General features: G+C 62.1%; 52 protein-coding genes and 1 pseudogene (1 of these 53 cut by a window edge). 16 read left to right on the forward strand and 37 right to left on the reverse strand.

Annotated features, from left to right (window positions below; translation table 11 throughout):
- From H145_RS0110275 to H145_RS0110335, 13 genes and pseudogenes are all read right to left on the reverse strand, one after another.
- Window positions 1–203, reverse strand: a 203-nt coding sequence (locus H145_RS0110275) for a helix-turn-helix domain-containing protein (RefSeq protein ID WP_019948063.1), incomplete at its 3' end; no start/stop codon positions are given.
- A gap of 142 nt (window positions 204–345) precedes the next feature.
- Window positions 346–696: a hypothetical protein gene (locus H145_RS0110280; RefSeq protein ID WP_019948064.1), complete on the reverse strand. Its 351-nt coding sequence runs from the start codon at window positions 694–696 to the stop codon at window positions 346–348.
- A gap of 223 nt (window positions 697–919) precedes the next feature.
- A pseudogene (locus tag H145_RS24135) lies at window positions 920–1,039 on the reverse strand (transketolase family protein); the annotation flags it as partial.
- 25 nt (window positions 1,040–1,064) lie between these two features.
- On the reverse strand, window positions 1,065–1,394 hold the full coding sequence (locus H145_RS0110290) for a type II toxin-antitoxin system RelE/ParE family toxin (protein ID WP_019948066.1): 330 nt from the start codon (window positions 1,392–1,394) through the stop codon (window positions 1,065–1,067).
- Window positions 1,391–1,675: a hypothetical protein gene (locus H145_RS0110295; RefSeq protein ID WP_019948067.1), complete on the reverse strand. Its 285-nt coding sequence runs from the start codon at window positions 1,673–1,675 to the stop codon at window positions 1,391–1,393. The genes H145_RS0110290 and H145_RS0110295 overlap by 4 nt, the downstream gene beginning before the upstream one ends.
- Before the next feature lie 72 nt (window positions 1,676–1,747).
- Window positions 1,748–2,707, reverse strand: coding sequence for a transketolase family protein (locus tag H145_RS0110300; protein WP_019948068.1), 960 nt, complete (start codon window positions 2,705–2,707; stop codon window positions 1,748–1,750).
- 82 nt (window positions 2,708–2,789) lie between these two features.
- Complete coding sequence (locus H145_RS20840) at window positions 2,790–3,551, reverse strand: phytanoyl-CoA dioxygenase family protein (protein WP_071595168.1); 762 nt, start codon at window positions 3,549–3,551, stop codon at window positions 2,790–2,792.
- Window positions 3,552–3,574: 23 nt separating this feature from the next.
- Complete coding sequence (locus H145_RS0110310; RefSeq protein ID WP_019948070.1) at window positions 3,575–4,981, reverse strand: vWA domain-containing protein; 1,407 nt, start codon at window positions 4,979–4,981, stop codon at window positions 3,575–3,577.
- A gap of 163 nt (window positions 4,982–5,144) precedes the next feature.
- Window positions 5,145–6,035 carry a transketolase gene (locus H145_RS0110315; protein WP_019948071.1) on the reverse strand — a complete coding sequence of 297 codons (891 nt, stop codon included), beginning with the start codon at window positions 6,033–6,035 and terminating at the stop codon, window positions 5,145–5,147.
- 141 nt (window positions 6,036–6,176) lie between these two features.
- Window positions 6,177–6,626 carry a thioredoxin-dependent thiol peroxidase gene (gene bcp, locus H145_RS0110320; protein ID WP_019948072.1) on the reverse strand — a complete coding sequence of 150 codons (450 nt, stop codon included), beginning with the start codon at window positions 6,624–6,626 and terminating at the stop codon, window positions 6,177–6,179.
- A gap of 179 nt (window positions 6,627–6,805) precedes the next feature.
- Window positions 6,806–7,375, reverse strand: coding sequence for a lipocalin family protein (locus tag H145_RS0110325; RefSeq protein ID WP_019948073.1), 570 nt, complete (start codon window positions 7,373–7,375; stop codon window positions 6,806–6,808).
- A 61-nt stretch (window positions 7,376–7,436) separates the two neighbouring features.
- On the reverse strand, window positions 7,437–9,485 hold the full coding sequence (locus H145_RS0110330; protein ID WP_019948074.1) for a M23 family metallopeptidase: 2,049 nt from the start codon (window positions 9,483–9,485) through the stop codon (window positions 7,437–7,439).
- Between the two features lie 87 nt (window positions 9,486–9,572).
- A complete protein-coding gene (locus H145_RS0110335) occupies window positions 9,573–10,187 on the reverse strand; it encodes a fumarylacetoacetate hydrolase family protein (protein WP_019948075.1) in 615 nt (204 codons plus the stop codon).
- Between the two features lie 276 nt (window positions 10,188–10,463).
- Here H145_RS0110335 and H145_RS0110340 point away from each other — a divergent pair, with 276 nt between their 5' ends.
- The 4 genes from H145_RS0110340 (at window position 10,464) to ppk1 (ending at window position 14,635) form a co-directional block, all read left to right on the forward strand.
- A complete protein-coding gene (locus tag H145_RS0110340) occupies window positions 10,464–11,258 on the forward strand; it encodes a M48 family metallopeptidase (protein ID WP_019948076.1) in 795 nt (264 codons plus the stop codon).
- 102 nt (window positions 11,259–11,360) lie between these two features.
- A complete protein-coding gene (locus H145_RS20845) occupies window positions 11,361–11,927 on the forward strand; it encodes a hypothetical protein (RefSeq protein ID WP_157541447.1) in 567 nt (188 codons plus the stop codon).
- A 2-nt stretch (window positions 11,928–11,929) separates the two neighbouring features.
- Complete coding sequence (locus H145_RS24140; protein WP_019948078.1) at window positions 11,930–12,073, forward strand: hypothetical protein; 144 nt, start codon at window positions 11,930–11,932, stop codon at window positions 12,071–12,073.
- 240 nt (window positions 12,074–12,313) lie between these two features.
- The gene (gene ppk1 / locus H145_RS20850) at window positions 12,314–14,635 is read left to right on the forward strand and encodes a polyphosphate kinase 1 (protein ID WP_019948079.1); all 2,322 of its coding nucleotides are present in this window, start codon (window positions 12,314–12,316) and stop codon (window positions 14,633–14,635) included.
- A 144-nt stretch (window positions 14,636–14,779) separates the two neighbouring features.
- Here the strand turns inward: ppk1 and H145_RS0110360 are convergent, their stop codons facing one another.
- The 6 genes from H145_RS0110360 to topA all read right to left on the reverse strand — a co-directional run bounded on the left by H145_RS0110360 (window position 14,780) and on the right by topA (window position 24,797).
- Window positions 14,780–15,778 carry a Ppx/GppA phosphatase family protein gene (locus H145_RS0110360; protein WP_019948080.1) on the reverse strand — a complete coding sequence of 333 codons (999 nt, stop codon included), beginning with the start codon at window positions 15,776–15,778 and terminating at the stop codon, window positions 14,780–14,782.
- Between the two features lie 246 nt (window positions 15,779–16,024).
- Window positions 16,025–19,753 (reverse strand): BamA/TamA family outer membrane protein, encoded by a 3,729-nt coding sequence (locus H145_RS0110365; protein ID WP_019948081.1) that lies wholly within the window; start codon window positions 19,751–19,753, stop codon window positions 16,025–16,027.
- An 85-nt stretch (window positions 19,754–19,838) separates the two neighbouring features.
- The gene (locus tag H145_RS0110370; protein ID WP_019948082.1) at window positions 19,839–20,378 is read right to left on the reverse strand and encodes a metal-dependent hydrolase; all 540 of its coding nucleotides are present in this window, start codon (window positions 20,376–20,378) and stop codon (window positions 19,839–19,841) included.
- Window positions 20,379–20,424: 46 nt separating this feature from the next.
- Window positions 20,425–21,129 (reverse strand): SIR2 family NAD-dependent protein deacylase, encoded by a 705-nt coding sequence (locus H145_RS0110375; RefSeq protein ID WP_019948083.1) that lies wholly within the window; start codon window positions 21,127–21,129, stop codon window positions 20,425–20,427.
- 77 nt (window positions 21,130–21,206) lie between these two features.
- The gene (locus tag H145_RS0110380) at window positions 21,207–22,106 is read right to left on the reverse strand and encodes a DUF4846 domain-containing protein (RefSeq protein ID WP_205619309.1); all 900 of its coding nucleotides are present in this window, start codon (window positions 22,104–22,106) and stop codon (window positions 21,207–21,209) included.
- 183 nt (window positions 22,107–22,289) lie between these two features.
- Window positions 22,290–24,797 (reverse strand): type I DNA topoisomerase, encoded by a 2,508-nt coding sequence (topA, locus tag H145_RS0110385; protein WP_019948085.1) that lies wholly within the window; start codon window positions 24,795–24,797, stop codon window positions 22,290–22,292.
- Window positions 24,798–25,175: 378 nt separating this feature from the next.
- Between topA and H145_RS22770 the strand changes: the two genes are divergently transcribed.
- From H145_RS22770 to H145_RS0110415, 6 genes are all read left to right on the forward strand, one after another.
- Complete coding sequence (locus H145_RS22770; protein WP_240471689.1) at window positions 25,176–28,976, forward strand: HAMP domain-containing protein; 3,801 nt, start codon at window positions 25,176–25,178, stop codon at window positions 28,974–28,976.
- 54 nt (window positions 28,977–29,030) lie between these two features.
- Window positions 29,031–29,540: a chemotaxis protein CheW gene (locus H145_RS0110395; protein WP_019948087.1), complete on the forward strand. Its 510-nt coding sequence runs from the start codon at window positions 29,031–29,033 to the stop codon at window positions 29,538–29,540.
- A 77-nt stretch (window positions 29,541–29,617) separates the two neighbouring features.
- A complete protein-coding gene (locus H145_RS0110400) occupies window positions 29,618–29,980 on the forward strand; it encodes a response regulator (protein ID WP_019948088.1) in 363 nt (120 codons plus the stop codon).
- Between the two features lie 288 nt (window positions 29,981–30,268).
- Complete coding sequence (locus H145_RS0110405) at window positions 30,269–31,906, forward strand: chemotaxis protein CheA (RefSeq protein ID WP_019948089.1); 1,638 nt, start codon at window positions 30,269–30,271, stop codon at window positions 31,904–31,906.
- Window positions 31,907–31,963: 57 nt separating this feature from the next.
- Window positions 31,964–32,602: a chemotaxis protein CheC gene (locus H145_RS0110410; protein ID WP_157541449.1), complete on the forward strand. Its 639-nt coding sequence runs from the start codon at window positions 31,964–31,966 to the stop codon at window positions 32,600–32,602.
- A 178-nt stretch (window positions 32,603–32,780) separates the two neighbouring features.
- Window positions 32,781–33,869, forward strand: coding sequence for an agmatinase family protein (locus H145_RS0110415; protein ID WP_019948091.1), 1,089 nt, complete (start codon window positions 32,781–32,783; stop codon window positions 33,867–33,869).
- Between the two features lie 135 nt (window positions 33,870–34,004).
- On the opposite strand, the gene H145_RS25040 is transcribed toward H145_RS0110415, so the two are convergent.
- On the reverse strand, window positions 34,005–34,238 hold the full coding sequence (locus tag H145_RS25040; protein ID WP_083937763.1) for a pentapeptide repeat-containing protein: 234 nt from the start codon (window positions 34,236–34,238) through the stop codon (window positions 34,005–34,007).
- Here H145_RS25040 and H145_RS0110420 point away from each other — a divergent pair.
- Window positions 34,216–34,551 carry a phage holin family protein gene (locus H145_RS0110420; protein ID WP_019948092.1) on the forward strand — a complete coding sequence of 112 codons (336 nt, stop codon included), beginning with the start codon at window positions 34,216–34,218 and terminating at the stop codon, window positions 34,549–34,551. The two genes, H145_RS25040 and H145_RS0110420, sit on opposite strands and share 23 nt — an antisense overlap.
- 83 nt (window positions 34,552–34,634) lie before the next feature.
- Here H145_RS0110420 and H145_RS0110425 read toward each other — a convergent pair whose 3' ends face one another.
- The 5 genes from H145_RS0110425 to H145_RS0110445 all read right to left on the reverse strand — a co-directional run bounded on the left by H145_RS0110425 (window position 34,635) and on the right by H145_RS0110445 (window position 41,137).
- Window positions 34,635–35,411 (reverse strand): DUF4349 domain-containing protein, encoded by a 777-nt coding sequence (locus tag H145_RS0110425; protein ID WP_019948093.1) that lies wholly within the window; start codon window positions 35,409–35,411, stop codon window positions 34,635–34,637.
- Between the two features lie 33 nt (window positions 35,412–35,444).
- Window positions 35,445–36,350: a DUF4349 domain-containing protein gene (locus H145_RS0110430; protein ID WP_083937758.1), complete on the reverse strand. Its 906-nt coding sequence runs from the start codon at window positions 36,348–36,350 to the stop codon at window positions 35,445–35,447.
- 174 nt (window positions 36,351–36,524) lie between these two features.
- The gene (murA, locus tag H145_RS0110435) at window positions 36,525–37,829 is read right to left on the reverse strand and encodes a UDP-N-acetylglucosamine 1-carboxyvinyltransferase (RefSeq protein ID WP_019948095.1); all 1,305 of its coding nucleotides are present in this window, start codon (window positions 37,827–37,829) and stop codon (window positions 36,525–36,527) included.
- A gap of 151 nt (window positions 37,830–37,980) precedes the next feature.
- Complete coding sequence (locus H145_RS20860) at window positions 37,981–38,706, reverse strand: DUF4290 domain-containing protein (protein ID WP_019948096.1); 726 nt, start codon at window positions 38,704–38,706, stop codon at window positions 37,981–37,983.
- Window positions 38,707–38,875: 169 nt separating this feature from the next.
- Complete coding sequence (locus H145_RS0110445; protein ID WP_019948097.1) at window positions 38,876–41,137, reverse strand: ATP-dependent helicase; 2,262 nt, start codon at window positions 41,135–41,137, stop codon at window positions 38,876–38,878.
- 174 nt (window positions 41,138–41,311) lie between these two features.
- Between H145_RS0110445 and H145_RS0110450 the strand changes: the two genes are divergently transcribed.
- A complete protein-coding gene (locus H145_RS0110450; protein WP_019948098.1) occupies window positions 41,312–42,448 on the forward strand; it encodes a glycosyltransferase family 4 protein in 1,137 nt (378 codons plus the stop codon).
- 33 nt (window positions 42,449–42,481) lie between these two features.
- Entirely contained in the window at window positions 42,482–43,057 is a 576-nt protein-coding gene (locus H145_RS0110455) for a DUF3109 family protein (protein ID WP_019948099.1), read from the forward strand.
- Here H145_RS0110455 and H145_RS0110460 read toward each other — a convergent pair.
- From H145_RS0110460 to H145_RS0110510, 11 genes are all read right to left on the reverse strand, one after another.
- Entirely contained in the window at window positions 43,054–43,677 is a 624-nt protein-coding gene (locus H145_RS0110460) for a Uma2 family endonuclease (protein WP_019948100.1), read from the reverse strand. The two genes, H145_RS0110455 and H145_RS0110460, sit on opposite strands and share 4 nt — an antisense overlap.
- Window positions 43,678–43,780: 103 nt before the next feature.
- Window positions 43,781–45,130 (reverse strand): acetyl-CoA carboxylase biotin carboxylase subunit, encoded by a 1,350-nt coding sequence (accC, locus tag H145_RS0110465; protein WP_019948101.1) that lies wholly within the window; start codon window positions 45,128–45,130, stop codon window positions 43,781–43,783.
- 104 nt (window positions 45,131–45,234) lie between these two features.
- Entirely contained in the window at window positions 45,235–45,726 is a 492-nt protein-coding gene (gene accB, locus H145_RS0110470) for an acetyl-CoA carboxylase biotin carboxyl carrier protein (protein WP_019948102.1), read from the reverse strand.
- Window positions 45,727–45,769: 43 nt separating this feature from the next.
- Window positions 45,770–46,333: an elongation factor P gene (gene efp / locus H145_RS0110475; protein WP_019948103.1), complete on the reverse strand. Its 564-nt coding sequence runs from the start codon at window positions 46,331–46,333 to the stop codon at window positions 45,770–45,772.
- A 118-nt stretch (window positions 46,334–46,451) separates the two neighbouring features.
- The gene (locus H145_RS0110480) at window positions 46,452–47,456 is read right to left on the reverse strand and encodes a beta-ketoacyl-ACP synthase III (protein WP_019948104.1); all 1,005 of its coding nucleotides are present in this window, start codon (window positions 47,454–47,456) and stop codon (window positions 46,452–46,454) included.
- A 75-nt stretch (window positions 47,457–47,531) separates the two neighbouring features.
- Entirely contained in the window at window positions 47,532–48,473 is a 942-nt protein-coding gene (plsX, locus tag H145_RS0110485; protein WP_026351417.1) for a phosphate acyltransferase PlsX, read from the reverse strand.
- Window positions 48,474–48,657: 184 nt separating this feature from the next.
- Window positions 48,658–48,882, reverse strand: coding sequence for a 50S ribosomal protein L32 (rpmF, locus tag H145_RS0110490; protein ID WP_019948106.1), 225 nt, complete (start codon window positions 48,880–48,882; stop codon window positions 48,658–48,660).
- 51 nt (window positions 48,883–48,933) lie between these two features.
- A complete protein-coding gene (locus H145_RS0110495; RefSeq protein WP_240471690.1) occupies window positions 48,934–49,482 on the reverse strand; it encodes a YceD family protein in 549 nt (182 codons plus the stop codon).
- Between the two features lie 56 nt (window positions 49,483–49,538).
- Window positions 49,539–49,907 (reverse strand): helix-turn-helix domain-containing protein, encoded by a 369-nt coding sequence (locus H145_RS0110500; protein ID WP_019948108.1) that lies wholly within the window; start codon window positions 49,905–49,907, stop codon window positions 49,539–49,541.
- Window positions 49,908–50,039: 132 nt separating this feature from the next.
- A complete protein-coding gene (gene pdxA / locus H145_RS0110505) occupies window positions 50,040–51,098 on the reverse strand; it encodes a 4-hydroxythreonine-4-phosphate dehydrogenase PdxA (RefSeq protein WP_026351418.1) in 1,059 nt (352 codons plus the stop codon).
- A 306-nt stretch (window positions 51,099–51,404) separates the two neighbouring features.
- Entirely contained in the window at window positions 51,405–52,856 is a 1,452-nt protein-coding gene (locus H145_RS0110510; RefSeq protein WP_019948110.1) for a leucyl aminopeptidase family protein, read from the reverse strand.
- 293 nt (window positions 52,857–53,149) lie between these two features.
- Between H145_RS0110510 and rsmA the strand changes: the two genes are divergently transcribed.
- On the forward strand, window positions 53,150–53,938 hold the full coding sequence (gene rsmA, locus H145_RS0110515) for a 16S rRNA (adenine(1518)-N(6)/adenine(1519)-N(6))-dimethyltransferase RsmA (RefSeq protein ID WP_019948111.1): 789 nt from the start codon (window positions 53,150–53,152) through the stop codon (window positions 53,936–53,938).
- Window positions 53,939–53,960: 22 nt separating this feature from the next.
- Here rsmA and H145_RS0110520 read toward each other — a convergent pair whose 3' ends face one another.
- Complete coding sequence (locus H145_RS0110520; RefSeq protein ID WP_019948112.1) at window positions 53,961–54,893, reverse strand: DUF3078 domain-containing protein; 933 nt, start codon at window positions 54,891–54,893, stop codon at window positions 53,961–53,963.
- Window positions 54,894–55,087: 194 nt separating this feature from the next.
- Here H145_RS0110520 and H145_RS0110525 point away from each other — a divergent pair, with 194 nt between their 5' ends.
- Together H145_RS0110525 and greA are read left to right on the forward strand one after the other, a co-directional pair.
- Window positions 55,088–56,035, forward strand: a complete 948-nt coding sequence (locus H145_RS0110525) for an NAD(P)-dependent oxidoreductase (RefSeq protein WP_019948113.1) — start codon at window positions 55,088–55,090, stop codon at window positions 56,033–56,035.
- A gap of 314 nt (window positions 56,036–56,349) precedes the next feature.
- A protein-coding gene (gene greA / locus H145_RS0110530) for a transcription elongation factor GreA (RefSeq protein WP_019948114.1) crosses the window boundary here: on the forward strand, window positions 56,350–56,398 show its 5' portion. 425 nt of this gene lie beyond the right edge of the window; the window shows 49 of its 474 coding nt (coding positions 1–49); its start codon is at window positions 56,350–56,352; the stop codon falls past the right edge of the window.

Genomic DNA, 56,398 nt, shown 5'->3' on the forward strand with positions numbered 1-56,398 from the left:
TGGTCGTCGGCCGAGAGTAGGCGCGCAGGCCCCCCGCTAGCGGGTTTAGGAGCCAGCGAGCCGGTTTCCCGCTCACGTCGTAACAGGTCGCGCACGAACGAGCGGCTCACGCCGAAGCGTTGGGCGACCTGCGTCTGGCGAGCTTTCGGTTCGCGGCAGGCGGCGGCCACCCGGGTGCGTAAATCAAGCGAGTAAGGTTGCATAATAGGGCATACGGCTAGATACCCAGAAAGGCCTAACCGTTCACGAATCCGCTATATAAGCGAAACCCACTTGCGGGCTAAGTAGATATAAGCGAAACTCACTCACCGCCGCAAGTCGCGGCAATAGGAATGTTGTGTGCAATTAAGGCAGCACCAAACGAAATCCGTCAAACCCTTCTTTTTTGAACGGCTCAACGTGACATTTAATAGGCGGTTGTAAATTCAATTCGTTTATAACCGTTTTGCCTGACAAGAACCAGCTTTTGTTTTGGTACTGCATTTTAAACCCGTTGTGCTGTTCTTCTCTTTTCGGACGTAATATGTAAATGTGCTTGATAGGCTTTTCATCTTCATCTGTTCCTACCAACCATCGTTCATCTTTTTTAAAATCCATGCTTTGAGCAAAAGCAGACTTCAATCTGATTTGCCCTGTTTTACCAATAAGTGCAAACCCTTGCTCAATTTTGCCACTCCCGTAAAATTTCAATTTCATCTTGACTGAATTTAACCGCACACAACATTGGTATTTATGCAAGTGGGGCAGACGGTTAAAGGCTCATCTTTTGTAATTCTATTTAGCGCCTGTGCAAGTATGGACTGACGAGCCATGAAGCCCACACCTGCATAAATACCCGTCCGTTATAGCTAATACAGCAAAAAGCGCCCGCAACTCTACGTTGCGGGCGCTTTTCGCTGTATTACGAATTAACCGAAAGCTACTTGGCTTTACGGGCCATTACTTTCTCCACGGCGGCCACAATGGCCGCTTCGTTGAGGCCGTACTTTTCCATCAGCTGGTCGGGCGTGCCCGATTCGCCGAACGAGTCGTTGACGGCAGGATAGCGTTGCCGCCCTTCCCTGTTACTCATCCAGTAGGCCGAGCAGGCCCAGTATATGCTGGTCGCTGAGGCTGCTTTGCTCCGATTTGTCGTAGATAGCCAACAGGAAAACGGTTTCGTTCACCACCTGTACATAAGTGATGACGCGGGCACCGCCCCGTTTACCGGCACCTTTACTGGCCACGGCCAGCCGGATTTTGTAGCAGTTGTGGCCGATGCCGGTACCCTTGTATGGGTTGTCGCGCAACTCCTGTACTACGGCGTTCAAATCGTCGGGCAGCGACCTGTATTTCTTGCCGAGCCGCTTGACATCGCGCTTGAAGCTGGCAATAGGTTTTACCTGGAAGCTCATTGTTGCTGCGAATCCCTGCTTTCAGCGGCTAATGGGCCTGGTTCGGTCTCCTGTTCCGCCTTCAGTTCGGCATAAAGCTCCTCCCAGCTCTGAGATACTACCTCCTCACCCCGCTTAATCCGGGCCAGTTCTTGGCCGGCTTCCCGCAGGCTTTCCATGAGCCGCAAATCGGCCGCCGTGGGCGCCTTGCTAGGCGACTTTACCTTCACGCGCTTGATGCCTCGCACCAGTTCCAGCACGCGGGCTACGTCTTTGTCGGGCACTTCCAGTACGATTTCCATCAGGTTGGTTTCTTAGCGGTTCGATTACAAGATACACAACGCCCCGGCCGAACCGGAAGTGCCTGGCAACGATTACTTGGCCTTGCGGGCCATTACTTTCTCTACGGCGGCCACGATGGCCGTTTCGTTGAGGCCGTACTTTTCCATCAGCTGGTCGGGCGTGCCGGATTCGCCGAACGAGTCGTTCACGGCCACCATTTCCAGCGGCAGGGGCTCCTCGCGGGCCAGCAGCTGGGCGATGGAGTCGCCGAGGCCGCCGTTCATCTGGTGCTCCTCGGCCGTTACCACGCAGCGCGTTTTGCGGGTCGACTCCAGAATCAGGCGGGCATCGAGGGGCTTGATGGTGTGGATGTTGATGATTTCGGCGTTGATGCCCTTGTCGGCCAGCAGCTTGCCAGCCAGGATGGCCTTCCACACCAAATGGCCGGTGGCGAAGATGCTCACGTCGGCCCCCTCATTGAGCACGATGCCCTTGCCGATTTCAAACGGCTGGTCGGCGGGGGTGAAGTTGGGCACTACGGGGCGGCCGAAGCGCAGGTACACGGGCCCCTCGTAGTCGGCAATGGCCAGGGTGGCGGCTTTGGTCTGGTTGTAGTCGCAGGGGTTGATGACGCACATGTGGGGCAGCATCTTCATCAGCCCGATGTCCTCCAGAATCTGGTGGGTGGCGCCGTCTTCGCCCAGCGTGAGGCCGGCGTGGGAGGCACAGATTTTCACGTTCTTGCCCGAGTAGGCAATGCTCTGGCGAATCTGGTCATAGACGCGGCCAGTGCTGAAGTTGGCGAACGTGCCGGTAAAGGGAATTTTGCCGCCGATGGTGAGGCCGGCCGCCAGGCCCATCATGTTGGCCTCGGCAATGCCCACCTGGAAAAACCGCTCGGGGAAATCCTTCACGAAGGCATCCATTTTAAGCGAGCCAATCAGGTCGGCGCACAGGGCCACCACGTTGGGGTTGGTTTTGCCCAGCTCGTGCAAACCGGCACCAAAGCCGCTACGGGTATCCTTCGATTCGGTGTAGGGAAAGTTTTTCATTCTTTAGGGCTTAGGGACTTAGGGGTTAGGTCTTGGGTTATCGTGGGTTGGAAGAACTGCGGACTGCTGCTTGGTCGGGCGTTCAGGTGGCAAGTTCCGGCTTTTTGACTTCGGGAGGCAAATCCAGCCGCTCGCGCCACTGTAAGCCGGATGGCAACTCAGCGGTGCTAAACTCCAAATGGATTACGCGGCGGGGCTGGGAACTGGTGCTCCGCTGAGAAGCATGTAGAGTCAAAGGCTGCATCAGCAGCAGGCCCCCGGCCGGCACCGCACAGGTTACTGCCTGAGAAATTAAATCGGGGTACTGCTCATTGGCGATGATGCCGTGGCGGTGCGAGCCGGGCACGACACGCAGGGCGCCGTTGGCGGCGTCGCAGTCGTCGAGGTGCAAGCGTACGGTGATGATGCCCGCCAGAATTTCGCGCGGGGGCCGGACGGTGATTTCCCCGCCCTTATTACTCCAGGGGCCATAACCGGGCAGCTCTTGGCGCTGGTCAACGGCCACCATCACATCCTGGTGCCAGGCTACCAGCCAGTTGGAACCGGCCGGCTTATCGAAGTAAATAGCTTTAACTAAATGCGGCGCTTGACCGCGAAACAGCCCCACCAGCACTTCCCGGAGCCGCGGCGTCAGCAGTTGCGGCCACAGCGCCGGTAACTCACTCAGAAGGTCGCGGATAGCAAACACATCCTGCGTGCGGCGGAAGTTGGGCGAGGCCGAACCGGCTGATTCGATAGTTCGAAGTAGCGCGGCTGCTTCTTCGGGGGAGAAGATGTTGGGTAGGATGGCGTAGCCTTCAGCAGCTAGTTGGACGGCCGGTGAAACAGGTGTAGCCTCTCTCATGCTTTCATGCTGCATTCGATTTCTCATCTTCCGAACAAGCTAACCGAGCTGGTCTGGCCCGAGCGGATGGTGAAGTTGCGCACGTCGGTGAAACGGCTGCCGATGGCGGTGGCGGTGCGGAATACGAGGCGGTAGGCGCCCGGCTGCAGCGGCAGGTTCAATTTGCTGCTGCCGCCGGCGGGCAGGTCGTACACCCACGTCTGCTCGCCGTCGGGGCCAAGCTGGTAGATGCTGCCGAAGCCCTTATAGTCGGACACGATGTTGAGGATGCCGGGCGCCTCGTAGGTTACAGCCGTTTCCTGGCCCTGCCGGATGCTGAGGCGCCGCACCTGCCGGGGCAGGGTCAGCAGCTCCACTTCGTAGTCGCCGGCCAGCAGCTTCTGGCGGTTGCCGAAGGGCAGGGCCAGCACAGTTTCGGGGTTGCCGCGGGCCCGTACCACGGCCTGCACCCGGCCGTAGGGGTTAGGCGACAGGCTGGGGTTTTGGAGCCGCAGCGTGCCCTGGGGCGTTTTGTAGGTGAGCACGTTGGCGCGGCCCGGCTTGATGGCCAGGTTGGTGGCCCGCACCGGCGGCACCGTGTTGATGGTTAAATCGTAGCTCTGGAGCGCATCAATGTCGAGGGCATCGGGCTGGCCCTGGGCGTTGCGGTAGTGCACGTAGTTGTATTCGGGCTGGCCCGTGACGTTGTTGACGAACGTCAGGTTCACGTCCGATTCTACCGGGCGGCCCCGCTCGTCGGTCAGGTTTACGGCCACGGTGGTTTTGGCCAGCGTCTGGGCCACCACGTCGTTGAGGATGGTGCGGAAGGTGCTGACATCAGCCGCGTTGTAGTAGGTACCCAGGCACTCCAGCTGCTTGCCGAACTCCCGCTCGGCCCCGATGCCAATCACGAAGGGCTTCAGAAACACGCGCTTGCGCTGCAGCGCAAGCGAAGTAGCGCACGGGTCGCCCTTGCACGATTCGAGGCCGTCGGTAATCAGAATCAGCACGTTGCGGCTCTGCTTATCGGCCGGGAAGTCGTTGGCCGACTGCAGGAGCGAGTAGGTGATGGGCGTGTTGCCGCGGGGCTGAATGGTTTTGAGGCGGGTTTTGATGGCGGCGGCGTTTTTGGGCGCAAACGGCACTTCGAGCCGCGAGTCCTCGCAGTTGTTCTCCTTGTTGTCGTGCTGATGGCCGTAGGCGCGCAACGCCAGCTCCAGGTGCGGATAGGTATTGAGCGAATCCACCATTTTGGAGAGCAGCCGCTTGGCCACGTCCCAGCGCTGTTCGCCCTCCCAGGGCGCCCGCATCGAGCCCGAGGCATCGAGCAAAAACAGGATGCGGGTGGTGCGCGGCGCGGCCGGGGCGGCGTTCTGGGCACGGCCGGCGCCGGGCAGCAGCAGCAGCAGCAACAACCCCAGAAACGCCAGCCACTGCCGCATGTTTTGCATAGAAAAAGTATCGTGCAACGTCGCACATCACCCCCCGGCCCCCTCTCCTCGGGGGAGAGGGGGAGCCAGACGGCTTTTTGAGAGTGGTACTGCGCAGCCAAACCGCTTAGCTGGTCACGTAAGAATCAGCGTCATCAGCGCAAAAATCAGCGCTAATCAGTGATTAGTAGTCCGAGGCCTTCTCTACCGCCAGCTGCTTAAGCGCCTTGTCGAGCTGCTCGTCGTTGGGCGCTACGCCGTGCCACTTGTGCGAGCCCATCATGAAGTCGACGCCGAAGCCCATCTGGGTGTCCATGATGACCATAATCGGCTGGCCCTGGCCGAGCAGGCTCTGGGCTTCTTCGATGGCGGGCAGCAGGGTTTCGAACTGGTTGCCGTCGGCTTCGAGCACGCGCCAGCCGAAGGATTCGAACTTGGGCCGCAGGTCGCCGAGGCCGCCGATTTCGGCGGTGGGGCCGTCAATCTGCTGGCCATTGCGGTCAACGAAGGCAATCAGGTTGTCCACTTTGTGGTGGGGGGCATAGAGGGCCGCTTCCCAAATCTGACCTTCTTCCAGCTCGCCGTCGCCCATGAGCACGAACACCGTACGGTCGTCGTCGTTGAGCTTTTTGGCCTGGGCCGCGCCGATGGCCACGCTCAGGCCCTGGCCCAAGGAGCCCGAAGCCACCCGAATGCCGGGCAGGTGCTCGTGGGTGGCGGGGTGGCCCTGCAGCCGCGAGTTGAGCTTGCGGAACGTGGCCAGCTCGCTCACCGGGAAATAGCCCGAGCGGGCCAGCACCGAGTAGAACACCGGCGAAATGTGGCCGTTCGATAGAAAGAACAAATCCTGGCCGATGCCATCCATATCAAACGGCTCGGGCGTGTGCTTCATCACCTTGAAATACAGCGAAACCAGCAGCTCGGTGCAGCCCAGCGAACCACCGGGGTGGCCCGAGTTCACGGCGTGCACCATGCGCACGATGTCGCGCCTTACCTGGGTGGCAATCTGCTTGAGCTCAGGAATGGTTTTGGTGGCTTCGGGAGCGTGGGTTTCGGAAGTGGTAGCTTGGGCCATGCGGGTTAGGAAGGGTTGATAGTAGGGCAAAGGTAGGTTTTGTGAGCTGCAAGCTACAAGCTACAAGCCGCAAGCTTTCTGAACGTACTCGAGGCTTGCCGCTCGCTCACAGCTTGTGGCTTGCGGCTTGCAGCTTGCGGCTCACAAAAGTTGGGCGGCGTGGTTTTTAGTGTCGACTTTGGTGATGACGCGCTCGATATTGCCCGCCTCGTCAATGAGGAAGGTGTAGCGCATGATGCCCATGTACTTGCGGCCGTACATCGATTTTTCCTGCCACACGCCGTAGTCCTGCACCAGTTTTTTGTCCTCATCCACCAGCAGCGGGAAGGGCAGCTCGTGCTTGGCAGTGAACTTCTGGTGCGATTTGGCCGAGTCGATGCTTACGCCCAGTACCTGAATGCCGGCCGCCTGCAGCTGCTGGTAGTTGTCGCGCAGGTCGCAGGCCTGGGCCGTGCAGCCGCTGGTGTCGTCTTTGGGGTAGAAGTAGAGCGCCACTTTGCGGCCCGCGTAATCGGCGAGCCGGTGCACGGTGCCGTTCTGGTCGGGGGCCTCGAAAGCCGGAGCCGGCTCGCCTGCCTGGGGAACTGACATGAGGTGAGATGGTGAGATGGTGAAATAGTGAGTTTGACGGGCCAGGGGCCAGTTGGCGCGTGAGGCCCTTCAAAGCGGTAGAAGTAGCGGCAAAACTAGCCAAAACCTACTTCGCGCCAACAGGACAGCACGCCGCCAGGGCTCCGAAACGTCACCTCACCATCTCACCACTCACCACCTCACCTTTCCGGTTGCGGGGTGAAAAGCAGGTCTTCTACCGGGAAGCCCAACTCCCGGCCGATGCCAATCAGACGACTGCGGGTGGGGTGGTCGAGGTGCGGTTTGCGGCTCAGAATCCAGAGCGTTTCGCGGTCGGGCGAGCCTACCAGCGCGTATTGGTAGTCGGCTTCATCGAGGGCCAGAATCCAGTAGTCGCCGGTGAAGGGCCAGAAGAACTGGACTTTGAGCTTGGAATTCGTGCCGTCGGTGGCCCAGGCGGTGGCGGTGGCCGTGGTGGCGGGGCCGCCGATGCTGCCCTGGTGGCAGGTGTTGCGCACGCCCACCTTACCATCGGACCGCACCTTGTACTCGGCCGTTACGTGCTGGCAGCCCTTCTCGAAGCGCACCGGCAGCCGGGCAATTTCGTGCCACAGGCCGGCGTAGCGGTGCAAATCGACGTGGGCCACGGTGGGCAAATGGGGGTGGGCTTTGCGGCGCGAGTAGGCGTAGGCGGCCACGCCGGCACTTACCACGGCGGCCGTTGCGGCCAGCAGCGTGGGCCGGCGGCGTTTGAGCAGGTTATCAGGCATCTTGCTGGATCAGAATATAAACCTGAGTGTACGCGCCCCGGCCGGGAAAGGTACCCGCGGCCTACAGCACCACGTTGATGACCTTCTCGTTGCCGGCCTGGTCGGTGAGGCGCAGGGTGGCGGGGCCGCGCAGGGCCGGGCCCAGCGTATCGGTGCGCTCGGTGAACAGCGTGGCGCTTTTGTGCTCGTAGCGCAGCAGCCGGAACTGCCCGTTCACTTCCAGCTTATAGCTGGCCAGCCCCGAAAGGTCGTCGCCCACCTTGAACACCACCCCGGCCGCGCCCTTGCTCAGCAGCCGGCCCGAGGGGGGCACGGTGTCGGTAAGGATGCGGAACTGCCCGAAGGCGCGGATGGGGGCCGTGATGCTGCTGCCGTCCTCACTCCACTTACCGCCCACGTAGCCCTTGCCGCCCTTGGCCGTGATGCTGTAGATGGCCGAGCGGCGCAAATCGGCCGGGGGCGTGTCGGGGCGCAGCGTGAGGGCCAGGTTTTCGTAGAGCGGCGTGCGCGGCATATGCACCGTCCAGAGGCCCTGCCGGTAGCTGGTTTGGAGGTACAGCGTGTCAAACAGCGTTTTCGGCTTGAACTCCAGCCCCATATTCGCCGTGGCGAAGCTGAACTCGCGGCCGGCCGGAATCAGGGCCTCGCGGCTGAAACGCTGGGTGAGCTTACCGAACCGGATGGAATCGGGGCGGCCGGCGCGCAGGTCGTAGAGGTAGGTGCTCTGGCTTTGGTCGGTGTAGCTGGGGCGCAGCGTCAGGCGCCGGCCGCCGCGCAGCAGCGTTACGGGGCCCGTTACGGCGGCCGTGTCGTGGTCCGAGGTTTTCACTACCAGCAGGTTGCGGCTCACGTCGTAGCTCAGGGCGGGCGTTTTCACGGCCGCCGAGCGGGTGTGGAAGTAGGCCGGCTCTGTGCCCCGCAGCACCAGCCGCAGCGGCGTGGTGTTGCCGTACGAGTCGGCCAGGCGGATTTCCACGTTGTACACCTTACCCGGCTCTACGTTCAGGCGGCCCTTGCCGGGGCCGGCGGTGTACATGCTCAGGTCGTTGCCGTCGTCCACGAACAGCTTCTCGAACTGCCGGCCCTGGGTGGCGCGCCACTCGTAATCGACGTGGCGGTTTATCTGGCGCGAGCCGTCGGGAAACGGCACGTCATCAATGGTGTGCTGGTACACCTGCTGCCCGTTCACGAGCACGGTAGCCTGCTGAATACCGTTTTTGTTCCACACCTTGTCAAACCGGTCGAAGCCCTGTACCAGCAGGCCCACCGAGCCGCTGGCGGCAATGGTATCGGGCCAGACGTAGCTGCCATCGGCCAGCGGGGCCTTGGGCACGAACACGCGCTTGCCGAACCGGCCTTCTACCCGCGCCGCAATGCCCAGCGCCTCCACCGCAAACGCCTGCACCGTGGGGGCTACGTGGTCCTGGATTTCGGCAAAGCCACCCCACTGCAGCGGGTTCAGCTGGTGGCCGGTGGCGGTGCGCACCTCCCAGTGCACGTGCGGGCCCGCCGAGCCACCGGTGTTGCCGCTCAGGGCCACTACTTCGCCGCGCTGCACCGGAAACTGGCCGGGCTCAAAAAACAGCTCCAGCTCGTAGGTCTGCTTGGCGTACTGCTGGCGCCGCAGCTCCTCGGCCACGGGGCCCTTAAAGCTGTTCAGGTGCCCGTACACCGTCGTCAGGCCGTTGGGGTGGGTGATGTAGAGCACGTTGCCGTAGCCGAAGCTGCTCTGCTTCAGGCGCGACACGTAGCCGTCGGCCGAGGCGTGCACCGGCAAATCCACCCGGCCATCGGTTTTAATGTCGAGGCCGCCGTGGAAGTGGTTGGGCCGCAGCTCGCCCATGCTGCCCGACAGAAAGTTCTCCTGCCCCGGCTTGATGGGAAACAGGAAATAGCCCTTCTCAACGGCCGGAATGCCCGCCCGCCGACCCGGCGCGGCGGCCGCTTCGGCCGGCGTTTCGTCGGCAGCGGGGCCGGCCGGTTGCTGCGAGGCAGGGGCCGATTGTGGGCTTTGGCAGGCCGAGGGCTGCACGCCCATCAGCAGTAAAAACGGCAGCGCGAAGCTGAAATGGGCCTTTAGCTGGAAGCTATTGGCGGTTAGCTTTTTCAAATCAGAACGTACTTGGTAACGGAAGGGCAGGAGGGCCGCACGACAGCTAGCAGCTACCAGCTGTCAGCTAACAGCTTAGGTTGTGGCTTACTTAACGGCCAGCTCCAGCATTTTTTCGTCGCCGATGAAGCCTGTGAGCTGGTCGCCGATGTGCACGGGGCCGACGCCGCTGGGCGTGCCGGTGAAAATCAGGTCGCCCATTTTCAGGGTGATGAAGCGCGAGATGTAGCTGATGATTTTGTTGAAATCGTGCAGCATGAGGCCCGAGTTGCCCTGCTGGCGCACCTGCCCGTTCACTTCGAGCCGGAAGTCGATGTTGCCCAGATCGGCGAAATCGGTTACCGGTTTGAAGGTTTGCGAGATGGGCGCCGAGCCGTCGAAGCCCTTGGCCAGCTCCCAGGGCAGGCCTTTGCTCTTGAGCTGGCTCTGCAGGTCGCGGGCCGTAAAGTCGATGCCGAGCCCGATGGCGTCGAAGTAGGTGGGCGCAAACTGCTCGTCGATATTCTTGCCGTTTTTGCACACGCGCAGCACCAGCTCAATCTCGTGGTGAATGTCCTGCGAGAAATCGGGCATGAAAAACGGCTGGTTGCGCTGGAGCAGGGCCGTATCGGGCTTGGCAAAAATGACGGGCGCGGCGGGCGTCTCGTTCTGGAGTTCGGCAATATGCTCCGCGTAGTTGCGGCCGATGCACAGGATTTTCATGGAGAAGGCAGGTTGAGGCGTGGGGGCCGGCGGCAGCAGTGGCCGGCCGAAAGCAGCCCGCAGCCAACCACCCAACCCGCCGGGGCCCCTCAAACCCAAAAGTAACGGTAATTCGTGGGCCGATGCTACCAAAAGCGGCCGGTTTTTGGTTGGGCGGCGCCAAATGCAAACATTTTGGCGGGTTCCTGACGTATAGGCCCTCAACAACGGCCGCGTTTGGCCCGGGCCCCGGGCCGGGGTGGCGGCCGTTTTTCTTCCCTCTTCATTCAAGCAGATATGTTCAAGAAACTTGCCCTCGCCAGTTGCCTGTTCGTGGCCGCGGCCTGCTCCACCGTTCCCATTACCGGGCGTCGCCAACTCAGCCTGGTGTCCGACACCGAAATGAACCAGATGGCCGCTCAGGAATACCAGAAAGTGCTGGCCAGCAGCCAGGTAGTCAGCAGCGGTGCGCAGGCGGCCATGGTGAAGCGCGTGGGCCAGCGCATCGAGCAGGCCGTGGAGCAATATTTCCGCCAGCAAAACCAGTCGCAGCAACTCGAAGGCTACGCCTGGCAGTTCAACCTGCTGCAGGACAAGCAGGAAAACGCCTGGTGCATGCCCGGCGGCAAAGTGGCGGTGTACAGCGGTATTTTACCAATCACGCAGGATGAAAACGGCCTGGCCGTGGTGATGGGCCACGAAATTGCCCACGCCGTAGCCCGGCACAGCTCCGAGCGCATGAGCCAGCAGATGGCCGCGCAGGGCCTGGGCGGGGTGGTATCAACCGCCGTGGGCCAAAGCCCGACGGCCACCCAGAACGTGTTTCTGCAGGCTGTGGGCGTGGGTACGCAGTTGGGCCTGCTGCGCTACGGCCGCAATCAGGAGTCGGAAGCCGACCGCCTGGGCCTGATTTTTATGGCCATGGCCGGGTATAACCCCGACGGCGCCGTGCAGTTCTGGCAGCGCATGGATGCGCGCGAAAACCAGGCTTCCCCGCCCGAATTCCTGTCGACGCACCCCTCCAACGGCACGCGCATTGCCAGCATTCAGCAGGAGTTGCCCGAGGCCCGCAAGTACTACAAGGCCCGCTAACTCAACCGTCCCGGCCGCCCGAAAAGCGGGAGTATGCTGCGCAACGTGGCGGCGTACTCCCGCTTTTTAGGCATAAGACACCCATTTTTCCTATCTTGAATGATGAATCGTTTTTTACGCACCAGTGCCGGCATCTGCCTGAGCGCCGCTTTGCTGCTGGGGGGGCTGAGCGCCTGCGAAACCACCAAGCGCGGCTTTCCGGAGCTTAGCTCGCCCAACAACAACCCCGACGAGCTGGGGCGGCGCCAGCTGGAGGCTACCAGCAAGCAGGTGGCGCAGGTGGTGAACAGCAAAGTGGAGTACCTGACGCCCAAGCAGGAACTGGCCACTCGCTTCACAAAGCAGTTCGGCGACGGCACGTCGGTCAACAAAACCATCATCCGCAAGGTGCAGGAAACGCCCAAAGACAAGGCCGTGTACTATCTGGTGGGCATGGGCCTGCTCGACGGCCGGTTCCGGGCCATGGCCATTCCGCTCCAGACTTCGTCGAATAACAGTCTGTACCTGAGCTCCAACGCCCCGCGCTACATTCTCAACAGCGTGGGCTGCACGTTCTGCTACTTCAACTTCGAGCGCAACGAAATTGTGGGCACCTCGTGCGAGGAAAACACCGGCGGCAGCCGCTGCGACCTGACCGTAGAGAACAACAACGCCTTCTTCGCCCGCTAACTATGGCATCTGGTCGCAAATGGCTGCTGCGCCTCTCGCTCACGGCCCTGGCCCTGCTCGTAACTACGGACAAGCGGCGGCCCCGGCCCACCCCGCCGCCCAAGCCCGCAAAGGAGCCGGATCCAGCGCCCGATAAGCTCACCTGACTGTCGATCCGCTTAGTGGCTTGGCAGCGTTAGAAGCATAGCAGAACAGCGCCGGCCGGTTGGCTGGCGCTGTTTTGTTTGTAGGCTCGGGCGAAAACAGATCAGACCAGCCGCCCGGTTGCTGCCCTGGCTATTGCCGGGCCAGCTGTACTGGCTGGACTTGCGCGCCGCATTTCCGGGGCTGAAAACACGTAACGGCGCGGTTTTACCGTATTTTGCCTCTTCAAGCCCGCTATACCTATGAAAGTCTTCAAATCCGCCGACCTGATCCGTAAAAGCAAGTACATCAGCCGCGACCTGAGCTGGCTGCGCTTCAACTACCGGGTGCTCGATCAGGCCCGCGACACCAGCCGCTCGCTCTTCGATCGGCTGCGCTTTATGGCCATTACCAGCTCCAACCTCGACGAGTTTTTCATGATTCGCGTCGGCTCGCTTTATAACTATATCGATTACGGCAAGGAGCGGGTGGATTACTCGGGCCTGCGCGAAATGCCCTTCCGGCGCAAGCTGCTCGACTTTGCCCACCGCTTCGTCAATGACCAGTCGATGACGTATTTGAACGATTTGAAGCCGCAGTTCGAGAAGAACGGCTTCAACGTGCTGGGCCTCGACGAGCTGACCGAAGTGGAGCTGAAGAAGGCCGACGGCTACTTCAAAAACACCGTGTTTCCGCTGCTCACGCCCATGGTCTACGACTCGTACCACGGCTTCCCGCTGATGATGAACCAGATGCTCATCTTCGGCGTGGTAACGCGCACGGGCTCGGGCGACATCGAGATGGAGAAGGGGCAGGAGCGGCTCACGTTCGTGCAGATTCCGCAGAACCTGTCGCGCTTTTTTGAGCTCACGCGGCGCGACAAAGTGCTGTTTGTGCCCATTGAGGAAATCGTGCGCGCCAATTTGCGCAAGCTGTTCCGCAACGTCGAAATCCTGTCGGCCGACCTGTTTCGGATTACCCGCAACGGCGACTTCACGCTGGAAGAGTCGGACGACATCGACGCCAACTTCATCAAGGAAATCCAATCGGGCCTGAAAACCCGCAAGAAGGGCCGGGTAGTGCGGCTGGAAGTGGAGCCCAACGCGGCCGCTTTCTTGATGCAGGTGCTACGCGAGCGGTGGAATATTGACAACGGCAACGTGTTCGTTATCAACTCGCTGATTGACATGAAGGGTCTGCTGCAAATCCTGAAGCACCCCCATTTCCGGGGCAAGGGGTTCAAGCAGCCGGCCCCGGTGCCGCCGCTCACGCTGCCCGACACGGTGGAGGAAAACCTGTTCGACTACCTCAAGCACCAGGATGTGCTGCTGCACCACCCCTACAACAGCATCGACCCGGTGGTGCGGCTGCTGGAGCAGGCGGCCGAAGACCCGCACGTGCTGGGCATCAAGCAAACCATTTATCGCCTCGCCGACGACTCGCGCGTTACGGCCGCGCTGCTGAAGGCGGCCGAAAACGGCAAGCACGTGTCGGTGCTGTTCGAGGTGAAGGCGCGCTTCGATGAGGAGCGCAATATCCGGGAAGGCGCGCGGCTCGAAAAGGCCGGCTGCTTCGTGATTTACGGGGTCAGCAAGTTCAAGACCCACACCAAGATGCTCATGATTATCCGCCGCGAAGGCGAGAAAGTGACGCGCTACGTGCACCTGGGCACCGGCAACTACAACGAGCAGACCTCGCGCATCTACACCGACGTCAGCCTGCTGACCACCGATGAAGTGTACGGCCACGACGTGTCGGAATTCTTCAATGTGATAACCGGCCACAGCCAGCCCGACGAGTACGAGTACCTGATTACGGCCCCCAAAGACATGCGCCAGCAGTTGGTGCACCTGGTGCGCGAGGAGGTGAAGAACGCCAAGAAAGGCCTGCCCAGCGGCATCGTGATGAAGATGAACTCGCTGGAAGACAAGGAGATGATTGATGAGTTCTACAAAGCCAGCAAGGCCGGCGTACCCATCCGGTTTATCGTGCGCGGCATCTGCTGCCTGCGGCCGGGCCGGGCGGGCCTGAGCGACAACATTGAGGTGCGCAGCATCGTGGGCGACTACCTGGAGCACGCCCGGCTGTTCTATTTCCACCAGGCCGGCAGCCCGAAAGTGTACGCCGGCTCGGCCGATTTGATGGTGCGCTCCTTCGAGCGGCGGCTGGAGGCGCTGTTTCTGCTGGCCAACCCCCAGATCAAGCGCGAGGCCACCAACATCCTCTACTACAACCTGCTCGACAACCAGAACACCTACGTGATGCGCGAGGATGGCGCCTACGTGCGCCGCACGCCGGCCGAGGGCGAGCCGGTTTCCGACCTGCACAAGGAGTTCTACAACCGCAACTTCACGGTGATGCCCGAAACGGCGCTCTACGACGACTGGCTCTGCGTGGCCAACATTCAGGCGTCGTCGCAGGATGCCAACGGCCAGCCTAAAGAGGCTGTGGTCGTGGTTACATCGGAAATGCTGCCGCCAGCAGCCGACGAGGTGGTGGAAACCGACCCCGAGCGCCCCCAGCAGGAAGTGCCCATGAACGCCGGCACCAGCTACGACGCGCAGGAGGAAGCCGATTTGGCGTGAGGTGATTTGGTGAGAAAAGGAACGTCATTCTGAGCGCAGCGAAGAATCTCGCGTGCAATGGTAATCCTGTCGTCAGGAATTGTTTTGGCACGCGAGATTCTTCGCTGCGCTCAGAATGACGTTCCTTTTCTCACCAAATCACCGCTACTCTACCTCCGTGGGCCTGCTTTGGATGGTGGTTTGGGGGCCGCCGGGGCGGTGGTCGTCGCGGGCGCGAAGCTCCTCGAAGTGCTCCTCAAACAGGGCCTGGAGCATGCCGTCTTTGAGGCCGATATCGGGCACGAACATGTGCTGCACATCGGCCCACTCCATGGCCGAGAGGTAGATGTGGCCGGCCGGCACAATCACGTCGGCGCGGTCGGGGTTGAGCAGGGCCACGTTCACGCGCTCGTCCATGCTCATGCCCGTGATGCTGGCCAGCAACTCGGCGATGCGCTGGCGGCTCACGGGCTTGTCGAGGGCGGTGCCGGCCTGGGCCATGCTGTAGATTTTGTTGATGTTGCCGCCCGTGCCGATGGCCCGCGTGACGTGGTAGCGGCGGGCGTTTTCGCGCACCCAGTCTTCCATGCGCTGCCAGGTTTCGCGCATGGCCTCGGTGCTCAGGCCGGCTTCCTCCTGCTGCATCCGCCGGATGCTGCCCACCTCGAACGACTGCGAGGCCACTTTGCGGCGGTCGTGGTAGATGTTGAACTCGGTGCTGCCGCCGCCCACGTCGATGTGCAGGTAGTGCTTGTTGTCTTCGAGCAGGTGCTCGATTACCTGGTTGATGTAAGAGGCCTCGGCCTGCCCGTCAATCACGTTCACGCGCATGCCCAGCTCCCGCTCGATGCGGGCCGATACCTCGGGGCCGTTGAGGGCGGTGCGCATGGCCGAGGTGGCGCAGATGAGGTAGTGATTGGGCGCCACGTCGTGCACCTCCATCAGCAGGCGCAGCGCGTGCAGAAATTTGATGAACTTGGCCTGCTTGGCCTCCGAAATCCGGCCGGTGGCAAACACGTCTTCGCCCAGCCGCAGCGGGTAGCGGATGTACTCGACCCGCTTGAGCCGGTAGCGGTCTTCGTGGTGCAATACGGCCGAAATCTGACACCGCACGGCATTCGACCCAATATCAATAGCGGCAAGCTTGAGGAGAGGAAACTGCATAGGCAAATATAGAGTGATTTTGAGCTGTTAGCTGAGAGCTATCAGCTGTTAGCTCTTGTGCTTTAAGCCAAGGCGATGCTATAAAAGAACGTCATTCAGAGCATGCTGCGCTTAGAGCAGGGACGAAGAATCTCGCGTGCCATGCTAACTCTATCGTCAGGATTACCGTGGCACGCGAGATTCTTCGTCCCTGCTCTAAGCGCAGCATGCTCTGAATGACGTTCTACCTTGGCAACTGGCAACAGACTATTTATCAATCCGGAAGCCCAAGCCGAACTGAAGGAGGTTGTTTTCGACGGACTTCTGGTAGGAAACCGAGAAGGCCAGTTGCTCGGAAACCGGGGCGATGTAGAGGCCCGCGCCGTAGCCCTGGTGCCAGCCGCCGGGCGAGGCGCCGTTCAGGTACACACGGCCCCGGTCGTAGAAGCCGAACAGGCCGTAGGAGAAGGGCAGAAATGAATTCTTGGATTTGCCCAGCGCCAGCCGCAGCTCGGTGTTGAGGTAGAGGCTGGCGTCGCCGCTGAAACGGTTGCGGTAGTAGCCGCGCAGGCCTTCGCGCAAGCCCAGGCTGGTGAATTTGTAGAACGGAATGTCGTCGTTGTTGCCGTAGTTTTTGGCGCCGCCGCCTTTCACTACCAGCGTTACCGGAATCAGCAGGCGGGCCGTGCCGTAGTACTGGGCAAAGCCCTGAGTCAGACCGAAATTGCCCTTGGCCCCGTTGAGCTGGTGGTAAGAATCGTGCTGCACGAGCAGGCGGATGCCGCGCCGGGCAAATGCGGTCCGGTCGCGTAAATCCAGATCGAGCAGCGCATTCAGGCCCACCAGGCGCTGGAAGCTGGTGTTAGGCAGTTGGTCGGAGGGCAGGCCGGGGGTGGTAGGCAGCGTGCCCAGGTAGCTGTCGGCCGCGAAGTCGTTGTTGTAGTATTCGTAGCTCGGGCCCACGCGCAACACGCTGCGCTCAAAAAAGCTGCGCTCCAGAAAGCCGCTCACCTGAATGCCCTTGTAGCGGGCTTTATAGAACTTGTCGTCGTAGCGGTCCTGGCTGATTTCGGTGTTGTTGCCCAGGCCGAAGAAGTTGTAGTACGGAAAGTAGCTGCCGTAGCTGAAGGCGGCGCCGGCATCGACCTTGCCGATGGCGTAGCGGTGGCGGGTGCTGGCCGTGAACTGGCGCTGGCCACCGGTGCTGCCTTCGAGCAGGAAATCGTAGCGGTTTTTGTAGCCTGGCTTGCGGAAACCCTGCGTGAGGAAGCCCACGCCCGCGCTGGCCGCAAAGCCGTCGTTGCGGTTGTAGCCCAGCCCGATGGTGGGCCGGTAGGAGTTGAATTCGAACTGCTCGCGGTCGTAGGAATTCACGCCGGGCTTGGTTGAGGTGCGGTTGTCGGCCTCGGAGCCCAGCTGCATCTCGGTAGACGGCACGTCGTACACCTTGGTAAGTGTGCGCAGGCCCCGCACCCGCGAGTTGTCGGCTATCTGGTCTTTGCCCGCTCCGCCGATGATGCGCACCAGAATGCTGTTTTTGGCCTCGCCGGTTACCGTGAACACGTCGCGCCCATCGAGCCCGTACAGGCTGATTTCGTCGGTTTCTTCGGGCTGAAAGGTGCGGTCGAACAGGGCCGGGCCGTTGGGCTCGTTGCCCCCACTGGCCCGGTCGAACATCTGCACGCGCACCGTGCCATCGGCCAGCCGCTTCACTTGGAATACCTCACCCTTATTGGAGCCCACCACATCCACGCGCTGGGCCAGCAGCAAATAGTAGCGGTCCAGCGCCTGGGGCAGCTCCTGAATGCGGGCCTTGAGCTTGCGGTTGATGTCATCGCCCGATAGGCTTTTGAGTTCGGGTGGCAGCGTGGCGGTAGCCTCGTCGATGGCGGCCGGGGTGATATTGGCCTGCAGATACCGGGCAATTTCCTGCCACTGCTGGCGGTTCAGGCTCTGCAGCAGGAACCGGTCGAGGTGGCGGGCGGGCCAGTTCAGGCTCTTCATATCGCCAAACTTACTCTGGAAATCCTCGATGCTGCCCACGGCCCACTCGCGGTTGGCTAAGTAGGTCAGCGCCCCGTTCCAGAGGGTAAAGGCCTGGTCCCGGTCGCGCGGAATGGGCTTGTAGAGGGCATTTTTGCCGTTGTCGTACTCGGCCCACTTCCAGTTGTCCTCGTGTTTGCCGAAGTCGGCCACCAGCATATCGAAGGCCCGGGCCCGGCCCAGCGCCACGGCATCCACGCGGTTGTCGTTGTCTTTATAAAGCTGGCGGAAAAAGCTGAACGAGCGGCGGATATTGTCGGCATTGGCGAAGCCCAGCAGGTTGGGCTTGGGGTCCTTGGGGCGCTCCTCCAGCGTGCCGAGCAGGCCGGCATAATCGTCGCGGTAGGGGCCCAGTTGCTGGTTATCGGGCAGCACGAACAGCCGGGGCCGGGCGTGCAGAATATCGGTTTTATCGAGCAGCGAGCTAATAACCAGCGCCGAGTAGGGGTGGGCCGTGGGCGTAATGTCGCGCAGCACGTCGGCCGCAAACGAGCGCCGCAGCTCGGGCGGCAGAATCTTGGTCACGTCCTTGTCCACCGACCGAAACACGTACTCCGACGAGTCGGCGGCAATCAGCTTGAGCGAGGTCGTCTGGCGCCCGCCGCCGCGCCCGAACGGCCGCAGTCCACCAAATTCGGTGTTTAGGTTGAGCGTGCGCACCTGCACCGGCTGGGTCCAGGAGGTGCGGTACACCGGCCCCAGCCAAAAGCGCGACGACTTGCTGCCGCCGTACTGGGCGCCGGCCGGCAGCGTCTGCACGGCCACAAAGGGCACATCGGGCTTGGGGTCGGCCACGCCTGCGGGGGCCGAGGGGCACTCGGGAATGAAGCTGTTCACCGGCACGCCCGGCAGGCGCGGCTCCTGGCAGGCGCTCTGGAAAAGCGTGCCCGCGTAAGCCAGCCGCACGGTGTCGCCGGCCTTATCGAAGGTGTAAAATGTGGTTTTTACGGTGCCGTCGGCGTAATATTCCAGCGCCGAAAAACCCTGCTCGGCCTCGTTGAACTGCGATTCGCGGTTGCTGGCTACGTGCCGGGCTTTGGTAAACGAGCCCGAAACCAGGTGGTAGCTGCCCTGGAAAGGCGTAAGCTGCAGGCTGTAGTCGTGGGCCGAAGCATACACGGCGCCGGGGTGGTCGCGCAACGTGTTCAGCATCTCTTTCTGATACTGCTGGTAGCGCGGGTTGGCCATATCGCGCGGCGAGCCCACATTCTGGTGGTAGGCGGCGCTGATGGCCCCGGCCACCGGCGGCCACAGGTAGCGGCCCAGCGGCAGGTTGCCGCCGTACTCGCCGTTGCTGACGACCGGCTGGTGGCCCACCAGCAGCACGTTGCGGTCCTTGGTGTCGTCGAGCACATCTTGCAACTGCTCGCGGAATTCCTCCTGGGTCAGGGTTTTGCAGTCGGTGTCGGGTGCTTCGGGCTTGTTGTAGGGATGGGTGAACCAGGGCGAGTTGAGGGCTACCAGCCGCACCTGGGGCGCCACATCAAGCACGTAGGGGCCGGGGCAGCCGTTTTCGGGAATGAAGGTGTGCTCGCCGTTGTGCTTGCTGATGTACTTTTCAAGCCGCCGCACCCGCTTCAGGCCGTCGGGGCCCGAGTTGTCCCAGTCCTTGTCGCCGGGCACAAAAAACAGCTTGCCGTTGGGCAGACCCTTCACCAAGGAAATCAGCGCGTCAATCCGCTCAGTCTGGCCGCTGCGGCTGGAATCCTGCTTGCTGCCCAGACCTTCGGGCGCCACTACATCGCCCAAATGCACTACCGTAAAGGGGCCGGTTTGCCCTTCCAGTGTGCGGCGCAACGCCTGCAGATGGCGGGCCGGCAGCTCGGTGCCGGCCGTGTTGCCGAGCAGGTAAACCGTGTGGGCCGGGGCCGTAGTCGTCGTCTGGGCGAAGACTGACAGGGAAACCGTGAGGCCCAACCCCGTCAGTAGCGGGCGCGCGTAGCTGAATGTCATAGAAGAAACGATGTAGGGTCTTCTTCTACGGCCCGGCCCGGTTTCCGATTTAATCCGGCTTTAATTTTTTATAGCGGTGGGCATCTCAGGCCACGCGCACCCGGCGCCGCACGGCGGCCTGCACCAGCAGCAGCAGCGCGCAGGGCAGCACCACCCATTTCACCTCACTGCGCAGCACGCGCGCACCCCATTCGCCCAGAAAGTTCTTAATGCCGATGGGCGAAACCGCAATCGGGCGGAATCCGAAAAAGTGCCGCTCGGCATCAAACGGACTGAAGAACGCCACGCCCAGCCCGCCGGTCGTCATGGCATCGAGCACGCCGTGCGAGGCGGTGGCCAGAAACAGCAGCACCCACAGCCGCCCGGGCGGCGGCGCGCCGGCCCGGCCACCCACCAGCAAAACCACCCCGGTAGCCATCACCAGGGCCGCCAGCAGCGAGTGGCTCAGCCCGCGGTGGCCCCACAGGCTGTCGTAGGCTACGTGCAATTTGAAGCCCACCACATCGGCATCAGGCAGAAAGGCGCAGGCGGCGGCCAGCAGCCAGTAGGGCCAGTAGCGCCGCTCGGGCAGCAGCAGCTTGGCCAGCGTGGCGCCCAGGACGCAGTGTCCGACTATTGAGGCCATATTAGGAGGCGGGAAGGGGTGAGTTGTAAGTGCTAAAATCGGGTGATTACGCTCCTTTATCGGCCAGCTGCTCCCGTAGCTCCTGCGCTACGCGGGGCAGGCCGGTGGTAGCGGGCTCGGTGATGAAGTGCAGGCGCGGGCGGTGCGCCACCGGCGGCCGGCCGGGGTCGATGATGTAGATGGGGGCGGTGCGCGGCACGTAATCGACCAGGCCGGCGGCGGGGTACACCTGCAGCGAAGTGCCCACCACCAGCAGCGCATCGGCGGTGGCTACCTCTTCCATGGCCACTTCCATCATCGGCACGGCCTCGCCAAACCACACGATGTTGGGCCGCAGCTGATGGCCCCGTTCGCAGTTGTCGCCCAACTCGATACGGTTGCCGTGCATGGGGTACACCAGCTCCTCATGGCGCGAGCTGCGACTCTCGAACAGCTTGCCGTGCAGGTGCAGTACCCGCGACGAGCCGGCCCGCTCGTGCAAATCGTCCACATTCTGGGTAATCACCACCACCTCAAACTGGTCTTCCAGCGCCGCCAAAGCCCGGTGGCCGGCGTTGGGCTGGGCGGCCCGGGCGGCGGCGCGGCGCTGGTTGTAGAACTCCAGCACCAAGGCCGGGTTTTTGGCCCAGCCTTCAGGCGTGGCCACGTCCTCGATGCGGTGGTTTTCCCAGAGTCCATCGGAGGCCCGAAACGTGGCCAGCCCGCTTTCGGCCGAAATGCCGGCGCCGGTTAAGGCTACAATCTTCTTCATACTGAATACTGGTAGATGGAAAGTGCAGGAAAGGCCATTGGAGCTGCTATAATTTCAGGCAAGGTGGCTTCATCAGCCTACTCGAAACGGCCCAGCTCGGTGCTTCGGAACGTCCATTCGGGCGTGCCCACGCGCGCCTGTGCCGGGTCGAGGTAGAACCAGGCGCCCAGGCCGGTATCGTCGTAGAGGTTGGTGAGCACGTGCATCTGCTGGGCGGGCATGTAGCTCTGGGCCAGCAGCACCACTCGGCGGCCGGTGCCGGGCTGCGTGGCCACATCGAGCACCAGCACGGCGTGGCCCGGCGAGCCGCCCCGAATCAGCACGTCGCCGGCCTGCACCTGCGCCAGCGGCGTGGGTTGCAGCTCCTTGCTCAGCGAGAGGGTGCCGGCGTAGGTGAAAATCTGGTCGAGGTAGCGGCGGAAGTTGGCGTGGCTGGGCGCCTCGGCGGGCCGGGTGGCGGGTAGCACGGCGTCGCCCTTCACCTTAAATCCGCGGCCCGAATACCAGTCCCGAAAACCAATATCGTCGCCGCTGGTGAGGTGGAAGTGCACCTGATCGGGGTTCTGGCTGAACAGGTACTCGGCCCGTAGCCGGATAACGGCATCGGCGCACTGCTGCAGGTCGCGCTGGCCCACGTCGATGTCGAGCACGGCCGCGTGCACGTCCTGGCGGTCTTTGGGCTGGCCGTTGTAGAGCTTTACGGGCGTGCCGGCCGGCAGCAGCGGCAGGTAGCGCAGCCACTCGCCAAACGAGCCGGCCGTCACTGCCACCCGCTTATAGCCGGCCGGCGGCGCAAACCGGGCCGCCACCGTCTGGCCGGCCCGGTAGCGGCCGGCTGGCAGCCAGGCGTACACGCCGGGGGCCGGCGGAGCAAGGGGTGCCGGTACATCGGCCTCGGCTACAAGTGGCTGCCCGGCGGGCAATTCGCCGGCTACCGAATCGGTGCCGGGGCTGGTGCAGCTCAGTAACAAAGGCAACAGCAGTAAAGGGCTTGCTCGCAAGGCGCAGGGTTTGGGGAGGTGAAAAATGAAAACGCGCCCGCAGATTAGTTATTTGACGGCTCAACCACAAAAAAAAGCTCCGGCCAGTTACGGCCGGAGCTTTGCAGAAGTGCGGGCCAGCTTAAACCGCCGCCCGAAAAAGACAGACTACCTTAAAGCTTATTCAGCCTTTTTGGTGGGCTTTTTTGCCGCTGGTTTCTTGGCCGCCGCAGTGCCGGCCGCCTTCTTGGCCGGGGCCTTTTTCTTGGCAGCGGGCTTCTTGGCAGCCGGTTTCTTCTTGGCTGGCGTGTCCGTCTTTTCCTCCGTCGAAGGGGCGGCTTTCTTGGCGAAACGGCCACCGCGAGCAGGCTTGTCGGGGGTGGCCTCGGCCAGTTCCAGGCAACGCTCCAGTGTCAGCTCGGTGGGCTCCTCGCCCTTCGGAATCTTCACGTTCTTCTTGCCCGCCACGATGTAGGGCCCAAAACGACCGTTGAGCACCTGGATATCGTGGTTTTCGGGGAAGGCCTTGATGAGCCGCTCGGCGTCGGCCTTACGCTTGGCCTCAATCAACTCCACGGCCTCCTCGCCCGTGATGGTGTGCGGGTCCTGGTCCTTGCGGAGCGAGTAAAACTTGCTGTCGTGGCGGATGTAAGGGCCGAAACGACCGAGAGCGGCCGTCATGCTCTTGTCCTCAAACTCGCCCACCACCCGCGGCAGCCGGAACAGGTCGAGGGCTTCCTCAATGGTCAGGCTCTCGATGAACTGGCCTTTGCGCAGGCTGGCGTACACCGGCTTCTCGTCTTCGGGGGCGCCTTCGAGCGGCTCGATCTGCACGTAGGGGCCGTAGCGGCCCAGGCGGGCGGTCAGCTTCTGGCCCGTTTCGGGGTGCAGGCCGATTTCGCGGGTCGAGCCCAGCGTGCTGCGCTCAATCTCCTCGCCCAGCTCCACGGTTTTGTGGAAGGGCGCGTAGAAGCCGCTCAGCATATCGGTCCAGTTGTCCAGCCCGTCGGCAATGCGGTCGAACTCGTCCTCCACTTTGGCCGTGAACTGGAAATCGACAATGGCCGGGAAGTGGTCGACCAGAAAGTCGGTTACCACCATGGCCACGTCGGTCGGGAACAGTTTGGCTTTGTCGGCGCCGTAGGTTTCGGTCTTGACCTCCGTTTTCACCTGCTCGCCGTCCAGCGTGAGCACATGAAACTTGCGCTCCTTGCCCTCGCGCGAGTCCTTTTCCACGTAGCCGCGCTTCTGAATGGTGCTGATGGTGGGGGCGTAAGTCGAAGGCCGGCCGATGCCCATTTCCTCCAGCTTTTTCACCAGCGAAGCCTCCGTGAAGCGGGCCGCCGGCGAGGCAAACCGCTCGGTGGCGCGCAGCTGCTGCAGCGGCAGCTGCTGGCCCACGCTCAGCGGCGGCAGACCGCGCGAGAACGATGATTCGGCTGGTTCGTCGGCGTCCTGCTCCTCCTCGTCCTTGCTCTCGGCATAGGCTTTCAGAAAGCCCTCGAAGGTGATAACCTCGCCGCTGGCCGTCATCGTAACGCCCGGCTGGGTGCTGATGCCGATGGTGGCCACGGTGCGCTCAATCACGGCATCAGCCATCTGCGAAGCCATGGCCCGCTTGCGGATGAGGTCGTAGAGGCGCTGCTCCTGCGAGTCGGCGCCGGCCTTGAGCAGCGTGAAGTCGGTGGGGCGGATGGCTTCGTGCGCCTCCTGGGCCGAGGCCGACTTGGTTTTGAAGTGGCGCGTGTGGGCGTACTCGGCGCCGTAGGCGTCGGTAATAGCGGTTTTGGCGGCCGCAATGGCGTCTTCCGACAGATTGAGCGAGTCGGTCCGCATGTAGCTGATGCGGCCGGCTTCGTAGAGCTTCTGGGCCACGCTCATCGTCTGGGCCACCGAGAAGCCGAGCTTGCGCGAGGCCTCCTGCTGCAGCGTGGAGGTGGTAAAGGGGGGCGCAGGCGTGCGCTTGCCGGGCTTCTGCTCCAGGTTCTCGATGCGGTAATCGGCGCCCACGCAGCGGGCCAGAAAGGCCTCGGCCTCGGCGCGGGTTTTGAAGCGGGTGGGCAACTCGGCTTCGAGCACTGCCCCCCGGCCGGCATCGAAACGGGCTACGACGCGGTAGGCCGAGCTAACCTTGAAGCCGCTGATTTCCCGCTCCCGGTCGACTACCAGCCGCACGGCCACGCTCTGCACCCGGCCAGCCGAGAGGCCGGCCTTCACTTTTTTCCACAGCACCGGGCTCAGCTCGAAGCCTACCAGCCGGTCGAGCACGCGGCGGGCCTGCTGGGCATTCACCAAATTCAGGTCGATTTCGCGCGGGTTTTCGATGGCCCGCAGAATGGCGCCCTTCGTGATTTCGCGGAACACGATGCGCCGCGTCTTCTCGCTGTTCAGGTTCAGCGTTTCGGCCAGGTGCCAGCTGATGGCCTCGCCCTCCCGGTCATCGTCACTGGCCAGCCAGACGGTTTCGGCTTCCTTGGCCAGCTTTTTCAACTGGCTGATAATCTCACGTTTATCGGCTGAAACCACGTAGGTGGGCTTGAAGCCGTTGGCAATATCAATAGCGTTGTTGTCTTTGGGCAGGTCCCGGACGTGGCCGAAGGACGAGCGCACGACGAAGTCTTTGCCGAGGTAGCCCTCGATGGTTTTGGCTTTGGCGGGCGATTCGACGATGACTAAATTTTTGACCATAGGGTGGGGGGGACGCGGAACGGGTATGACTAGGAAACGGGTGGGCCCGCGCAAAAGTTGAATTTCGCCGCAAAGATGCGGCAATAATCTGCCCCCATCCTAACTGCCTCCGCACAAGCCCACTGGCCGCACTCCTTATTATAGAGGAGCCGGGGCGGCTACGGTCGGGCGCCGGGCCGGGCTAGCCGGTTGGCCGCTAGTTAGTAAGCCCGGCTTCGGGGAGCGGGCGGGCCCGCCGTAGTATTTTTTGGCGGGATGATGCGGCCGGGTGCGGTCAAATCGGCAGTTCTGCTACCTTTGCTTACCAAGCAACCCTATCCCCGGTGGTTTCGTTTGCGCTCTGCCTGCGCCGCGCGCATCTGGTTACTTTTACTTCCTATGGCTTCAGCAAAGACGTCTCCCTCCACCCGTCCGGCCGCCGCTATGCCGGACTCGGCCACTGCCACGGCACCCGATACCGCCCCGCGCCCGGACCGTAGCAACCACACCCGCAAAAAAGGGGCGGAGGATTACCGGCATACCTCGGTGCAGAGCTCCGACTCCGACTACATCAACGACCAGCTCAACCGGGTGCTTTACGCCCTTGACGCCTTTAAGAAGGGCGATGTGAGCGTGCGGCTGACCAAGCAGAACGACGACATTTTTGCCGAAATTGCCGAGGCCTACAACTCGATGGTGGACATGATTGCCGGGGTAGGCGGCGAGGTGTCGCGCATCTCGAAAGTGGCCGGCGTGGAAGGCAACCTGAAGGCCCGCGCCTCGGTGGATAACGCGGCGGGCTTCTGGCGCGACATGATCAACAACATCAACGGCCTTGTGGACAGCATTGCCGTGCCGGTACTGGAAGTGGGCAAAGTACTCACCAACATCAGCCGCGGCAACCTCGACGAGACGTTCCAGATTCCGGTGTCGGGCGACTTCAAGGTGATGGCCGAAACCATCAACAAGACCATCGACAACCTCAACCTGTTTGCCGGCGAAGTAACCCGCGTGGCCCAGGAGGTGGGCACCGAAGGCAAGCTCGGCGGCCAGGCCTCCGTGCCCAACGTGGGCGGCGTGTGGAAAGACCTGACGGACAACGTGAACACGATGGCCAGCAACCTGACGAGTCAGGTGCGCGACATTGCCAACGTAGCCACCGCCGTAGCCCGCGGCGACCTGAGCCAGAAAATCACCGTCGATGTAAAAGGCGAGCTGCTGGATCTGAAGCAGAACCTCAACCAGATGGTGGACTCGCTGAACCTGTTTGCCGGCGAGGTAACCCGCGTGGCCCAGGAAGTAGGCACCGAGGGCAAGCTCGGCGGCCAGGCCTCGGTGCCCAACGTGGCTGGCACCTGGAAGGAGCTGACCGACAACGTGAACACAATGGCCAGCAACCTGACTAGTCAGGTGCGCGACATTGCCAACGTGGCCACCGCCGTGGCTAAAGGTGATTTGACGCAGAAGATGACCGTGGATGTGAAGGGCGAAATCCTGGAGCTCAAGGACATCCTCAACCAGATGGTGGACTCGCTCAACGTATTCGGCGACGAGGTAACCCGCGTGGCCCGCGAAGTAGGCACCGAAGGCAAGCTCGGCGGCCAGGCCTCCGTGCCCAACGTAGGTGGCACCTGGAAGGAGCTGACCGACAACGTGAACACGATGGCCAGCAACCTGACGAGTCAGGTGCGCGACATTGCCAACGTGGCCACGGCGGTGGCAAAAGGTGACCTGACGCAGAAGATGACCGTGGACGTGAAGGGCGAAATCTTGGAACTCAAGGACATCCTCAACCAGATGGTGGACTCGCTCAACGTGTTTGCCGGCGAGGTAACCCGCGTAGCCCGCGAGGTGGGTACAGAAGGTATCCTGGGTGGCCAGGCCAACGTGCCGAGCGTTTCGGGCACGTGGAAAGACCTGACCGACAACGTGAACACGATGGCCAGCAACCTGACGAGTCAGGTGCGCGACATTGCCAACGTGGCTACGGCCGTAGCCCGCGGGGATTTGAGCCAGAAAGTATCGGTTGATGTGAAGGGCGAGCTGTTCCAGCTCAAGGAAAACCTCAACCAGATGGTGGACTCGCTCAACACCTTCGGCGACGAAGTAACCCGCGTGGCCCGCGAGGTAGGCACCGAGGGCAAGCTCGGCGGCCAGGCCGTGGTGCCCAACGTGCGCGGCACCTGGAAAGACCTGACCGACAACGTAAATACCATGGCCGCCTCGCTCACGAGCCAGGTGCGCGACATTGCCAACGTAACCACCGCCGTAGCCCGCGGTGATTTGAGCCAGAAAGTATCGGTTGATGTGAAAGGCGAGTTGCTCGACCTCAAGGACAACATCAACCAGATGGTGGACTCGCTCAACGTGTTTGCCGGCGAAGTAACCCGCGTGGCCCAGGAAGTGGGCACCGAGGGTCGACTTGGCGGTCAGGCCAACGTGCCCAACGTGAGCGGCGTGTGGAAGCAGCTGACCGACAACGTAAACACCATGGCCGCCAACCTCACCACCCAGGTGCGGGGCCTCGTGAAAGTAGTAACGGCCGTTTCGCAGGGCGACCTGACCCAGACGCTGACCCTCGGCGCGCAGGGCGAAGTGGCCGACCTGGCCGATACCATCAACCGCATGGTGGACGACCTGAACCGTTTGGCCGTGGAAGTAAGCCGGGTAGCCAAGGTGGCCGGCGGCGAAGGCAAACTCGCCGAGCGGGCCACGGTAACGGGCGTATCCGGCTCGTGGAAAGAACTGGTCGACACGCTCAACGCCCTCATCGAATCCATTGCCTCGCCGGTGCTCGAAGTGAGCCGCGTGGTGCGGGCCATTTCGGAGGGCGACCTGCAGCAGCGGGCCGAAATTGAGACAACCGGCGACATCCGCGCCATGGCCGACGCCCTGAACCTGGCCGTTGATAACCTCAACGAGCTGCTGGGCGAAATCAACGAGTCGTCGCAGATTGTGGGCGAGTCGTCGGAGGAGATGGTGGAGAAGGGTCAGGCCATGAGCCAGGTAACGGCCGACGTGGCCCGCGCCATGCAGCAGATGGCCGAAGGCGCCCAGAACCAGGCCCTCAAAACCGACCAGGCCTTCAAGCTGATTGAGGAAATCATGCAGGCCACCAAGGAAACCGCTGGCAAAGCCGATGTGGGTATCAAGGCCGCGCAGCTGGGTGAGCAGACCTCGCAGCTGGGCCTGAAAACGGTGGCCGAAGTGGTAAAGAACATGGAGGAAATCAGCTCGGCCGCCGCCCAGACCTCGAAAACCATCGAAGTGCTGAGCACCCGTTCGGGCGAAATCAGCAAGTCGCTGGGCGTGATTACCGACATTGCCTCCCAGACCAACCTGCTGGCCCTGAACGCCGCCATCGAGGCCGCGCGGGCCGGTGAGGCCGGCCGTGGCTTTGCCGTGGTTGCCGAAGAAATCCGCAAGCTGGCCGAGGGCTCGCGCAAGTCGGCCAGCGAAATTGCCACGCTGGTAGAGGACGTTCGCAAGGACACCACCTCGGCCGCAACCGCCATCAGCACCATGGAAGGCCGGGTACTGAAGGGCAAGAACGCCACCTTCGAGGCCAGCTCGGCCTTTAAGAACATTGCTACCAGCAGCGGCGAAACCCTGCGCACCAGCCGCGATATTCTCACGGCCACCGAGATTCAGAAAACGAGTATCGGCGACGTGGTCAAGTACGTGGAGGAAGTGGTAGCCATTGCCGAACAGACGGCCTCGGGCACGCAGCAGGTGGCCGGTACCGCGAAGCAGCTCTCCACGAGCATGCAGGAGCTGACCACCAGCAGCCAGAACCTGACCGACATTGCCGACGACCTGCAACTGGGGCTTTCGGCCTTCCAGCTGATGGAATACCTCGAACCCGAGCCTGAGCCGGAACCCGAGCCCATCCGGCGCCGGATGGCCCGCCGCCCTGCCCCGGCAGCGGCACCGGTGGCCGCGCCGGTAGCGGTTGCGACATCGCGCCGCCCTGCCCGGGCGGCCGCGGCCCAGCCGCAGCCCGAACCCGAGCCGGCCCGCCGGCCGGTGCGTCGGGCCACCGCCACTAAGCTAGCTGCAGCTGCCGCCGAAACGCCCGCAGCCAAGCCGGCGGCTTCGGTGCGGCGCAAGTCGGCCCCCGCGGCAACTCCGGCAGCTACTGAGAAGCCAGCTGCGGCTAAAGGCAAAACGGCCAAGGGTAAAACCACCAAGAGCAAGTAGCCCTCGGCCACTTAAACCTGCCAGCCACTTAGTACCCGATACCCCACCGTTCGCATGCCCAATTCTGAGAAAGCCACCGCGCCCGACCCGCTTATTCAGCTAATCGTTTTCCGATTGGGGCAGGAGGAGTATGGCATCCGCATCGAGCAGGTGAAGGAAGTAACCCTGACGCCCGAAATTGCCCGCATGCCCAAAACGCCGTCGTTCGTGAAGGGTATTGCCAATCTGCGGGGCGATATCATTACCGTTGTCGATCTGGAGGAGCGGTTTCAGCTGCGGGAGGCGGCCGAGGTTGCCGAGGAAGCAGCGGCCCACACCTACACCATGGCCATCGAAGCCAAAGACTACACCATTGGCGTAGTCGTGCGCGAGGTGCCCCAGCCGCTGTCGGTGCCCCAGTCGGCCATCGAGCAAACGCCCGATTTCATTCAGGAAGCCAACATTCACGATAAATATATCGAGGGCATTGCCCGCGTGGGCGACCGGATTATTGTGGTGCTCGACATGCTGAAACTGCTTACACCCTCCGAAATCATGCAGCTGACGGCCCCGGCGGCATCTTAGCCCCCCGGTTGCCGTACAACGGGCCAAGCCGGCCACCGGGCGGCGCTACACCCACTCATTTCGCTTTTCTCTTTCCCATGAAAAACCGCATTCTCATCGTCGACGATTCGTTCTATATGCGGACGATGCTCAAGAATATGCTTACCGATGCCGGCTACGAAGTAGTCGGTGAAGCCGCCAACGGCCAGCAGGCCCTGGAAATGGCCATCGAAACCAAGCCCGACCTGATTACGCTCGACGTGATTCTGCCCGACAACACCGGCCTCGACGTGCTGCGCGGCATCCGCCAGGAGCAGCCCGATGTGAAGGTGGTGATGTGCTCGGCCGTCGGCCAGGAGGTCATCGTGAACGAAGCCCTCGAAAGCGGCGCCTCTGCCTACATCGTAAAGCCGTTTTCCGAGGAGAAAGTGCTCGAAATTGTGGGCAACGCCCTCCAATAGATAGGTACCAGTAGCCAGTTGTCGGTTGCCAGGGAAAGAACGTCATTCAGAGCGGAGCGAAGAATCTCACTTGAGTCGTTCATCCGTAATCGTTCAGCGAGTTCAGGCGAGATTCTTCGCTTCGCTCCGAATGACGTTCTTTCCCTGACAACTAACAACTGGTAACTGACAACTGACAACTGACTATCGTGTCGACTTCCCCAACCCCGCTTCCTGCCCTTGCCGAAGAGCCGCCCGCCCCCGTGCGCGGGCGGGCCGGCGGCGTGGGCGCCAACCAGTTGTGGCACGATGAGTAACCGGGAGCAGGAGTACCGCGAGCTTTTCATGGCCGAGGCGTTGGAATACTACGACGCCATGAGCCGCCACATCAGCGAGCTGGAGCGCAATCCGGCCGATGAGGAGGCGTTGCGCGAGCTGTTCCGGCTCATGCACAACCTCAAGTCGAACGCCCGGGCCATGGGCTACACCAGCATCGGCGAGGCGGCCCACCACATGGAAACCGTGTTCGGCCAGCTGCGCGACGGGCAGGCCACCTTCACCGGCAGCATGGTGCCGGTGCTGTTTGGCGGCATCGACACGCTGGGCGAGCTGATCCGGGCCGTGGGCGAGGAGCAGGCGCTGCCCGACGTGCAGCGCCTGCTCGACAACCTCGACCGCATCAGCCGGGGCGAGGAGCCCGACCTGGAAGGGGAGGAGGCCGACGACGACGAGGACGTCAGCCGCAAGCTGGAGCTTTCCGACCTCGTGTATATTCAGGTGCGCAAGCTCGACCACCTGATGAACCTGATGGGCGAGCTGATTATCGACCGGGACCGGATACTGACGCTGAGCCGCGAAATCGACCACCCGGCCCTCACGACGGCCGCCGCCCACTTCTCGCGCATTGCCGAAGAGCTGCAGTACAGCGTGATGGATGCCCGGCTGGTGGGCGTGGGCTCGTTGTTCAGCAAATTCCCGCGGGTGGTGCGCGACGTGGCCAGCACCGAAGGCAAGGAAGTGAACCTGACCCTGCAGGGCGAGGACATCCAGATCGACCGCAACATCCTGCAAATTATCACCGATGCGCTGCTTCACCTGGTGCGCAACGCCATCGGCCACGGCCTCGAAACGGCCGCCGAGCGCGAGGCGGCCGGCAAGCCCGCCCAGGGCCAGATAACGCTTTCGGCCCAGGCCGAGCGCGACGATGTGCTGGTGCAGGTGCAGGACGACGGCCGCGGCATCGACGTGGCCAGCGTGCGGCGCAAAGCTGTGGAGCGCGGCCTAGTAACGCGGGCTGCCGCCGCCCAGCTGCCCGATGCCGCCGTGCGCGCTTTCCTGTTCGAGCCCGGTTTCTCGATGGCCAAGGAGGTAACCGAAATTTCGGGTCGCGGCGTGGGCCTCGATGTGGTGAAGCTGGCCATCGACTCGCTCGGCGGCCAGCTGCGCGTCGATTCGGTGCTGGGCGAGGGCACCACCTTCACGCTGGTGCTGCCCACGTCCATTGCCGTGAAGGGCGCGTTGCTCTTCGAGCTCGACGAGCGCAGCTACGCCCTGCCGCTCATGCACACCGACTCGGTGGTGTCGCTGCTGCCCGACCGCTTCAGCGTGGTGGGCGGGGTGCTGCTCACGCGCCTGCAGGGCGAAAACGTGCCCGTAGTGTCGTTGCGCGAACTGCTACAGCTCGAAGGCGACCAGGTGCTGGCGCCGGCCCGCAAAGCCACGCTCCACGGCCGTCAGGATATCATCATTGTCAACTACAACAACCGCCGGCTCGGCCTGATCGTCGACCGGTTTCTGCGCCAGCAGGACATCGTGGTGAAAGCCATGAGCAAGCCGCTGGACACCATCGATTTGTTTGGCGGCGTGACGCTGCTCGGCAGCGGGCAGGTGTGCCTGGTGCTCGACGTGCCCGCCTTAACTCGTCTGTTTTTAGCCAAACGGCCGTAACTCTCGTATTGCAGTCTGGCCGGATGCCCTGGTGACCGGCCCTTTCACTTGATTTATATGGAATTGCACATGACGGAACTGGAGCGCGACATCATCCGCGAAATCCTGAACATCGGCCTGGCCCGCGCCGCCGACTCGTTCGCGGTGGTGGCCCAGGAGAAGGTGCTGCTCGAAGTGCCCAACCTCGACATTGTATCGGGGCGCAGCATTCTGGAAAAAGTAAGCGACCTGCAGGCCGGCCACGTGGTTATCCAGTCCGATATCCGGGGCGACTTCAACGGCACCACGCTCATGTTTTTCTCCGGCCAGCACGTGCAGCGCCTCTCGCGGGTGTGCCTGCGCATGCAAACCGCCGACTCCATCGACATCGACTCGATGCAGGAGTCGCTGCTGCTCGAAATCAGCAACATCATCACCGGGGCGCTGGTCACGCAGCTGGCCAACATCCTCAAGGCCCGCATCTACGGTGCGCCGCCCGCCCATCCGCAGGGCGACATGGACGCGGCCCTGCGCAGCCTGCTGCACGACCACCCGATGGTGCAGCCGCTCATTTTCTCGGTGATTACCCAGTTTTCGGACAAAGAAAATTCGGTGGAGCTGCCGCTGATGATCTTCTTCGACCGCGAAACGTTCGACAAAATCATCACCATCATCCGCACCTACGACTTTATGGGCGGCCAGCAATTCGGCGCCTAAGCCGCTGACCTGCCCCGGCTTATTGCCTACCGCAAAAAATCCGTTTCGTGATAAGCCGGCACGTTCCTTTACAGGAGGCGCGCCCGGGCTGTTGCGAAACGGATTTTTTGCGGTACTTCGGTTTCGTTCCGGTTTTCAACTCCTACGCTTTACCTCCAAGTCTCAACCCGATTTACCTATGGCTGACTCCGCCACTGCACTCGAACAAAAACTGGCCAACTTCGACCCTAATGCCCTCGGCGACGCCGCCGGCGGCCTGTTTGGCCTGCCCTTCACGCCCGAAGAGGCCCAGGTGGTTGTGGTGCCCGTGCCCTGGGAAGTAACCGTGTCGTACCGCGCCGGCACGGCCCAGGGCCCCGAAGCCATGCACACGGCCTCGCTGCAGGTCGACCTCTACGACCCCGACCTGCCCGAGGCCTGGCGCCTGGGCCTGGCCATGGAGGAGCCCGACGCCGCCATTGCGGCCGAAAGCGACGAGCTGCGCCCGCTGGCCGAGGCCTACATCGGCTGGCTCGAAGACGGCCAGCCCGACGAAGCCCGCGACCAGCATCTGCCCAATGCGGCCCGCATCAACGAGCGCGGGGCGGCGCTACGCGAGTGGCTCAAGGCCAAAACCGGCGCCCTGCTCGATGCCGGCAAAGGCGTGGTGGTGCTCGGCGGCGACCATAGCACGCCGCTGGGCTACCTGCACGCGCTGTCCGAGCGAAACGAGGAGTTCGGCATTCTGCAGATTGACGCCCACTGCGACCTGCGCCCCGCCTACGAAGGCTTCGAGTTTTCGCACGCCTCCATCATGCACAACGCCCTGCAACTGCCGCAGGTGAAGAAGTTGGTGCAGGTGGGCATCCGCGACTACTGCCAGCAGGAGGCCGATTTCATCGACCAGAGCAACGGCCGCGTGGCCCTGTTCGCCGACCGGTTCCTGAAGGCCGAAATGCTGGGCGGCAAGTCGTGGAAGAAGGAGTGCAAGAAAATCATTGCCCAGCTGCCGCAGAAGGTGTACCTGAGCTTCGATATCGACGGCCTCGACCCCAAGCTCTGCCCCGGCACCGGCACGCCCGTACCTGGTGGCCTTGAGTTCGAGCAGGCCGTGTACCTGCTGCGCCAGGTGGTGCGCTCGGGCCGCACCATCATCGGCTGCGACCTGAACGAGGTAGCGCCCGGCGACACCGAGTGGAACGCCATTGTGGGCGCCCGCCTGCTCTACCACATGGCCAACTGGATGGCCGTTTCGCAGGGGCGCCTGAAAGCCCGCACGGTGGAATAGTTGCCGGTGACGAGTATCCAGTTGCCAGTGAACGGCAAAAGCAGAACTGTCATTCTGAGCGGAGCGAAGAATCTCGCGTGCAGTAGTAATCCAAACGTCAGGATATACTGTGGCACGCGAGATTCTTCGCTCCGCTCAGAATGACAGTTCTGCTTTTGACAGTTCTGCTTTTGACAGTTCTGCTTTTGACAGTTCTGCTTTTGACAGTTCTGCTTTTGACAGTTCTGCTTTTGACAGTTCACCGGCAACTGACAACTGGATACCGGCAACGGAAAAAGGGCTGGCGCGTATTGTATTCAACTCCCTGAATACTGTACATCTCTCATTCAACGCCATTTTTTGCCTTATGAGCTTCATTCTCAAATTCATCCTCTCAGCCGTCGTTACGTACCTGCTGGCCACTTTCCTGCCCGGCGCCTACATCCGGGGCTTCACCGATGCCATGATTCTGGTGGTGGTGCTGGCCATTCTCAACGCGGTGGTTAAGCCTATTCTGCAGATTATCGGGCTGCCCATTACCATTCTCACGCTGGGCTTGTTTCTGTTCGTCATCAACGCGCTCATCATCATGCTGGCCAGCTACCTGATGGCCGGTTTCGAAATTGACGGCTTCTTCTCGGCGCTGCTCTTCAGCATCGTCCTTTCGCTGGCCACCTCAGTGGTCGATTTAGTGGTTGACTAAGTAGCAAAAAATAATAACCCACACGCAAAATGCCCCGCCGACAGCTGTCGACGGGGCATTTTGCGTGATACAAGCAGCCGGACTCAGCCTTTTTCGGGGGCGATGAAAGCGCCCTGCCGCCAGCGCCAGTAGCCCCAGCCGACGAGGCCCAGCAGCAGCGGCCAGCCATAGGCCAGTCCCACCAGCAGCAGTCCTACCAGGCGCCAGCCAAATTCCAGCCCGGCTACGAGGCGCGGACCGATGGCGGCAGCCGGGGTGAGGTCGGAGGCGGGGCGGAGCTGGAAATAGGTCAGCCGGAGTGTACCCAGAGCGGCCTGCTCGGTTAGGAGTTGGCTTACCGCGGCGGCGCGGTTGGCCACGGCCGTATCGGTGGCCGTGGCGGCGGTAGCTTGCTGTCGGGCCAGCTCGGCGGCAATATCGCGCGAGCTTATCTGCTTGCTCTGCACCCGGCCCAGGCGGCTTAAGCGCGACGTAAGGGCGAGAAACCGCGCCGACGGCACCCGAATGACCAGCATCTGCTGATGGCGGTCGGCGTCGGTGGTTTCGTTGGCGTCGGTCAGGTAGGCGCCGTACTGGCTGAGCAGCGTGTCGAGCCGGGCCGAAGCCTTCTCGAACTCGCTCACCTCCAGCTCCATGCTACCCTGATAGATTACCGGGTGGCCCGTGGCGCGCCACAGTCGCGCCAGCGGAACTTCGGAGCTTGCGGCCGGGCTGCCGGGCTCCGAAGTGCTGGCCGTAGCCGCTGCCGGAAAGGTTGCCACGGGCTCACTTTCAGCCACGGATTGGTCCTGATGATTGGGAGCCTGGGAGCAGGCGGCCAGCAACAGGGCCGGCAACAGCAGATGCGCGTAGTTTTTCATCGGAGTAGGAGTAAGGATGAAACTGACGAAAGCTTATTTCAGGCTTTGGGCCCGCCGACGACGCCAAGCCCGCCAGCCGGCCAGCACGGCCGCAGCCAGCAGCAGCAGCGGCCAGGCCGCCACGAAGCCCAGCACTAGGTCGGTGAGCAGCTCCCAGCCGCCGTAGAACGATTCGAGCAGCCGGCTGCCGAAGGAAAGCACGGGCGCGTCGGGCCGCCGCTGGCTGAGTTCCTGGTAGTAGGTGAGGGTGATGGTGGAGTAAGCTACCTCGTCGTTGAGGGCGCGCAGGCGGCTTTGGGTGGCCTCGATTTCCTCGCGGATTTCGCCTACTTTCTGCTCAATTTCGAGCAGATCGGACACTTTATTGGCTTTTTTCAGCAGCTCCAGGTACCGTTGCTCCAGCGCCCGCTTGGAAGCCAGCCGGGCCGTTATATCGGCGTGCTGGGCCGTTACGTCGTCGGTCGAAAGCTGCTTGGACTCGACGGTGCCGAACCGGCCCAACCCGGCCAGCAGGGCCTGGAAGCGGGCCGGTGCCACCCGGATTTTCATCTCGTGCCGCCACTCGCCATCCTCGCGCTCCTCCGACGCGCCTTCCACAAAAGCCCCGACGGCGCGGGTTAGGCTGTCCATGCGCTGGTTGGCGCGGGCCAGGTCGGCCACTTTCATGCGCACCGTGGCGTGGTACACCAGCTTACGGTTGACGGCCGGCGCGGCGGAAGCGGCTTGGCCAGCCGCCGGCTGGTCAGCCGACTCGTAGGCCTTGGCTTCCACTGCCGAAGGAGCCATGGGCGGCGGCGGTGGCGCCATCATAGCAGCGTCGCCGCCCACTTCGGCATCGGCCGTAACTTCGACGGACGGTTCGCCCATCGACGACTGGCTGTTGCCGCAACTCAGCAGCCCCAGCGTTAAACTCAGCCACAATAAAACCGGGATACGCATACGGCAGGATTTTTACGGGTTTCGACTGGACGAAGTAGGCTAACGCCTGCCCTTCATACCCGCCCTGCCGGAAGGTAACCTGCTGCCGGGCCGTTAAACACCGCCGCCCGGCCCCCACGAGTGGGAGCCGGGCGGCGGGGCTTTACGGAATTTGTCTAGCAGCTCTCGGCCAATCTACAGCCGCCGAATCTGGGCGCCGAGGGCGATAAGGCGCTGGTCGATGTGCTGGTAGCCGCGGTCAATCTGCTCCACGTTTTCAATCACGCTGCGGCCCTCGGCCGAGAGGGCGGCAATGAGCAGCGCCACGCCCGCCCGGATATCGGGCGAGGTCATGGTGATGCCGTGCAGGCGTTTCTGGTGGTTGAGGCCGATAACGGTGGCCCGGTGCGGGTCGCACAAAATCACCTGGGCGCCCATGTCGATGAGCTTATCGACGAAGAACAGCCGCGACTCAAACATCTTCTGATGAATAAGCACCGTGCCTTTGGCCTGGGTGGCCACTACCAGCACCACGCTCAGCAAATCGGGCGTGAAACCGGGCCAGGTGTGGTCGGAAATCGTGAGGATGCTGCCGTCGAGGTAGGTATCGATTTCGTAGTGCTGCTGCGCCGGAATATGAATATCGTCGCCCCGGAATTCGAGCCGGATGCCCAGCTTGCGGAACGTGTCGGGAATGAGGCCCAGCTCGGCAATCTGGCAGTCCTTGATGGTGATTTCGGAGCCCGTCATGGCCGCCAGACCAATAAAGGAGCCGATTTCAATCATGTCGGGCAGCATGCGGTGCTCGGTGCCGCCGAGCTGCTCCACGCCCTCGATGGTGAGCAGGTTGGAGCCGATACCGTTGATGTTGGCGCCCATGCGCACCAGCATCTTGCAGAGCTGCTGCAGATACGGCTCGCAGGCAGCATTGTAGATGGTGGTTACACCTTTAGCCAGCACGGCGGCCATCACAATGTTGGCCGTGCCCGTTACCGAAGCCTCGTCCAGCATCATGTAGGCGCCGGTCAGGCCATCTTCGGCCTTGATGCGGTAAAAATCCTTGCCTTCGAGCGTGAGTTTGCCGCCCAGCTTTTCGAGGCCCAGAAAGTGCGTATCCATGGGCCGGCGGCCGATTTTGTCGCCACCGGGCTTGGGCAGCTGGCAGCGCCCGAAGCGGGCCAGCATGGGTCCCAGAATCATCACCGAGCCCCGCAACGCCCCGGCCTGGGCTATGAACTCGGGCGTATCGAGGTAGGCCAGGTTCACGTTGTCGGCTTGAAAGCGGTAGGAGTCGGGCGACAGGCGGCCCACTTTCACGCCCAAATCGCGCAACAGCTCGATGAGCTTGTTCACGTCGCGGATGTCGGGCACATTGCTGATGGTAACCGGCTCCGGGGTCAGCAGCACGGCGCACAGAATCTGCAGGGCTTCGTTTTTGGCGCCCTGGGGCACAATTTCACCATGCAGCGGCTTACCGCCAATTACTTCAAAGGAGGCCATTTCTTGGGGAGCTTCAGGCTTCAAGCTACAGGCTGCAAGCTTTCACGAAGGAGAAAGTCTTGGTTAGCTATAAGCTAATGCTAAGGAATATAAATAGATGTTGCTGGTAAAGCTTGCGGCTTGTAGCTTGAAGCCTGCAGCTCAAACCAGACTACTGCGGGGGCTGCTGGGGCTCGTTGCGGTTTTTGCGGCCGCCGCGGCGCTGCTTGTCGCGCCGGTTGCCACCGCCGCCGCTGTTGCCGCCACTGCGCCGGTTGCCGCCGCCGTCGCGCTCCTGCCGGGGCTGAGGCACGATAAAGGGGGCCGGCCGGCCGCCGGTGCTCACGAACTCGAACAGGTTTTCGTTCTGCACCCGGTCGGGGTCGAGGCTGAGCTGGTTGTTCGACAGCTCGCGCAGGTGCTTGATGATGGTCAGGTCCTTGGCGTTTTCCTTGTTGTGAGAACGGTACAAAAACTTCATCGTGCGGCCGATGATGATGGCGGCCTGCTCGCGCTCCGTGGCATCTTCCAGCGTGAGGGCCTGGGCCACCAGCTGCTCCACGGCCTGCCCGTAGGCCCGGAACCTGGGGCCTTTGGCGGGGTAGGCGAGGCGCTTGGGCGGCCCTAAGTTCACCTGTGCGGCCAGCGCGAAGGGCGCGTCCACGTCCAGCTCGCCATCGGCCATTTCGAAGATGTGGTTCCAGACCTTGGCCTGGCTGTCGGGCTGGTCGCGCAGGGCGGGCTGCAGGCGAAAAATGAGCTGCACAATCTGCTGGGCGCGGCGGGTCCGCTCGTCGCGGTCCTCGATGCCGGCCAGCTGCTGCACGAGCTGAAAGGTGCTCTGGCCGTATTCGCGCTGGAGCAGCTCGTGTTTATGAAGAGAGGGGGGGAGGGTCATTATCAAAAATATGCGAAGGGTCAAATATACGCCAAAGCTCGTCCGGCTGGCGGCGCCGGTTGTACAAAAACAAGCCGGAAGAAGTTGGCGCGAAGCCACGGCGGCCGGCCGGCGGCGTTACGAGCTTCTAAAAGTAACGCAAAGCCGCCGAAGCCGGCCGAACCACCCATTAATGCACCCGCAGCTTAGCAAAACTTAGCAGCAGCGTTTTCTCACCCACTTCCTCGAACTGAATGATGGCTTTAGTGGAGCCCTGCACCGTTTCGAGGCTGGTAACTTTGCCAAAGCCGAACTTGGGGTGCTCCACGCGCTGGCCGGTTTGCAGGTTGCTCGTGTCGGAAGGCGTGAAGTCGGCGGGGGCCACATACTTGGTTGCGGCGTTCTTGCGGGGTGGGGGCGGCACCAGGTTCGAGCGGCGCTCAAACACGTGGCCGAACGGCGACTCGCCCGGGCCGGCACGGTCGGGTCCGGGGCCCGAGGAAAACTTGAAATCGACGTATTTGGGGTCAATTTCATCGAGGAAACGGCTTTTCTCGCAGCTGCGCAGGTTGCCCCACTGGTAGCGCGAGGTAGCGTAGCTCAGGGTCAGCTTCTTCTCGGCCCGCGTGATGGCCACGTAGAACAGCCGGCGCTCCTCCTCCAAATCGGCCCGCGAGGTAATCATCATCTGGCTCGGAAACAGGTTTTCCTCCAGGCCCACGATGTAGACGTTGCGAAACTCCAGGCCCTTGGCCGAGTGGATGGTCATCATGGTCACCTGCTCGCCCTCCTGGGCCGCGTCCTTGAGGTCCGAATCCGTCACCAGCGCAATGTCCTGCAGGAAGGAGCCGAGCGTTTTGTCCTCACGCTCGGGGTCCTCCACGAAGGCCTTGATGCCGTTGAGCAACTCCTGGATGTTCTCGTAGCGGCTCAGGCCCTCGATGCTCTTGTCGGCGTACAGCTCCTCAATCATGCCCGAGTTCTTGGCAATGAACTTGGCCGCCTCAAACGCATCCTCCTTGGCCGCCACGGCGGTGTAGGCCTTGATTTTCTCCGCGAAATCGACAATGGGGTTGGCCGTGCGGGTGGGCAGAAACTTATCGGCGTTGCTGACGACCTCCCAGATGGTGTGGTTACTTTCCTCGGCCGCGTTGATGAGCTTGGCCAGCGTCGTGTCGCCGATGCCGCGCTTGGGGTAGTTGATGACCCGGCGCAGGGCCTGCTCGTCGTTGGGATTCACCGTGAGGCGCAGGTAGGCCACCAAATCCTTGATTTCCTTGCGCTGATAAAAGCTCAGGCCGCCCACGATTTTGTAGCGGATGCCCAGCTTGCGCAGGGCTTCTTCCATGGCCCGGCTCTGGGCGTTGGTGCGGTAGAGAATGGCGAAGTTGTCGTAGGACAGATGCTGGTTCATCTTGTCCTCGTAGATGCTCTGGGCCACCAGCTTGCCTTCCTCATTGTCGGAAGAAGCCTTGAACACCTCAATCAGCGGGCCTTCCTCGTTGTCGGAAAACACGTCTTTGCGCAGCTGGGCCTGGTTGTTTTTGATAACCGAGTTGGCCGCTTTCACGATGTTCTGGGTCGAGCGGTAGTTCTGCTCCAGCTTGAACACCTGCAGCTCCGGGTAGTCCTTTTCGAAGTTGAGGATGTTCTGAATATCGGCGCCCCGGAAGGCGTAAATGCTCTGGGCATCATCACCCACCACGCAGATGTTGCGCTCCTTGGCCGCCAGCTTGCGGGCAATCAGGTACTGCGAGTAGTTGGTGTCCTGGTACTCGTCCACCATCACGTAGCGGAACATGTTCTGGTACTTGTTCAGCACGTCGGGGTGTTCCTTGAACAGCACGTTGGTCTGGTACAGCAGGTCGTCGAAGTCCATGGCCCCGGCCTTGAAGCAGCGGTTGGCGTACTGCTGGTAAATCACGCCCAGCTTGGGCCGCATAGCCGCCTCATCGTCCTGCTTGATAACCGGGTCGCTCAAGTACTGCTGCACCGAAATCAGCTTGTTTTTGGCCCCCGAAATCCGGCTCAGCACCATGTTGGGCTTGTACATCTTATCGTCCAGCTCCAGCTCCTTCAGAATCTGGCCAATCAGGGTTTTGGAGTCCTGGGTGTCGTAGATGGTGAACGAGCGGGGGTAGCCGATTTTGTCGGCCTCCGAGCGCAGAATGCGGGCAAACACGCTGTGAAACGTGCCCATCCACAGGTTTTTGGCCTCGGGGCCGACCACCTTCTCGATGCGGGCGCGCATCTCCTTGGCGGCCTTGTTGGTAAAGGTAAGGGCCAGGATATTGAACGGGTTGACCTTTTGTTCGAGCAGGTTGGCGATGCGGTAGGTGAGCACCCGGGTTTTGCCCGAGCCGGCGCCGGCAATAATCATGCAGGGCCCTTCAATCTGCATCACGGCAGCGGCCTGCGAGGGGTTGAGTAGCGCGTTATAATCGAGTCCCATATTCGGTAGTCAGCAGCGGAAAACTAAGCCGGTTGGCTTGTTAGCAAATGTACGGCTTTCGGGCGGGGGATGGAAATGCCGGGCGGCCGGCTTTTGCGGCTGCCCGGCGCGAAGTCCTGCCACAAGTCTTACCGCAAGCACTGCCAGAAGTCATGCCCGCCGTACCTTTGCCCCATGCAAGCCGCCCCATTTCCCCTCTCTATCCTGTGCCTGTCCGACAGCTGGGGCGGGCTGGAGCTGAACACGGCCCGGTTTGCCGGCTGGATGGTGGCTCGGGGCTGGCCGGTGCAGGTGATTACCCGCGCCAACTCGCCGCTGGCCGCCCGCGCCGCCGAGTTGGGCGCCACCGTAATCACGCTCGAAAACCCCTGGAAAGCTCTCGACGTGCCAGCGGCCGGCCGACTGGCCAAGGCGCTGCGCGACTTCGGGACGCGGGCGCTGCTCATCAGCCGCAACGGCGACCTGGGCCTGGCCGTGCTCTGCAAGCGGCTGTACCTGCGCAGGCTGCCGCTGGTGTATCAGCAGCACATGCAGCTGGGGCTGGCCAAGCGCGGGCTGGTACATACGTTGCGCTACCGGGCGCTGGCTGCCTGGCTGGCCCCGCTGCCCGGCCTGGCCCGGCAGGTGCTCGAAAAAACGCGCCTGAGTCCCTCAACACTGCACGTCGTGCCGTTGGGTGTCGAGCTGGAGAAGTTCGCCGACGCGCAACTGACCATCGCCGAAGCCCGCCGCCGCTTGCAGCTGGAGCTGCCCGCCGGCACCGTACTGCTGGGCCTTATCGGCCGCCTCGACGATGGCAAGGGGCAGGATTTCGTGCTGGAAGCCCTGCCGGCGCTGCGCCAACAGTTTCCGCAGCTGCACCTGTTGCTGGTGGGCGAGCCCACCCGCAATGAGGGCAGCACCTACGCCGACGCCCTGCAAACCCGCATTCAGGAGCTGGACCTGAGCGAAGTAGTGCATTTGCGCGGCTTCACGCTCCAGCCCGAAGTGGCCTACCGGACCCTCGATATTTCCATCACGGCTTCCGTAAGCGAAACCTACGGCATGGTGACCATTGAGGCCCTGGCGGCCGGTAAACCCGTGCTGGGCGCGGCGGCCGGCGGCACCCGCGAGCTGCTCGACGACGACCGCACCGGCCTGCTGTTCGAACTCCACAACCAGGCCTCCTTCGTGGCGGCCGTAGCGCGGCTGCTGCAGGAACCGGGTCTGATGGCGCGCTTGGGCGAGGCCGGACAGCAGGAGGCCCTGGCGACCTATTCGCACCACCGCCAATGCGAGCTGACGGAACAAATCCTCTGGTCGGTGGTGTAATTGCGGGTATCTTTGCAGCGAGAAACCAACCCAATGATTCAAATTCAGCACACGCTTATTTCCGACGACGTTCGGGACAATTTCTTCGTCTGCAACCTCGAAGCCTGCAAGGGCGCGTGTTGCGTAGAGGGCGACCTGGGCGCGCCCCTAGAGGCCGAGGAACTCGACATCCTCAACCAGGAATACGAAGCCATTAAGCCCTTCCTCACCGACGCCGGCCGCGCCGCCATCGAACAGCAGGGTCGCTACATCAAGGACTGGGAAGGCGACTTCAGCACTACTACTATCAACGACCGGGAGTGCGCCTACGCCCTCTACGACGAGCGGGGTATCCTCAAGTGCGGCATCGAGCAGGCCTATCTGGCCGGGGCCACCAGCTTCAAAAAGCCCATCAGCTGCCACCTGTACCCCATCCGCATCACGAAGTACGACGGTTTCGAGGCCCTCAACTACGATCGGTGGACCATCTGCTCGCCCGCCTGCTCGTTCGGGGCCAACCTGGGCGTGCGCATCTACCAGTTCCTCAAGGAGCCGCTGATCCGCAAGTACGGCGAGGGGTGGTACGGGGAGTTGGTGACGGAAATTGAGGGAGGGAGCACGCCCGGCTAATCTGGCAGCCTTAGCAGCGCCGGGCCTTCTTCCGGCCCGGTCTGCACATCCTCATAAATAGCGGCAACAGCCAATTTGACCTGCAAGGCGGTTATTTCCACCTCCTGCCCCAACTCCCGCACCGAGGACAATAGCCAGGTGTTGTCCTCATGGCGGGTGTAGCACTCCACCAGCTGCCGCCGCTGCGACACCAGCACGTAATGCTGCAGGGAGGGTAGCTGCTGGTACTGCTGAAATCTCCAGCCCCGGTCGCGGGCCTCGGTGGAGGCCGACAGGACTTCGACGATAAGCACCGGGTGATGCACGGTGCGCGGGTCATTATCGGTCGGGGCGCAACTCACCACTACATCGGGGTAGTTGTAGTGCTGGTTTTCGTCTACGGCCGTTCGCACATTCTCGGCAAAAACCGAGCAGCCCCGGCCCCGCAGCGCGCCCCGCAGGGCTACCACGCAGTTCTGGATCAGCATGTTGTGGCGTTTTGTGCCTCCGGCCATGTTTTCGGGCGAGTCCAGCGGGAAAATCTCACCGTGATAAAACTCGTGCCGGATGTCGGAGGTGTCTTCCAGCGCAAAGTACTCTTCCACGGTGTAGCGGCGGGCGTAGTCGGGTTGCGTGGGCATGGCTGGCGGGATGTGGATGGCACAACGGTTTCCTGTTACAAAAGAACGCCATTCAGCGCGAAGCGCTGAATGGCGTTCTTTTGTAAAGATGCTACGCAGCAGCCTACTGCAGCTGCGAGAAGTCGAATGAGTCTTCCAGGAACTTGGTGGTGAAGTCGCCGGCCAAGAACTGCTCGTTATCCATGAGGGCGAGGTGGAAGGGGATGGTCGTTTTCACGCCTTCCACTACGAACTCGCTCAGGGCGCGCTTCATCTTCACAATGGCCTCCTCACGGGTCTGGGCCACGGTGATGAGCTTGGCAATCATCGAGTCGTAGTTGGGCGGAATCTGGTAGCCCGCGTACACGTGCGTATCCACCCGCACACCGTGGCCGCCGGGGATGTGCAGCACCGAAATGCGGCCCGGCGAGGGGCGGAAGTTGTTGGCCGGGTCCTCGGCGTTGATGCGGCACTCCATGGCGTGCAGCTGCGGGAAGTAGTTGGCGCCCGAAATCGGGATGCCCGCCGCCACCTTGATCTGCTCCTTGATGAGGTCGTAGTTCACCACTTCCTCCGTCACGGGGTGCTCCACCTGAATGCGGGTATTCATCTCCATGAAGTAGAAGTCGCGGTTTTTGTCGACCAGAAACTCGATGGTGCCCACGCCCTCGTAGCCGATGGCCGACGCGCCGGCAATGGCCGCCGCACCCATCCGCTCGCGCAAATCGTCGGTCATGAAGGGCGAAGGGGCCTCCTCGACCAGCTTCTGGTGGCGACGCTGAATCGAGCAGTCGCGCTCCGAAAGGTGGCAGACGTGGCCGAACTGGTCGCCGCAAATCTGGATTTCGATGTGGCGGGGCTCCACCACAAACTTCTCCAAATACATACCGTCGTTGCCGAAGGCCGCCTTCGACTCGGTGCGGGCATCGGTCCAGGCTTTGTCGAACTCGTCTTCGGAGTGGATGATGCGCATGCCGCGCCCGCCGCCGCCGGCCGTGGCCTTGATGATGACCGGGTACTTGATTTCGGCGGCAATCTGCTTGCCCTGCTCCGCCGATTCGAGCAGGCCAACCGAGCCGGGCACAACGGGCACACCGGCTTCAATCATGGTGGCTTTGGCCGAGGCCTTGTCGCCCATGCGGTTGATCATGTCGGGCGAGGCGCCGATGAACTTGATGCCGTTTTCGTGGCACACACGCGAGAATTCGGCGTTTTCGCTCAGGAAACCGTAGCCCGGATGGATGGCGTCGGCGTTGGTGATTTCGGCCGCCGCAATCAGCTTCGGAATGCTCAGGTAGCTCTCGGTCGAGGGCGGCGGGCCGATGCACACGGCTTCATCGGCGAAGCGTACGTGCAGGCTTTCCTTGTCGGCCGTCGAGTACACGGCCACCGTTTTGATGCCCATTTCCTTGCAGGTCCGAATCACGCGCAGCGCAATTTCACCCCGATTCGCAATCAGTATTTTCTTGAACACAGCTTCTTTGGAATTATGAATTATGAATTATGAATTATGAATTACGAGTCAGTCCAGTTACTAAAAATGGCCAATTCATAATTCATAATTTAAAATTCATAATTCTAAACGGCTTCAATCAGAAACAGCGGCTGGTCGTACTCGACGGGCGAGGCGTTTTCTACCAGCGCCTTCACGATGCGGCCCGACTGCTCGGCTTCAATTTCGTTGAAGAGCTTCATGGCCTCGATGATGCAGATTACCTGGCCTTTCTCCACCATATCACCCACCTGCACGAAAGCCGGCGTTTCGGGGCTGCTGCTGCGGTAGAACGTGCCAATCATCGGCGACTTCAGGGGCGTGGCGCTGCTGGCGGCCGGCGCGGCGGCAGGCGCTTCGGCGGCGGCCGGAGCCGGGGCTGCTGCCGGAGCCGCCGCCTGAGGAGCGGCCGGCGCCGGAGCCGGGGCATGCGCCGCGGCCGGGGCGGCCATCGTCACGGTTTTGGTGCTGGGGTCGCGCTGCACCGAAATCTTAAACTCTTCGGTTTCGATGTTGACCTTGTTGAGGCCCGATTTGGCGATGAAATCAATCAGGTCCTGGAGTTCTTGGGCTTTCATGGCAGAGGGAGAAAGGCGTAGCCGGTGGAATGGTTTGCGTGCGTTACTTAACGCGCTCGACGTAGCTGTAGTCGGCGGTTTTAATCCGGATTTTGGTGTCGGTGTCCACGAACAGCGGCACTTGAATGCGCGCGCCCGTCTCGACGGTAGCGGGCTTGAGCGTGTTGGTGGCGGTGTCGCCCTTCAGGCCGGGCTCGGTGTAAGTCACCATCAGCTCCACGGTCGTGGGCAGCTCGGCCGTGAGGGGCTGCTCGGTTTCGGCGTGGAACAGGATGCCCACTTCCTGGCCTTCCTTCATCAGGTCGGCGAAGGGCACCATGGCCTCGGGCAGCACCACCTGCTCGAACGTGGCGTTGTCCATGAACGTGAAGCCGTAATCGTCCTTGAACAGGTACTGATGGGGGCGCTGCTCCACGCGGGCCGTTTCAATCTTTACCCCGGCATTGAAAGTGTTGTCGAGGGTGCGGCCGGTTTTGATGTTGCGCATTTTAGTGCGCACAAATGCCGGGCCCTTACCGGGCTTCACGTGCTGAAATTCGGTAATGACGTGCAGCTCGTTGTTGTAATTGATTACGAGCCCGTTGCGGAAATCTGCGGTGGTGGCCATTCTATGTTGAATTATGAATTTTCAATGTTGAATTAAGAATTAAAAAAACTCAGGAATTGGAATTTGGCCGGTAACAGCTACGTCGAAGGGTCAATTTAAAACTCCTCATTCAAAATTCTTAATTGCGCGAAGCGCCATCGTAAGCCCATTTAAGGTAGAGCGCGCCCCAGGTGAAACCGCCCCCGAAGGCGGCAATGATGAGGTTGTCGCCTTTGCGGAGCTGACTTTCGTAGTCGGCGAGGCAGAGCGGGATGGTGCCGTTGGTGGTGTTACCGTAGCGGTGGATGTTGAGCATCACCTTTTCGGGCCCGATGCCCACGCGGTGGGCCGTGGCGTCGATGATGCGCTTGTTGGCTTGGTGGGGCACGAGCCAGTCGATGGTTTCGGCCGTCAGGCCATTGCGCTCCGACACCTGGGCGGCCACATCGGCCATGTTTTTCACGGCGAACTTGAACACCGCGGCGCCTTCCTGGTGCACGTAATGCTCGCGGTTGGCCACGGTTTCCTGCGAGGGCGGGCGGCGCGAACCACCGGCTTTCTGGTGTAGGTACTGCTCGCCGTGCCCGTCGGAGTGCAGCTCCTGGTCGAGCAGGCCCAGGCCCTCGTGGTTGGGTTCGAGCAGCACGGCCCCGGCCCCGTCGCCGAAGATGATGCAGGTTGAGCGGTCGGTGTAGTCGATGATGCTCGACATTTTGTCGGCGCCCACTACTACCACTTTTTTATAGGTACCGGTGGCAATAAACTGCGCCCCGGTGGCCAGCGCGTACATAAAGCCCGAGCAGGCGGCCTGCATATCGAAGCTAAAGGCCTTGGTGGCGCCCACGGCCGCCGAAATGATGTTGGCCGTGGCCGGAAATACCAGGTCGGGTGTGGTCGTGGCGCAAATCAGCAGGTCGATGTCGGCGGCGGCCACGCCGGTTTTGGCCAGCAGGCTTTCCACGGCCTTCACGCCCATTACGGAGGTGCCCTGGTTCTCGCCCTTCAGAATATGCCGCTCTTTGATGCCAGTGCGGCTCAGAATCCATTCGTCGGTCGTGTCGACCAGGCCTTCAAGTTCCTGGTTGCTGAGCACGTAATCGGGCACGTAGGCACCCACCCCGGAAATGGCGGCGGTAATCTTCATGAGGGAAGTAAAGGAACAAACGAGGCAGCCGCAAAAAAACCGGCCCCCATCAGGGAAACCGGACGAAAGCCGAAATCAGGACTTGAAAGTAGCTTTAATTTGGTCGGCAATGCCGGCCGTGGCCATCTGGAAGCCCTGCAGCAGCATGTTACAGATGGCAGTGGGAGTGCTCACGCCGTGCCCGATGATGGCGTTGCCGTTGATGCCTAGAATAGGCGAACCACCGACGGCCTCGTAGTTGAACTGCTCGAAAAACGGGTCGCGGAAGTTGCGCTCAGCCACGGCATCATACACCGATTCGGCCATTTTCAGCAGCACGTTGCCCGTAAATCCGTCGCAGATAATTACGTCGGCTTTCTCGTTAAACAGGTCGCGGCCTTCGATATTGCCGATGAAGTTGATGTGCGGATTCACCTTGAGCAGTTGGTAGGCGGCCTGGGTGGTAGCCGTGCCCTTGCCTTCTTCCTCGCCCAGGTTCATCAAACCCACCTTCGGCTTGGCAATGCCCAGCACATATTGGGCATACAAAGCGCCCAACTCGCCGAACTGCTCCAGCATTTCGGGCTTGCAGTCGGCGTTGGCGCCCACATCGAGCATAATGCCGGTGCCGCCGTGCAGCTTGGGTACGAAGTTGGCAATGGCCGGGCGCAGCACGCCGGGCACCGCCTTCACGCTGAACATGGCACCCACGAGCATGGCCCCGGTGTTGCCGGCCGAGCAGAACGCTTCCACCTCGCGGGCGGCCAGCATGCGGTAGCCCACGGCAATGCTCGAATCCTGCTTGTGCTGGTAGGCTTTGGCCGGGTGCTCGCCCATCTCAATAATCTGCGAGGCGGGTTTGAGCACGAGGTCGGCGGCGGCCGCGCCGTGCGCGGTCAGCAGTGGCCGCACCGCTTCCTCCTGACCAATAAGCACAATCTGAGCCTTGCCTGCCAGCTGCTGAGCGGCCAGCACGGCCCCATCGACGGCGGCTTGGGGAGCGAAATCGCCTCCCATTGCGTCCAGGGCTATCTTCATGAAAGAAAAGTCAAAAGGGTCGGAAATTTTTGAGCCGAAAGCCATTATCAGGCTACCGGCTGAGAGCTGCCGGCGAATAAGTTTTCACAGCAGATGTGCATAGTTAAGCACAAATCCGAGAAAGCTACTTGCCGGGCGCTATCAGCTGGTAGCCCAATAATGGCTATCAGCTTAAAAAGAAACGCTATTCGTCGTCGGTGTCGAGGGGCGCGGCGGCCGAAACGGGGGCGTAGTCCTTGATGGCTACTTTGCCGTTCAGGTACAGGTCGCCGTCAACTACATAGGCTTTGTGGCGCAGGTGCAGCTCGCCGGTATTGGCGCAGAGGGTTACGGCTTTGGGGGTGAGCTTGTAGTGGCTGCGACGCTTGTCGCGGGTGGCGGAGGAGGTCCGGCGTTTAGGATGTGCCATTGTGCAAAAAAAGAAAAAAGAAAAAGTAAAAAGTAAGGGGCCGGCAGGCCGCTAATTCAGGTTTTTGAGCGCGTTCCAGCGCGGGTCGGAGTCGTCCTCATCGTCGTCGGCATCCTCGCCGCGGGTCGTGAAGATGAGCTTGGTTTTGGCGTCGGGCTCGTCGTCGGGCTCGTTCTGGAAGCGGGGGTGCAGCTTCTTCATGGGCAGGGCCAGGCCCACAAAATCGAACAGATGCTGGGCCAGCGGCAGCGTCTGCGTATCGGGCGTAATCTGCAGCACGTTGTCGTCGAGCTCCTTGCTTTCGTCGCCGAAGCGCACCAGCAACTGCTCGTGGGCCTGCACGTCCTGGTCGTAGTCGTCGAGGCTCCGGTCGCACACCTGGCGCACGGTGCCTTTCAGGTCGAAATCCACCGTGATGAGGCGCTCGGTTTTGGTCAGCGTCACGTCTACGTGCACATTGCCGTCGGGAATCAGCTCCTGCTCGAACTGCTCGAAAAAAGCCCGGTCGAGGTCGAACGCGAAGTGGTGCGTTTTATCGGCCAGGCGGGCCAGGTTGATGTTGTAGGGCGAGTCCTTCTTCACGGCAACAGGTAGAGGCAAGGAGGCAAAAGTAGGCACTTTTGCCCGGTATATCAGCGAATAGCGGAGGGGCGGGGTCAGGCGTTCTTCAAAATGAAATCGGATGGAATTCCGAGCCGTTCGTACAGGCGTTTGGCCAGATCGAGCGTAACGCGGCGCTTGCCGCTGAGGATCTGCGAGAGGCGGCCGGCGGGTACTTCGAGCAGCTCGGCCAGCTCTTTCTGCTTGAGCCGCATCTGCTGGCGCTTGAGCTCAATCATCTCGGCCAGCGAAGTAGGCAGGTTCGGAATCGGCAGCAAACCCAGCTTGCCCTCGTACACATCGAGGGCCGCAATCAGGGCCCGGAACTCGGTTTCCAGCGCCTCGTTGCCCTCCACGCCGGCCGCCGCCAGCGCATCGAGGCGGCGCAGGGCGGTACGGTAGTCAACGGGCGTTTGAAGCAGCATAGAACTAGGAGCAAGCAAAACGCCGGAGCCCAGTGGTTCCGGCGTTTCGTCTGCAAAGGTAAAGCGCAATTCTGAAACTGCAAACAATCTTTCGTTTTTGGAAAGAAAGTTTCGCAGTGGAAATGAGTAGGCTTACTCTCTTCTGCCTCTGTCGCGCGGGGCAGGACCGGGCACCAGGGGCACGATTTCGGCCTGCGCCTGGCGGTAGTTTACCAACTCGCAGGCCAGGTACAGCGCCTCGCGAAACGAGGTTTCGTCGGCCTTGAACTGGCCGGCCAGCCCGTAAGCGGTGCCGTGGTCGGGGGAAGTGCGCACCACCGGCAGGCCGGCCGTGTAGTTGACGCCCCGCTCGAAGGCCAGCGTTTTAAACGGAATCAGGCCCTGGTCGTGGTAAAGCGAAAGGGTGGCGTCGAACTGCTTGTACTGGCCGGTGCCGAAGTAGCCGTCGGCGGGGTAGGGGCCGAACACCAAGTGGCCGCTCTGGAGCAGCTGCTGGATAACGGGCGTTACGATGGCGGCTTCCTCGGTGCCGAGCAGCCCGTTTTCGCCGGCGTGGGGGTTGAGGCCCAGCACGGCCACCCGCGGCTTCTCGATGCCAAAATCGTTCCTGAGCGAAGCCAGCAGGATGCGTAGCTTGGCCAGCAATAGCTCCTTGGTGAGGCGGCTGGCTACGTCTTTGAGCGGAATGTGACCCGTGACGGTGGCCACCCGCAGGTCGTCGGCCACGAGCAGCATCAGGCTTTCTTTGGCCCCGAAGAAGGTGGTCAGGAACTCGGTGTGGCCGGGGAAGCGAAAGTCGTCGGCCTGGGTGTTTTCCTTGCTGATGGGCGCCGTCACGAGGCCGTCGAGCAGGCCGGCCTTCAGGTCGCGGGCGGCGGCGAGCAGGCTCTGGCGGGCGGCCGCACCGCTGGCTGCGCTGGGCTGGCCGGGCGTCAGCTGCACGTCGTCATCGTCCCAGCAACTCACGGCGTTGTGCTTGCCCAGGGCAATATCGGCCGCCTCGCGCACCTGCCGGAACCGCAGCGGCTCCAGGTTGGGGTCGGCGGGGAAGTCATCAAACAGCACAGTAGCCGTGCCGTAGACCACGGGCGTGCAGAATTTGAGCAGGCGCGGGTCGAGGAAGGTTTTGTAGATGACCTCGGGCCCGATGCCGGCCAAATCACCGACGGAAATACCAATTCGTGGGAGCATTCTTTTTGTAGAGCTTAGGTGTTAGGGCTTAGGCCGGATTGAGTATTTCGTTCTTACGCCGCACCCCGCCCCCGGCCCCCTCCCCTCCGGGAGAGGGGGAGCCAGACGCGAGAACTGTTCTGTCAGAACGCACCCCCTCTCCCGGAGGGGAGGGGGCCGGGGGAGGTGAAAAAATCGAGCAATTCGATGCTAGCCGGGCCAAACCTTTTTTTTTTTTGCCCCCGCAACCCCCCGACGCTGAGCTTGAGGGAGAAGCGGAAGACGGTGGGGGGGGGGGGGGGGGGGGGGGGGTGCGGCGCAAGGACCTTACGCCCGGCTCTTCAGGTACTCATACGTCAGTCGCACGGCGGTGCCGGTGCCGCCTTTGCCGCGGTACGAGTCGGAGGCAGTGAGGAAGGCGGGGCCGGCAATGTCGAAGTGCACCCAAGGGTAGCCATCGGTGTAGCGCTCCAGGAACTTGCCGGCCGAAATGGCGCCGGCTTCGGCCTTGCCCAGGTTGCTCATGTCGGCAATGGGGCTCTTGATGTGGTCGGCGTACTCGTCCCAAAGCGGAAACTCCACCAGCCGCTCGTGGGTGGTGTCGCCGGCCTTTTTGAGCTGGTGCATCACGTCCTCGTCGGCCGTGCCCATGTACACGATGCCCTCGATGCCAATGGCGCGGGCCGCCGAGCCGGTGAGCGTGGCGTAGTCCATCACCAGCTCGGGGTCGTATTTCTTGGCGAAGGCCAGCGCGTCGGCCAGAATCAGGCGGCCTTCGGCGTCGGTGTTGAGCACTTCCACGGTCAGGCCGCTGTACATCGTAATCACGTCGCCGGGGGCCAGGGCAGGGCCGCCGGGGCGGTTGTCGGTGGCCGGCACCAGCCCGATTACGTGCAGCGGCACCTTATTTTTGGCCAGCGCCGTGAGCACGCCCACTACCACGGCCGCGCCGCCCATGTCGCACTTCATCAGGTCCATGCTGTTGGGCGTGGGCTTGAGGCTGAGGCCGCCGGTGTCGAACACCACGCCCTTGCCTACCAGCACAATCGGCTTGGCGTTGGTGGCACCTTCGGGCTTATACTCCATGATGCTGAAGGTGGGCGGCTCGGGGCTGCCCTGGTTCACGGCCAGCAGCCCGCCCATGCGCAGGGCCTCAATGCGCACCAAGTCCAGCACTTCTACCCCGAAACCGGCCCGCTCGCCGGCCAGCTCGAACTGATGCGCCAGCTGGCTGGCGTTGAGGTGGCTATAGGGCTTATTAACCAGGTCGCGGGCCAGGTACACGCCCTCCAGCACCCCCGCCAGCTCGGCCACCTTCTCGGCCGACAAATCGGGGCCGACCAGCGTGAGTTTGGTGAGGGTGGGGGCGGCTTTGGATTTCTCATCAGTTTTATAGCCCGCGAACTGGTAGGCGGTCAGGGCCAGGCCTTCGGCCAGGGCCAGCGAGGCGCCGGCGGGCGTGAGGTTGCAGATGAACAGCTCCTGCACCTTATCGGCCTTGAGGCGGGCGTGCAGCTGGTGGCCGGCTTTGCGCAGCGCCTCCAGGCCCAGCGCGGGCGTTTTCTTGTCCTCGGCCACCACATAGTAGTGCTGGTGCGAGTACTGGTTGACGGCCACGAACTTCTCGTCGGCGGCCAGCTGGGCGGCCACGTACTGGCGGGCGGCCTCGGGCAAATCGGCGGCGGCGGTTACGGGCAACTCGGTGGTGCCGGCCGGCAGGATGAAGACCGTGCTGGCAATGGCGGGAAAGTCGGCGGCGTAGGCTAAGGTCAGGGACATGATGTTGGAGCTGTTAGCCAGCAGCTAGTAGCTGTTAGCTGTTGTTCGAATGAATACGGGCTTGCTACGGCAGGCAGGAAGCACCGGCCGAAACGAGTGGCCGCGGCGTATCTTTGGCCGTGAAGGTAAGTTTTTTAGAGAAGGAAAAGACCGTCATTCAGAGCGTAGCGAAGAATCTCGGCTGCTGACGTTGCGGCACCATTCTAATGTCAGCAGGCGAGATTCTTCGCTACGCTCTGAATGACAACCCTATCTCACTTCTCCTTTCTCAAATCTCACTTCTATAATCAATAATGGATTCCGTTAAAGCCAAAAAGCACCTCGGCCAGCACTTCCTCAACGACCCCAACATTGCGCGCAACATTGTGGAGGCCCTGCGCCTGCCGGGCGGCGTGCGGCACGTGCTCGAAATCGGGCCCGGCATGGGCGTGCTGACCCAGACGCTGCTCCAGCACCCGGAGTACGAAACGGCCGTAGTGGAAATCGACCGCGACTCGGTGGCCTATCTGCAGAAGCACTACCCCGCCCTGGAAGACCGGATTTATTCGCAGGATTTCCTGAAAATGGACCTCGCGGCGCTCTACGGCGCCCAGCCGCTGAGCATCATCGGCAACTTCCCCTACAACATCAGCAGCCAGATTTACTTCCAGATTCTGGCCCACCGCCAGCAGGTGCGCGAAAGCGTGGGCATGATCCAGAAGGAAGTGGCCGACCGCCTGGCCACCGGCCCCGGCTCGAAAACCTACGGCATCCTGAGCGTGCTGCTGCAGGCCTACTACGACATCGAGTACCTGTTCACGGTGCCGCCCCACGTGTTCAGCCCGCCGCCCAAGGTGCAGTCGGCCGCAATCCGCCTCACCCGCAACGCCACCGAGCAGCTGGCCTGCGACGAAAAACTATTCTTCCGGGTGGTAAAGCAGGCCTTCTCCACCCGCCGCAAAACCCTGCGCAACGCCCTCAAGCCCTTCGGTATGCCCGTTGAAGCCACCACCGACCCCGTGTTCGACCTGCGCGCCGAGCAGCTCAGCGTGGCCGACTTCGTGGATTTGACGAACCGCGTAGCGGCGAATAAGAGCGAGTAGAAGGAAGCTTAAACAGCCGTGCTCACCTCTTGTCTTTAAAATTCTGCACCGCATACACGAGGCCCAGCGTGAGGCCCTGGCTGTACTGCACGGCGCGGTCCTGGTCGTAATCGTAGAGCAGAATGCCGGTGAGGGCCACGTTGATGTAGCGGTTGACTTTGGCCGTGAGGTTGGCGTCGAGGCGGTGGTCGATGCGGCGCAGGGCCAGGTCGGAGCCGTAGTTGGCGAACAGCAGGTAGCGGGCCTTCAGGTTGATGTTGGTGGCAATGTCCTTGTCGAACTCGGCCAGCGCCTGCGCGGCCAGCACCTCAAAGCGGGTGGAATGGCCTAAGTCAACGCCGTAGGGCGTTTCGCCCAGCGCCCCCACAAACCGCTCGGGCCGGCCAACCACCGTCAGGCGCGGCGCGAAGGGCGAGAGGCGTAGTTTGAAGTAGCTGGTGGGATGGTACTCGAAGCCGTAGGCCGCCGTGAAATAGGCCGGCGCGAAAGTCGAGGACACCAGCTGGGCCTGCTGCTGGCCGTTGGCATCGTCGAAATACTTGTAGCCGGGCGCAAACTGGGTGAGCAGGTTCAGCGACACGAACGTGTCCCAGTGCGGACTCAGGGCACGGCCGTACTTGGTATCGAGGTAGATGCGGTCGAGGCTTTTGCGGAAGCCCTGGCCCTTGTTGGCCACGAAAGCATACAGTAAATCGGCCTGGTTGTCCCAGCTATGAACGCCGCGCCGGTAGTTGGCCTGGGCATTGAGCGAGGCGTTCAGGCCCAGCGAGCTGACGCCGCCCCCGCGCCAGTTGGACGAGAGCGTGGCTTCCTGAAAGTTCAGGGCTGCCTTAAAGCTTTTCTTCCACAGCGAATCGGGCGCCACCGGGCTTTCGGGCGCGGTTTGCGCCGCCGTCGGCAACGTAACACCGGCCGCCAGCAGCAGCGGCAGCAGAAGGGTAGCGGTTCGTTTCATGCGGGGCACGGGTTGGAGTAGGGCCGGTACTGGCGGGCTAAAGGTATTAAATGCGGCAGGCTCAACAATAGCCGCGGCCGCTGGTAATGGAGCCGCCTGGCGGGCGCGGGCCCTAACCTGCGCCGGCCGCCGTTGCGTTGGATAGCAATATCTTCGCCTCACCTTTCAGTAGCCCCCATCCTTAGCCGCCCACCATGTCCCTCTGCCTCGTCATCGACGATATGCACCCCAGCCTGCCCGAGTACCTGGCGCCGCTGGGCCTCACGCTGCACTACCGCCCCGACCTGACGGCCGCCGAAGTGCCCGCCGCCCTGGCCGCCCACCCCTACGAGGGGCTGATGGTGCGCTCCAAGCTGCGCATCACGCGCGAGCTGCTGGCCCACGGCCCGCAGCTGCGCTACGTGGCCCGCGCCGGCGCCGGAGTCGATAATGTGGATGAGCAGGCCCTGGCCGATGCGGGCATCACGCTGCTCAACGCCCCCGAAGGCAACCGCGACGCGGTGGGCGAGTACGCGGTGGGGCTGCTGCTGGCGCTGCTGCGCAACATTGTGCGGGCCGATGCCGAGGTGCGCGTCGGGCAGTGGCGCCGCGAGGCCAACCGGGGCGAGGAGCTGGGCGGCAAAACCGTGGGCCTGCTCGGCTACGGGCACATGGGCCGCGCCTTTGCCCGCCGCCTCAGCGCGTTCGGCTGCATTGTGCTGGCCCACGACCACGACCCCGCCTGCCTGCCCGACGAGAATGCCACGCTCGTGCCGCTGGCCGAGCTGCAGGCCCGGGCCGAAGTGCTGAGCCTGCACATTCCGTACTCGCCGGCCAACCACCATGTTGTCAACGAGGAGTTCCTGGCCGGTTTTGCCAACGCCATCTGGCTGCTGAACACGGCCCGCGGCGAAGTGCTCGACCACGCCGCGATGGTCAGCCGCCTGCGCACCGGCCAGGTGCGCGGTGCGGCCCTCGATGTGCTCGAAAACGAAAAACTGGCCGGCCTCAGCCCCGAGCAGCAGGCCCGCTTCGATTACCTGCGCACTGCGCCCAACGTCGTGCTGGCGCCCCACATTGGCGGCTGGAGCTTCCAGAGCTACGAGCGCATCAATGCGGTGCTGGCCCGCAAGCTGGCGGCGTTTCTGGGGGTGGGGGAGTGAGGAGGTGAGGAGGTGATAAGATTGTCATTCTGAGCGGAGCGCAGCGGAGTCGAAGAATCTCGCGTGCCACAGTAATTTCTGACGACCGGATTACCATTGCCCGCGAGATTCTTCGCGCTGCTCAGAATGACAGTTCTCTTTTGTTCGACTTCCCACCTCCTCACCTCCTCACCTCCTCACCCCATCACCTCCTCACCCCATCACCCCATTACCCTTTCCCCGATTTTCGTATATTTGCCTGCACCTACCAAGGGGAGAACGGCCAGCCACGCTGGCCGTTCTCCTTATTTTTTTGAGCTAATCCCACCCATGTCATGTCAACTGTCAACTACTACACGCCCGAAGGTCTGCAGAAGCTCAAAA

Origin of the sequence: Hymenobacter aerophilus DSM 13606 (assembly GCF_000382225.1) — a bacterium.
Lineage (GTDB): Bacteria > Bacteroidota > Bacteroidia > Cytophagales > Hymenobacteraceae > Hymenobacter > Hymenobacter aerophilus.

Bases quoted from the DNA above. Each gene is read 5' to 3' on its own strand.
- H145_RS25040 (WP_083937763.1), bottom strand. From the start codon at position 34,238: ATGAATTTGAGAATGAAGCTCATAAGGCAAAAAATGGCGTTGAATGAG.
- bcp (WP_019948072.1), bottom strand. From the start codon at position 6,626: ATGTCAGTTCCCCAGGCAGGCGAGCCGGCTCCGGCTTTCGAGGCCCCC.
- H145_RS0110290 (WP_019948066.1), bottom strand. From the start codon at position 1,394: ATGAGCTTCCAGGTAAAACCTATTGCCAGCTTCAAGCGCGATGTCAAG.
- H145_RS0110395 (WP_019948087.1), top strand. From the start codon at position 29,031: ATGCCCAATTCTGAGAAAGCCACCGCGCCCGACCCGCTTATTCAGCTA.
- H145_RS0110405 (WP_019948089.1), top strand. From the start codon at position 30,269: ATGAGTAACCGGGAGCAGGAGTACCGCGAGCTTTTCATGGCCGAGGCG.
- topA (WP_019948085.1), bottom strand. From the start codon at position 24,797: ATGGTCAAAAATTTAGTCATCGTCGAATCGCCCGCCAAAGCCAAAACC.
- H145_RS0110450 (WP_019948098.1), top strand. From the start codon at position 41,312: ATGCAAGCCGCCCCATTTCCCCTCTCTATCCTGTGCCTGTCCGACAGC.
- H145_RS20860 (WP_019948096.1), bottom strand. From the start codon at position 38,706: ATGACCCTCCCCCCCTCTCTTCATAAACACGAGCTGCTCCAGCGCGAA.
- H145_RS0110335 (WP_019948075.1), bottom strand. From the start codon at position 10,187: ATGAAAATCCTGTGCATCGGCCGCAACTACGCGGAGCATATTGCCGAA.
- plsX (WP_026351417.1), bottom strand. From the start codon at position 48,473: ATGAAGATAGCCCTGGACGCAATGGGAGGCGATTTCGCTCCCCAAGCC.
- H145_RS0110360 (WP_019948080.1), bottom strand. From the start codon at position 15,778: ATGCAGTTTCCTCTCCTCAAGCTTGCCGCTATTGATATTGGGTCGAAT.
- H145_RS0110445 (WP_019948097.1), bottom strand. From the start codon at position 41,137: ATGGGACTCGATTATAACGCGCTACTCAACCCCTCGCAGGCCGCTGCC.
- H145_RS0110430 (WP_083937758.1), bottom strand. From the start codon at position 36,350: ATGCGTATCCCGGTTTTATTGTGGCTGAGTTTAACGCTGGGGCTGCTG.
- H145_RS0110480 (WP_019948104.1), bottom strand. From the start codon at position 47,456: ATGAAGATTACCGCCGCCATTTCCGGGGTGGGTGCCTACGTGCCCGAT.
- H145_RS0110455 (WP_019948099.1), top strand. From the start codon at position 42,482: ATGATTCAAATTCAGCACACGCTTATTTCCGACGACGTTCGGGACAAT.
- H145_RS0110295 (WP_019948067.1), bottom strand. From the start codon at position 1,675: ATGGAAATCGTACTGGAAGTGCCCGACAAAGACGTAGCCCGCGTGCTG.
- H145_RS0110310 (WP_019948070.1), bottom strand. From the start codon at position 4,981: ATGCAAAACATGCGGCAGTGGCTGGCGTTTCTGGGGTTGTTGCTGCTG.
- H145_RS0110415 (WP_019948091.1), top strand. From the start codon at position 32,781: ATGGCTGACTCCGCCACTGCACTCGAACAAAAACTGGCCAACTTCGAC.
- accB (WP_019948102.1), bottom strand. From the start codon at position 45,726: ATGAAAGCCCAAGAACTCCAGGACCTGATTGATTTCATCGCCAAATCG.
- H145_RS0110375 (WP_019948083.1), bottom strand. From the start codon at position 21,129: ATGAAGAAGATTGTAGCCTTAACCGGCGCCGGCATTTCGGCCGAAAGC.
- rsmA (WP_019948111.1), top strand. From the start codon at position 53,150: ATGGATTCCGTTAAAGCCAAAAAGCACCTCGGCCAGCACTTCCTCAAC.
- H145_RS0110510 (WP_019948110.1), bottom strand. From the start codon at position 52,856: ATGTCCCTGACCTTAGCCTACGCCGCCGACTTTCCCGCCATTGCCAGC.
- H145_RS0110410 (WP_157541449.1), top strand. From the start codon at position 31,964: ATGGAATTGCACATGACGGAACTGGAGCGCGACATCATCCGCGAAATC.
- H145_RS0110400 (WP_019948088.1), top strand. From the start codon at position 29,618: ATGAAAAACCGCATTCTCATCGTCGACGATTCGTTCTATATGCGGACG.
- H145_RS0110460 (WP_019948100.1), bottom strand. From the start codon at position 43,677: ATGCCCACGCAACCCGACTACGCCCGCCGCTACACCGTGGAAGAGTAC.
- H145_RS0110365 (WP_019948081.1), bottom strand. From the start codon at position 19,753: ATGACATTCAGCTACGCGCGCCCGCTACTGACGGGGTTGGGCCTCACG.
- ppk1 (WP_019948079.1), top strand. From the start codon at position 12,314: ATGAAAGTCTTCAAATCCGCCGACCTGATCCGTAAAAGCAAGTACATC.
- H145_RS0110525 (WP_019948113.1), top strand. From the start codon at position 55,088: ATGTCCCTCTGCCTCGTCATCGACGATATGCACCCCAGCCTGCCCGAG.
- H145_RS22770 (WP_240471689.1), top strand. From the start codon at position 25,176: ATGGCTTCAGCAAAGACGTCTCCCTCCACCCGTCCGGCCGCCGCTATG.
- H145_RS0110300 (WP_019948068.1), bottom strand. From the start codon at position 2,707: ATGAAAAACTTTCCCTACACCGAATCGAAGGATACCCGTAGCGGCTTT.
- H145_RS0110370 (WP_019948082.1), bottom strand. From the start codon at position 20,378: ATGGCCTCAATAGTCGGACACTGCGTCCTGGGCGCCACGCTGGCCAAG.
- H145_RS0110520 (WP_019948112.1), bottom strand. From the start codon at position 54,893: ATGAAACGAACCGCTACCCTTCTGCTGCCGCTGCTGCTGGCGGCCGGT.
- efp (WP_019948103.1), bottom strand. From the start codon at position 46,333: ATGGCCACCACCGCAGATTTCCGCAACGGGCTCGTAATCAATTACAAC.
- murA (WP_019948095.1), bottom strand. From the start codon at position 37,829: ATGGCCTCCTTTGAAGTAATTGGCGGTAAGCCGCTGCATGGTGAAATT.
- pdxA (WP_026351418.1), bottom strand. From the start codon at position 51,098: ATGCTCCCACGAATTGGTATTTCCGTCGGTGATTTGGCCGGCATCGGG.
- H145_RS0110425 (WP_019948093.1), bottom strand. From the start codon at position 35,411: ATGAAAAACTACGCGCATCTGCTGTTGCCGGCCCTGTTGCTGGCCGCC.
- H145_RS0110500 (WP_019948108.1), bottom strand. From the start codon at position 49,907: ATGCTGCTTCAAACGCCCGTTGACTACCGTACCGCCCTGCGCCGCCTC.
- H145_RS0110340 (WP_019948076.1), top strand. From the start codon at position 10,464: ATGTTCAAGAAACTTGCCCTCGCCAGTTGCCTGTTCGTGGCCGCGGCC.
- H145_RS20845 (WP_157541447.1), top strand. From the start codon at position 11,361: ATGAATCGTTTTTTACGCACCAGTGCCGGCATCTGCCTGAGCGCCGCT.
- H145_RS0110315 (WP_019948071.1), bottom strand. From the start codon at position 6,035: ATGGCCCAAGCTACCACTTCCGAAACCCACGCTCCCGAAGCCACCAAA.
- H145_RS0110420 (WP_019948092.1), top strand. From the start codon at position 34,216: ATGAGCTTCATTCTCAAATTCATCCTCTCAGCCGTCGTTACGTACCTG.
- H145_RS0110325 (WP_019948073.1), bottom strand. From the start codon at position 7,375: ATGCCTGATAACCTGCTCAAACGCCGCCGGCCCACGCTGCTGGCCGCA.
- H145_RS24140 (WP_019948078.1), top strand. From the start codon at position 11,930: ATGGCATCTGGTCGCAAATGGCTGCTGCGCCTCTCGCTCACGGCCCTG.
- H145_RS20840 (WP_071595168.1), bottom strand. From the start codon at position 3,551: ATGAGAGAGGCTACACCTGTTTCACCGGCCGTCCAACTAGCTGCTGAA.
- H145_RS0110280 (WP_019948064.1), bottom strand. From the start codon at position 696: ATGAAATTGAAATTTTACGGGAGTGGCAAAATTGAGCAAGGGTTTGCA.
- rpmF (WP_019948106.1), bottom strand. From the start codon at position 48,882: ATGGCACATCCTAAACGCCGGACCTCCTCCGCCACCCGCGACAAGCGT.